Consider the following 57,671-nt stretch of genomic DNA (forward strand, 5'->3'; position numbering starts at 1 on the left):
CCCGCCCCCCCCCCCCCCCCGTCGGGGCCGGACACGCCGGCCCCGGACACGCCGGCGCCGGACACACCCTGGGTCAGTGCACGCCCTCGAAGAGGCTGGTGACCGAGCCCTCCTCGAACACCTCGCGGATCGCGGCGGCGATCGACGGGGCGATCGACAGCGTGGTGATCTTGTCCAGCTGCAGCGAGGCCGGGGTCGGCAGGGTGTTGGTGAACACGAACTCGCTGACCCGGGAGTTCTTCAGCCGGTCCGCGGCCGGACCGGAGAGCACCCCGTGGGTGGCGGCGACCAGGACGTCCGCGGCGCCGTTCTCGAACAGCGCGTCGGCGGCGGCGCAGATCGTGCCGGCGGTGTCGATCATGTCGTCGACCAGGACGCAGACCCGGTCCTTGACGTCACCGACGACCTCGGCCGACAGGATGGTGTTGGCCTGGGTGATGTCGCGGCGCTTGTGGATGATCGCCAGCGGCGCGTCCAGCCGGTCGCACCACTGGTCGGCCACCTTCACCCGGCCGGCGTCCGGCGAGACCACGGTGAGCTTCGAGCGGTCGACCCGCTCGCCCACGTAGTCGGCCAGCAGCGGCAGCGCGAACAGGTGGTCGACCGGGCCGTCGAAGAAGCCCTGGATCTGCGCGGTGTGCAGGTCCACGGCCATCAGCCGGTCGGCACCCGCCTGGCGCAGCAGGTCGGCGACCAGCCGGGCCGAGATGGGCTCGCGGCCCAGGTGCTTCTTGTCCTGACGGGCGTACCCGTAGAACGGCAGGATCGCGGTGATGCTCCGGGCGGAGGCCCGCTTCAGAGCATCGATCATGATCAACTGCTCCATGATCCACTGGTTGATGGGAGCCGTGTGGCTCTGCATCACGAAGCAGTCGGCGCCACGGGCCGACTCCAGGAAACGGACGTAGATCTCACCGTTGGCGAAGTCGAGGGCCTTCGTCGGAACCAGCTCGGTCCCCAGCGACGCGGCCACCTCCCTCGCCAGCTCGAGGTGGGCACGGCCGGAGAAGAGCTTCAGTTTCTTCTCGCCCGACGTCGTGATCCCGCTCACTGCCACCGTCTCCTCGCGTTGCTGAAACCGACCCCGTCCGCACCGCGGGCAGGCGTCCGCCAGCCTGCGAATGTGGTCGGGGAATGGTCGGTACGCCTGGACACGGGCGGTAGGCCCAATGGCGCACGTATGACCCCAAGGTTACGCGCCCGCGCCCGAAGCGTCCGCCCCGGGATCGTCCGCCCGACCGACGCCCGACCGCCACCCGCCCGCTCAGGCCTCCGTCGGGGCCTGCTCCTCGCCCTCGGCCGCGGCGGCCGCGGCCTGGGCCGACGTGGTGCCGGGGCGCTTGCGCCCGACCCAGCCGGCGATGTTCCGCTGCTGCGCCCGGCTGACCCCGAGGGCGCCGGCCGGCACGTCGTTGGTGATCACCGAGCCGGCCGCGGTGTAGGCGCCGTCACCGATCGTCACCGGGGCGATGAACATGTTGTCCGAACCGGTGCGGCAGTGCGCGCCGATCACCGTGCGGTGCTTGTTGACGCCGTCGTAGTTGACGGTGACGGAGGCGGCGCCGACGTTGGTGCCCTCGCCGATGGTGGCGTCGCCGATGTAGGAGAGGTGCGGCACCTTGGCGCCCTCGCCCAGCTCCGAGTTCTTCACCTCGACGTAGGTGCCGACCTTGGCCTTGCGGGCCAGCCGGGCCCCCGGCCGCAGGTAGGCGTACGGGCCGGCGGTGGCGAGCTCGCCGACCTCGGCGCGGTCCGCCGTGGTGTTGCTCACACGGGCACCGGCGCCGATCCGGGTGTCCTTGAGGGTGGAGTTCGGGCCCACCTCGCAGCCCTCGCCCAGGTGGGTGGCGCCCTGCAGCTGGGTGTTGGGCAGCACCACCGCGTCCGGCTCGTAGGAGACCTGGACGTCGAACCAGGTGGTCGCCGGGTCCACCACGGTCACGCCGGCCCGCATGGCCCGCTCCAGCAGCCGGTCGTTCAGCAGCCGGCGGGCGTGCGCGAGCTGCACCCGGTCGTTGATGCCGAGGATGTCCCGGTAGTCGGCGGCGACCACCGCGCCCACCCGGTGGCCGGCCCGGCGCAGGATCTCCAGGGTGTCGGTCAGGTACTCCTCGCCCTGCGCGTTGTCGGTGGTGACCTCGGCGAGCGCGCTCACCAGCAGCTTGGCGTCGAAGGCGAAGACCCCGGAGTTGATCTCGGCGATCGCCCGCTGGGCGTCGGAGGCGTCCTTCTCCTCGACGATCGCGGCGACCGCGCCGTCCGCCTCGTCGCGCAGGATCCGCCCGTAGCCGAACGGGTCCGGCACCACGGCGGTCAGCACGGTGACGCCGTTGCCCTGCCCGGCGTGCGCGTCGGCGAGGGCGCGCAGCGTCCCGCCGGTCAGCAGCGGGGCGTCCCCGGTGGTGACGATCACGGTGCCGTCGAGCTCGATCCCGTCGGAGGCCAGCGCCTCCAGGGCGGTGCGCACCGCGTGCCCGGTGCCGTTCTGCTCGGCCTGCACCACGGCGCGGGCGCCCGGGTGATGCGCCGCCAGGTGCTCGGCCACCTTCTCCCGCATGTGCCCGACCACCACGACCAGCTGCTCGGGAGTCAGTTCCTCCGCCGCCGCCACCGCGTGGCCGACCAGCGACCGCCCGCACACCTCGTGCAGCACCTTCGGGAGACTGTTCGACTTCATCCTGGTCCCGCCGCCGGCGGCGAGCACGACAACGGCGGCAGGCGAATTGGCACTCACGGGGGGAGGCTCCTCATTCGGTGACACGGGGAGGGCAGAGCGGCCACGACGGGACCCGCACGTCGGCGCCCTGGCGGCTTCGAGGATAGTGCGCGGCGGACGACCGGTTCTCCGGCCCCGGGAACCGTCACGGAGCCGCCACGAACCGGGCCGGGCCGACCGGCCCGCAGATGGCTCCCGGAGGAGGATTCGAACCCCCATAAGCTGGACCAAAACCAGCTGTCCTGCCCTTAGACGATCCGGGACCGGCGCATCCGCTCCCGTTCCCGGGACGCGCTCCGCCAAGAGTACGGGGTATGGGCCGCCACATCTACCTCCTCGGGGCTCTCCCCCGGGCGCCCTCCCGCGCGCGGTATGTCATCCATCCAGTCGGGTGAATTCACTTAAGCGCCGCCCGACGGCGTATTTCCTCCATGGCGGAGAACAACCTACGATTCCGTAGGTTACGCAGACGTAGCCTTCGTCCTCTCCCCCTCCAAGGACGCCCATGACCATCCAGGCCGGCGAGGCGCACGCCGATTCCGCGCGCCCCCTCGACACTCCCGACCCGTCCTCCTCCAGACCGGCCGCGCCCGGCTCCCCCGCGGGCGCCCCGGCCGAGGAGGCCGACCCGCACCCGCTCTCCGCCACCCGCGGCGGGGAGCAGCAGGGCGCCGCCGAGCGGATCGCGCTGGGCCTGTTCATCGCGGTGCCCTTCGCCGCCCTGGTCGCCGCCGTCCCGGTGGCCTGGGGCTGGGGCCTCGGCTGGACCGATCTCGCGATCGCCACCGTCATGTACTTCCTCGCCTGCCACGGCATCACCGTCGGCTACCACCGCTACTTCACCCACGGCGCCTTCAAGGCCAACCGGCCGTTGCGGCTCGCCCTCGCGGTGGCCGGCTCGCTGGCGATCGAGGGGCCGCTGGTGCGCTGGGTGGCCGACCACCGCAAGCACCACCGGTTCAGCGACAAGGACGGCGACCCGCACTCGCCCTGGCGCTACGGCGAGACCGTCCCCGCGCTGCTCAAGGGCCTGTGGTGGGCGCACATGGGCTGGCTCTTCGACGAGGAGCAGACCTCGCAGCTCAAGTACGCGCCGGACCTCGTCCAGGACCCGGCCATAAGGCGGATCTCCCGGCTGTTCTGGCTCTGGACCACCCTCTCGATGCTGCTGCCCCCGCTGATCGGCGGGCTGGTCACGCTCTCCTGGCAGGGTGCGCTCTCCGCCTTCTTCTGGGGTTCGCTGGTCCGGGTGGCGCTGCTGCACCACGTCACCTGGTCGATCAACTCGATCTGCCACGCGCTCGGCAGCCGGCCGTTCCGCTCCCGGGACCGCTCCGGCAACGTCTGGTGGCTGGCCGTGCTCTCCTGCGGCGAGTCCTGGCACAACCTGCACCACGCCGACCCCACCTCGGCCCGGCACGGCGTCCTGCGCGGCCAGATCGACTCCTCGGCCCGGCTGATCCGCTGGTTCGAGCTGGCGGGCTGGGTCCGGGACGTCCGCTGGCCGGACGCGCAGCGGATCGCCGCCCGCCGCGCCGCATGAGCGCGCACCTGCAGCATGATGTAGGGGTGAACGGGAGCAGCGCAGACAGCACAGGCGGCCACCAGAGCACGGGGACGGACGCCGCGCCCGGCCCGGCGCAGCACCGTCCGCGTGCCGCCGCCGCGCCGGGCAGCGCCGCGCCCGCCCCGCGCCGGCGGGCCGGCCGGGTGCGGATGACCGGCAAGCAGCGCCGGGAGCAGCTGCTGGAGATCGGCCGCACGGTGTTCGCCGAGCGCGGCTACGACGGCACCTCGGTGGAGGAGATCGCCGAGCGGGCCGGGGTGTCCAAGCCGGTGGTGTACGAGCACTTCGGCGGCAAGGAGGGGCTGTACGCGGTGGTGGTCGACCGCGAGATGCAACTGCTGCTGGACATGGTGACGGGGGCGCTCACCGGGGGACACTCGCGCGAGCTGCTGGAGCAGGCGGCCTTCGCGCTGATGGACTACATCGACACCTCGACGGACGGCTTCCGGATCCTGGTCCGGGACTCCCCGGTCGCCCAGTCGACGGGCACCTTCGCCTCGCTGATCAGCGACATCGCCACCCAGGTCGAGGACATCCTGGGCCTGGAGTTCAAGGCCCGCGGCTACGACGCGCGGCTGGCCCCGATGTACTCGCAGATGCTGGTGGGCATGGTCGCGCTGACCGGCCAGTGGTGGCTGGAGGTGCGCAAGCCGGAGAAGGCCGAGGTGGCCGCCCATCTGGTGAACCTGGCCTGGCACGGCCTGGAGGGGATGGAGCGGCACCCCAAGCTGGTCGGCGAGCGCAAGGGCTGAGGCCGCCGGCGCCCTGCGGGCTCAGGCCCGCTGCACGCCGACCTCACGCTTCATGCCGACTTCACGCTTCACGCCGGCCTCACGCCTCACGCCGACTTCACGCCGACGGCGAAGATCCGGCGGAACGGGAAGACGGTGCCGTGCGGCCCGGCCGGGTAGGCCTCGCGCAGCAGCGCCCCGTACTCGGCGAGGAACGCGGCCCGTTCGGCCCGGTCGGTGAGCCGGGTGAGGACCGGGCGCAGGGCGGTGCCCTTGACCCACTCCAGTACCGGGTCCGGCCCGGTGAGCAGGGTGCTGTAGGTGGTCTCCCAGACGTCGGCGACGCAGCCGGCCCCGGCGAGCGCGTCCAGGTAGGCGCCGGGCTCGTGGACACCGGCCCGGACGGCGTCCTCGCCGAGGGCGGCCCGCCAGCGGGGGCTGCGGCGCAGTTCGGCGAGCAGCAGGTGGCTGGGGGAGCCGAAGTTGCCTGGCACCTGGAAGGCGATCACCCCGCCGGGCTTCAGCGCCCCGGCCCAGCGCGGCAGCAGCGCGAGGTGCCCGTCCACCCGTCCCTCCTCGCCCGCCTTCGGCGAGGAGGGTCCCTGTCGAGGCCGGCCGCTCGTACCGAAGCCGATCCATTGCAGGGCTGCGTTGGAGACGATCGCGTCCGGGGCCGCCGCGGCCGGGTCGTAGTCGCCCGCGTCGGCGAGCAGGTAGTCGGCGGTGGGCTCGCCCTCGGTGCGGGCGGCGGCGAGCATCTCGGCGGAGTTGTCGATCCCGGTGATCCGGGCGGCGGGCCAGCGCTCGCGCAGCACGGCGGTGGAGTTGCCGGGGCCGCACCCGATGTCCAGGACGGTGGGGGCCGGCTCGTGGGGCAGGGCGGGGACCCGGGCGAGCAGGTCGCGCAGCGGGCGGGTCCGTTCGTCGGCGAAGCGCAGGTACTGTGCCGGGTCCCAGACGGGGGAGGTCATGATCAGCCTCACAAGTATCTCGACATCAAGATATCCAAGGCCAGCTTTCAGGCTGGATTTCTCGATGTCAAGAGACTTCACATCGACACAACCCCCGATACACTGATCGCCATGGAGGACGAGGTCGATCGGCTGGTCGCAGCGTGGCGCAGAGAGCGTCCCGACCTCGACGTGGAACCGCTCGAAGTGCTCAGCCGGGTCAGCCGGCTCGCCCGCCACCTCGACCGCGCCCGCCGGACCGCCTTCGCCGAGCACGGGCTGGAGCCCTGGGAGTTCGACGTCCTGACCGCGCTGCGGCGGGCCGGCTCCCCCTACCAGCTCTCCCCCGGCCAACTGCTCACCCAGACCCTGGTCACCTCCGGCACCATGACCAACCGGATCGACCGGCTCACCGGCAAGGGCCTGGTCAAGCGGCTGCCCGACCCGGACGACCGCCGCGGCGTCCTGGTCCGGCTCACCGACGACGGGCGCGACCGCGCCGACCAGGCGCTCGCCGGACTGCTCGCGCACGAGCGCGAGCTGCTCGCCCAGCTGACCGCCGTCCAGCAGGGCGAACTCGCCGGACTGCTCCGGCAGCTGGTCGCGCCCTTCGACAACATCCCTTAGAGGCTTCAGAAGCCGTCCGGGTAGGGCGCGCTCAGCGCCGGCACCGGCTCGGGCGTCCGGTAGCCCGGCAGCAGCTCGGCCAGCCGGCGGCGCACCTCGTCGTCGCTGTTGACCGCCGCCGCCCCGTACAGCCCGGTCAGCCCGCCGGCCAGGTCCTCCGGCCCGGCCGCGGTGTCCGCGACGGTGGCGTAGATCCGGGCGTGCTCGGTCGCCAGCCGCTCCTCGCCCTCCGAGAACAGCGCCTCGTTGAGCTTCTCCCCGGCCCGCAGCCCGGTGTAGCGGATCTCCACCTCGTCCCGGCCCAGCTGCACCTGCTCGGCGAAGTTGTGCACCAGGTCGACGATCCGCACCGGCTCGCCCATGTCCAGCACGAACACCTCGCCGCCGCGCGCCATCCGGCCGGACTCCAGCACCAGGCCGACGGCCTCCTCGATGGTCATGAAGAACCGCGTCACATCGGGGTGGGTGACCGTCACCGGGCCGCCGCTGCGCAGCTGTTCGGCCAGCACCGAGAGCAGCGAACCGCGCGAGCCCAGCACATTGCCGAACCGCACCGCCGAGAACACCCCGGTGCCGAGGTTGCGGGCGTCCCGGGCGTTGGCCTGGACGATCAGCTCGGCCAGCCGCTTGCTCGCGCCGAGCACCGAGGTCGGGTCGGCCGCCTTGTCGGTGGAGATCAGCACGAACCGCTCGACCCCGGTGGCCAGCGCCGCCTCCACCAGGTGGTCGGTGCCGAGCACATTGGACTTCACCGCCTCGCTGGGGTGGCGCTCCAGCAGCGGCAGGTGCTTGTGGGCGGCGGCGTGGAAGACCACCTCGGGCTTGAGGTCCCGGAAGATCTGCTGGATCCGCGGCCGGTCCCGGATGTCGGCGATCACCAGCGACTCGTCGGTGAGCAGCGCCTCGCCCCAGACCTCCAGCTGGAGCCGGTGCAGATTGGACTCGTCGTGGTCCAGCATGTAGAGCGCGCTGGGGTTGAACGCGTGTACCTGGCGGCAGAGTTCACTGCCGATCGAGCCGCCGGCGCCGGTCACCAGCACCCGCCGGCCCTCGATCACGTCCCGGACGTCGGCGGAGACCACGTGCACCTCGTGCCGGCCGATCAGCCGGTTGACGTCCAGGCTGCGCATGTCCGAGCCGACCACCTCGCGGCGCAGCGCGGCGAGGAAGGACGGCAGGTAGCGGACGGCGGCCCCGGCCGCCGCGGCGGCGGTGGCCAGCGCCCGGACCCGCTGCGGGGCGAGCCCGGGGATGGCCAGCGCGACGACCTGGGCGCGGTGCGCGACGGCGAGCGCGGTCAGCTCGGCGAGCGTGCCGAGGACGGGGACGGTGTCCACCGACCGCCCGGCCTTGGCCGGATCGTCGTCCAGCAGCCCGATCGGGGCGAGGCCGAAGTCCGGGGTCCGGCCGAGGTCGCGCACCAGCGCGGTCCCGGCCGCGCCGGCGCCCACCACCAGGGTGCGCAGACCCGTCGGCGGCACGACGGGACGGCGGGAGGGCGGCTCTGGTGCGCCCGCCGGTGAGCTTGAGCGCGCGCCCGGGGCGCTTGCGGCCTCGCTCGCGCTCTCGTTCGCGCTCTCGTTCGCGCCCAATGGGTCCGGGTACGGGCGTGCGGAAGTACTGTGCGGCGACATCTGTCCTCCGGAGTTCCCTGACCTGACGGAGCTGTACCGATGTGCGGATGCGACGGGTGGGCGGCTCAGCCCGGGCCGGGAGAGGTGGTCGTGGCGACGGACGGCGGGGCAGCGGGAGCCACGAGCTCGGACGGGCTGACGCCCGCCCGGCGGGCCACCGCGACGGCGGCCAGGGTGGAGTGCACCCCGAGCTTGCCGAGGACGTTCTGCATGTGCGTGCGGACGGTGTGCGGGGAGAGGTAGAGCCGCTCGGCGACGGCCTGCCGGCCGAGGCCCGCGACCATACAGCGCAGGATCTGCTTCTCCCGCGGGGTGAGCGTGTCGACCAGGCGCTCGCTCTCGGTACGGTCCCGGCGCGCGGTGGTGAGTTCGCGGATCACGCCGGTCAGCAGGGCGGGCGGCAGGTGGGTCTCGTCCCGCAGCACGCCCCGGATCACCGCCAGCAGACGGGCCAGCGAACTCTCCTTGGCCACCCAGCCGGTGGCGCCGGCGTGCAGGGCGCGGGCGGCCCGGTGCGGATCGTCGGCGGTGGCCAGGACGATCGCCCGCAGGCCGGGGTGGTGGCGGCGGACGCGGGCCAGCAGGGTGATCCCGTCGGGAGCCGGGGCGGCGGCCGGCCCGGTCGCGGGAGCGGCGGCCGGGATCACCGGCGCCGCCGGGTGCGGTTCCGCAGGGTAGGGACCGGCCGGGTGAGCGGCCGGACGTGGAGAGGCCGGAGGGCGGGCGGCGGTCCCGGGCGGACCTGCCGCCCCGGACGGGCCGGGGGTCGCGGACGGGCCGGGGGCCTGGGCCACCGGCGGACGGCGGGGCGTGGGCACGGTCGCCGCCGGGCGGCGGCGGAGGGCGTCGGGCGGGTCGGCGGAGGGCTGACGGGGCTTGCGGGCGGCCGCTCCGGCCTCGGCCACCCCGAGGTCGGCGTCGACCAGGACCACGTCGAACGCGCGCCCCTCGGTGGCGGCCCGCTCCAACGCGCGCTCCGCGGCGGCCGCGCTGCCCGCCGCGCCGACCTCGACATCGGGCTCGGCGGCGAGCGCCGCGGCCAGCGCCTCGGCGAAGATCCGGTGGTCGTCGACCACCAGGACGCGCATCCGCCCCATCGTCACTTCCCCCCACTTCCCCCCTGCTCAGCTCCGGCTCGCGCCCGGGAGGACGCCCCGGTCCCGCCGCCGCCGTCCGGGCGCTCCGTGCGCCGCCCACCTGCCGGGTGTCCGGAAGGGCCGAGGTGCCGGCCCCCACCGGCACCGGAATTCAGCGTACGGGGTGGGCGCCGAGTCGGTGGGGATTTGGTGAAGTTTCGTCAGGAGGTGCGAAATTGGCGGGACTTGGTGCACCCGATGGGTGCCCCGCCGCCGGAGCCTGGAAATGCCGGAACGCCGGAGCGCCGCCGCCCCCGCTGTGCGGGAGGGACGGCGCTCCGGCCGGGCCCGGCCTACCGGCCGCTCTTCGCCAGGGTGAACTTCCAGGCGTCGGCGACGATGTCGTCCAGCTCCGGACGGCGCGGGGTCCAGCCCAGCGCCTGGTGGGCGCGCTCGGCCGAGGCCACCAGGACGGCCGGGTCGCCGGCACGGCGGCCGGAGACCACCACCGGGATCTCCCGGCCGGTCACCCGCTTGACCGACTCGATCACCTCGTGGACCGAGAAGCCGCTGCCGTTGCCCAGGTTGCAGATCAGGTGCTCGCCCGCCTTCGCCGCGTCCAGCGCCAGCAGGTGCGCGTCGGCCAGGTCCGCGACGTGGATGTAGTCGCGGATGCAGGTGCCGTCCGGCGTCGGGTAGTCGTCGCCGTACACCGCGATGTGCTCGCGCTGGCCGAGGGCCGCCTGGAACACCAGCGGGATCAGGTGCGACTCCGGCTCGTGCCGCTCGCCGAAGGTGACCCCGGAGGAACTGGCGTACGCGCCAGCCACGTTGAAGTAGCGCAGCGAGACGGCGGCCAGGCCGTGGGCGACCGCCTCGCTGGTGATCAGGTGGTCGACGGCCAGCTTGGTGGCGCCGTACGTGTTGGTCGGCGCGGTGCGGGCCGTCTCGGCGATCGGCACGGACTCCGGCTCGCCGTAGGTGGCGGCGGTCGAGGAGAACACCAGCTTGCGCACGCCCGCCTCGCGCATCGCGCCGATCAGCTCCAGCGAGCCGGCCACGTTGTTGCGCCAGTACTTCTCCGGGTCCACGACGGACTCGCCGACCTGCGAGGAGGCCGCGAAGTGCAGCACGCCGTCGAAGGACCCGTCCAGGACCTTGCCGGCCTCCTGGATCCGGCCCTCGACGAACTCGGCACCGGCCGGCACGCCCTCGCGGAACCCCGTCGAGAGGTCGTCCAGGACGGTCACCCGGTGCCCCGCCTCCAGCAGGTGAGCGGCGACCACGCTGCCGACATAGCCGGCGCCACCCGTGACCAGGTACTTACTCATGATGCGACCTCCAGCGGGCGATGGTCCGTCGTCGGCGGACCATCGCGGACGTACGTGCAACTGCGGCCATTGTCCCTGCCCGGCGGGGGTGCTCCGGACCATCCGGCCGGCCGTTCACCGACCGTCCGCCGACCGTCGCCCCCCGGTTGTCGCCCCCGGCCGTCGTCCCCGGTCAGCCGCGCGCCATCCGGTCCAGCAGGCCGGTGCGCGCCGCCACCGCCGCCGCCTCCAACCTGGTCCGCGCCCCGAGCTTCATCAGCACCCGCTGGACGTGCGTGCGGGCCGTGCTCGCCGCGATCCGCATCCCCGCCGCGATCGCCGCGGTGTCCTCGCCGTCCGCGATCCGGGCCAGCACCTGCACCTCCCGCCGGGTCAGCAGCCGCAGCAGCCGGACCGCCTCGTCGTCCGGCTCGGCCGCCGGCCTCAGTAACTGGTCGAACGCACCCCGCAGCACCTCCACCGTGACCGCCGCCTCCCCCGCCCGGGCCCGCGCGATCGCCCGCTCGACCACCTCGATCCGCTCGTCGCTCGGCACGTACCCGGCCGCCCCGGCGGCGAACGCCCCCGCCACACCCCGGAGTTCACCCACCGGGCCGAGCACGATGACGGCCACCTCGGGCCGCTCCCGGCGGATCCTGCGCAGACCGTCGAACGCTCCCGGGTCGGCCGGCGCGGCCACCCCCAGCAGACAGACCTCCGGCCTCCGGCCCGTCACCAGATCGGCCGCCGACGCGGCCGGCGACCCCACCGCGAGCACCCGGTGACCACGCAGTTGGAGCGCGGTGGCCAGCGCCTCGGCCAACAGGCGGTGATCGTCCACCACGACGAGGCGAACACCCATGAGACCCCTCCAGGTCGGCGTCCCGCCCGCATCCCCGCCGGGCGGGGGAGGGCGGCCGATGACGCACCATCACAGCGCATTCCGTACCCGACGTGCCAGACCGTCTCACCGTCACCACCGGGCGGGCACAACGAAAAGGACCCCCGCCTCGATGGCGGGGGTCCTCCTGACCGAGCCCCCATGCGGAATCGAACCGCAGACCTTCTCCTTACCATGGAGACGCTCTACCGACTGAGCTATAGGGGCCTGTTCCTCGTCCGTGCTTCCCGGCTTCGCTTTCCGCTCGGCCCGGCCGCTCGAACAAGGAAGACATTACACGGCCGGGGGTCGGAATGGGAAATCGGTCCCGGCGGCCGTTCCACCGATCCGGGAGGTCACCGAGAGGTCCGTTCCGACCGTCTCCGGCAGCCGCCGAAGGCAGAGCAGCGCCACCACTCCCCACCCCGCCAGGTACCAGCCGACCGGCTCCGCCGTCCCGTACGTTTCGGTCAGCCTGGTCGCGATCAACGGCGTGGTCGCCCCGCCCACGACCCCGCCCAGGTTGTACGTCAGCGCCGCCCCCGTGTACCGCACCCGGGTCGGGAACAGCTCCGGCAGGAACGCCGCCAACGGCCCCAGCAGGCAACCCAGCGCCACCATCGCACCCGCCAGCGCGAGGAACATCAACCCGCGCCGCTCCGTCTCCAGCAGCGGGAACAGCACCAGCCCCCACAGCACCGCCAGCCCCGTCGCCCCCTGCAGCGTCCGCCGGCGCCCCCACACGTCACTGCGCCGGGCGCTCAGCCAGACCGTCACGCCCTTCCCCACCGCGCCGACCAGCAGCATCGACAGCACCACCGTGCTCGGCACCCCGAGCCCCGTCGTCGCGTACGCCAGCGCGTACGTCGTGGTCAGGTAGAACAGCGCGTACCCCACCGTGATCGCGCCGCAGCCCACCAGCACCGTCCGCCAGTGCCCGCGCAGCACCTCCACCACCGGCGCCCGCTCGGCGCCCGTCCGCACCTCGCCCCGGAACAGCGGCGTCTCCTCCAGCCGCAACCGCACGAACAGCCCCACCGCCACCAGCCCCAGCGACGCCAGGAACGGCACCCGCCAGCCCCAGGACCTGAACGCCGCTTCGTCCAGGCCCAGTTGCAGCGCCAGGAACACCCCGTTGGCCAGCACGAACCCGGTCGTCGGCCCCAACTGCAGATACGCCCCGTACCGCCCCCGCCGCCCGGCCGGCGCGTTCTCCGCCACCAGCAGCGCCGCGCCGCCCCACTCCCCGCCCAGCCCCACGCCCTGGCACACCCGCAACACCACCAGCACCACCGGCGCCCACCACCCCCACGCCGTGAACCCCGGCAGCACCCCCACCGCCGCCGTCGACAACCCCATCAGCAGCAGGGACACCACCAAGGTGGCCTTCCGCCCCAGCCGGTCCCCGAAGTGGCCGAACACCACCGCGCCGAGCGGCCGAGCCAGGAACGCCACCGCGTAGACCGAGAACGCCGCCAACAGCGCCCCCACCGTGCCCAGTTCGGGGAAGAACACCTCGCCGAAGACGAGCGCCGCGGCCGTCCCGTAGATGAAGAAGTCGTAGAACTCGATCGCCGTACCGATCAGCGCCGCCGCAGCGGCCCGCCGCATCTGCCCTGTCGCACCCATACTCCCAACCCTGGCGACCCCCGCCGGACCGCCAACAGCACCCACCCGGGTGACACCCGCGCCCCACCAGCCCCCGCACGCCCCCCGGCGGCGCCCACACCGCCGGGGGTCGCGGGCCTCACCTCGCGTACGGGTTGTCCCCCGACGGCGGGGCCGGCGGCCCGTACGACGGCGGAGGCGGCACCTGGCCGTGGGGGTGCGGTTGCGGTTGCGGCTGCGGCTGGGGCTGGGGTGTCACCGGCCTGCGGCGCCGCCGCACGGCCACCACCACCAGCCCGGCCACCAGCACCAGCCCCCCGACCACACCGGCCACCACGCCCACCCCGCTCCCCGAGCCCCCGCCCGCCTGCGGCGGCACCGGCGCAACGGAGGCCGGGGCGGACGCGGACACGGACGGAGCTGCGGGCGCGGACGTGGACCCGGGTGCCGAAGGCGATGCCGACGGAACGGCCGAGGTACTCGGCGCAGGCTGCCCGACCGGCTGCTCCTGGATCGGATACACATCCGCCGGCCCCGGATCCCCCGGCTCCGTCAGCGCTACCCGCGGCCGGACGATGCCGTATCCGATGGCGTCATTGCGCTGAGCGCCATCCTCAGCCTTTCCCGCGGAATTGAGCAGCACCCGCGTCACCTGGTTCCCGGTCCAATCGGGGTGCACCGCCCAGACCAGTGCGGCCGAGGCGGAAACGAGCGCCGTCGCATCCGAGGTCCCGTGCCCCTTGCAATAACCGGAGGAGGCGGTACAGGCGCTGTAGATGTCGATTCCCGGGGCGGCGATGTCCACCTGCGGACCTCGCTCCGATTCCGCCGTGACGGTACCGTTCCGGTCGACCGCGCCCACACCGAGCACGAGCGGGATCGCCCCGGGATACTCGACCGGATTCCCGCGCTGGGCCGAGTTTCCGACACTGGCGACAACCAACGAGCCCTTGCTGATCGCGTGTGCCACGGCAGTCTTGAGCGACTCCACATCGGCAGCCGTGGCCTCTCCCGCAACACTTCCCTGCGAGATGCTGATGACCTTCGCGCCCTGGTCGGCCGCAAAGGTGATGGCCTGACTGATCTGGCCGAGGAATTCCGACGTATTGACCGTCGTCCCGGCATTGCCGTTGTCCTTGACCTTTACCGGCAGCACTTTGACCGACGGCGCGAGTCCGTACGCTCCCTGACCGCCCAATCCCTTACCGGTACCGGCGATGACGGAGGCCATCTGGGTACCGTGGCCGCTCTTGTCCTCCTCGATACCACCGGGAAGCCCGCTGAGGTCCTTCCCCGGAAGGAACTGCCCTGCCAGATCGGGGTGACTCAGCTGGAAGCCGCTGTCGATGACCGCGACGACGACACCCTGGCCCTTGCTGCTCTTCCACATGTCGGGCGCCTTCATGGTGTCCAGGTGCCACTGCTGTTCGCGGATCGAATCCACTGCGGCCGCGGGCCCCGCGGCCAAACCGGCCACGATCCCGGCTGCCAACAGCGTCGCGGCGAACCCGCGCCCCCGTACACGTACGTTCGTCCGCCGCATCACTGCTCCCTCGTCACTTTCCCCGTCGGGCAAGAGCCACGCCACGCGCAGCACTGCCCGGCCACCGGGATGCCCAGTGGCCGGGCAGTCGTTCCGGACTACTCAATCACGCCCGGGTTGCTCTTCGGAGTACCGCTGGTCCAGGTCTCCTCGTCCTCGTGCAGGTAGTCGGCCCGGTTGCGGTGATCACGCTCGCGCCGCCCGCCCGCGCCGCCCGCCATGCCCGGGCCCATCATGCCGTTCTGGCCCGGCCGTCCCGCGCCCTCGGCCGCCGCACCGGCCGCGGCCGCCCGGCTGCGAAGACCGCTGCCGCCCGGGGTGAACTCCCCGCCGGCCGCCGGCCCCTTCGTCCCGCCGATCACGCCGCCGCCGGTCGAGCTGTAGCCCCGACCGCGTGCACCGCCGACGGCGCCGCCGCCACCGTGGCCGCCGCCGCCCTGGTGCATCCCGCCGCCCGGACCGTTGAAGCCGCCGGCGCCGGGGCGCCCCTGGGCCTCGCGCGAGCCGAAGACCGTACCGCCGTTGGTCGGTCCCGACCCGCCGTTCTTGGCCGGCAGGCTGCCACCGACGGTGCTGGTCCGGTTCGGGGGCACAGGGCCCCCGCCGCTCTTCAGCGGCCCGGTCCCACCGGTGAACGGACCGGTACCACTGAACGGGATCGGCCCACCGCCGGGGAACGCGAGCGGCCCGCCGCCCGGCGTACCCGGGTGCCCGGGACCGCCGCTCTGGGGGAACACCGGCCCCGGTCCTCCCCCGGGGCCCACCGGGCCGGTCGGCCCGGGCGCCGTCGGCAGCGCCGGCAGGCTGTCGAGCCCGGTACCGGGACGGTCCCCCGGGTGCGTCGGCGTCGGAGTCACCGATCCGGGCGTGTTCGGGTCACCAGGCAGCGGCACCGGAGACCCGTGCGGCGGGGTCGGCGTGCTGTGTCCCGGCGGAGTCGGACCGTGCGGCGTCGGCACCGGCGGACGCGGCGTCACGGAACCGCCGCCGGTGTCACCACCGCCGGACGGGCTGTACTCGCGGCTACCGCTGTAGCCACTGCGCGGAGTACGCACCGTGCCACCGGAGCCGGCGCGCCCTCCACCGCCGCCTCCGACCGAGACCTCTTCCGCCCCGCTGTGCGACTCGCCACCCGACTGGCCCGGCAGCTCGGGCATCTTGAGCGAGTTCAGCTTGGTCGTCGCCGCCTCGTACGCCTGCCCCAGGCTCTCCATCTGGTGGATGGCCTCCTGGTGCGCGGTGTCCACCCGCTTCTGCGCCGCCGCGGCCTCCGCGTTGGAGACCCAGGTCGGGTCTTCCTTCTTCATGATCGCGTCGGTGCTCGCGGACGGGTTGCCGATACCGGCGATGCTCAGCGGTGAAGGCTTGATGCACGGCTGCGTGGAGTGCCGCTTCACCATGTCGATGTCCTTGGCGGGCACCTCCGGCACACCGGTCTTGGCGGTGCTCAGGGCCTCGCCGGCCTGCACCATCGCGTCGCCCGCGCCCTTCGAGAACTCACCGATCATGGACGCCGACTTGTGCAGGTCACTGGCCCACGTCTTGAAGTTCTCGGCCGCCGGCCCCTCCCACTGGATCTGGGCCACGTGGGCGGCCAGCGCCTTGCTGAGCTCGTCCAGGACCCGCCCGGCGTCCTTGAGCTGGTTGCCGCGGCCGGTCACCTTGGACGGCTCGCTACCGGCAACCATCGACTTGAGCTGGGGGTGCCCCAGCCCCTCGAAGTTCGTTCCACCTGCCATCAGATGCTCCCCGTTCCAACGAAGCGAACACGCACGCCGATCATCAGTACTTGCCAGTCACCGCCGGCCCACCGGGGCCGTCCGCGTTCTTCGCGACCGCGTTGACCGCCGCCGTCTGGTGTTCCTCGTTGTTGCCGTAGCTGCCCGCCGTCTGCGCGACCGCCTGGCTCATCTTGTCGATCTGCTCCGCGAACGTCTTCGAGAGCTGCGCGATCGCCGCGTGCGTCCGGTCGTACGCGGCCATCAGTTCCGTGGACTCGTGGAAGCCGGTGCCGAGGTTGCCGGCGCTGAGCTTCTGTTCCTTGATCTTGTGCTGCGCCGCTTCCGAGCCCTCCAGCGAGGCCAGAAGCGCGTCGACCTTCTTCTTGAAGTTGGTGAGCGTGTCGAGCTCGATCTTGACGTCCTTGGAGCCGAACGCCGCCACCAGCGCGGTGGCACTGACGTCGACCTGGACCTGGCCGACCACGCGGCCGATCAAGCTTCTGTCCAGCGTCCACGGCTTCACCTCGCCGTTGGGGCCTTCGGCCCAACCTGCGCCGCCCGGTCCAGCCTCGCTTGGCACAGCAATCCACCTCTCCCCCGTGTGCGCCGCGCCCGCGGGTGGCGCGGCACGACACACCGTCAACTACTCGGTCCCGCCGGCCGTACGGGCCGGTCGGGTCCACCAGTCAGGTCCATCGGTCGTTCCGGTGGAACCGGCTCGGGGTGTGGGACCCGCTCCGATCCACCCGGCGAAGCCGTCCACCCCTCGGGACGGACGGCGCCTCAATCATCGTAGCCACCGCCTCCGTCGGTCGGGCAGGGCCTATGGCCCGCTTGTACGCGATCGGTACGAACTTGACACGTGCACCCCCGAGAAACCCGCCGAGTCCCCACCGAGCACCCCGCAAACCGCCTGACGGGCCCCGTTAGACTGGCCGGGCCCGGCCATACCGGGCATGACCTCCTCTGCCGCGCAGCGTCGCACAGCAGCGACCCGGGCCGCCGCCCAGCCCCGCCACCCGCCGGGCCCGGCCCCGCCGCGGATCGGACGGCCCCATGACGCCCAGTGCCCCCAGTGCCCCCGTCGACGCCCCCTGGTGGGCCCGTGCCGCACGCCCGGCGAGGCCGCCGCTGCCGTGGGCGCCGATGGCGCGGGCCGCGCTCGGCATGGCGGTGGCGCTCGCCGCCGGGGTGCTGGCGCACCGGGTGGACCTCGGGGTGTTCGCCGGGCTGGGCGCGATGCACGCGACCATGAACGACCGGGTCGAGCCGGTCCGGCTGCGGGCCCGGCGGATCGCCTCGGCGGTGCTCGCCTCGGCGCTGGGCATGCTGATCGGGACCTCGCTCCAGCACGGCCAACCGGGCGGCTTCGCCGTGGGTGCCGCGCTGACCGGGACGGCGTTCGTCTCGGGCGCGCTGAGCGCGACGGGGCCGCGCGGATCGGCGGCGGGGCTGCTGCTGCTGGTCTCGGCCTCGCTCGGCAGCGGTATGCCGCTGCCGCACCCGTGGTGGGCGGCCTCGGTGGCGCTGCCGGCGGGGGCGGTGCTGGTGTTCCTGCTGGGTCTGCCGCTGCCCGGTCGGCGGGCTCCGGGAAGCGACCCGGGTGCCCGCGCGCTCGCCGCCGTGTACGACGCCCTCGGCCGGGTGCTCACCGACCTGGGGACCCCGCAGGGTGCGGCCTCCCGCCAGGTGCTGACGGCCCGGCTGAACCAACTCCAGGACGTACTCCCGCCGCCCGCGCCCACGCCCGCACCGCCGCCCACGCCCACCGCCCGCGTCCACACCATGTACCGGGCCGCGCTCGCCGCCACCGAGGCGGCCACCGGCCTGCTCTGGGCCTGGCGGCCGGTGCCGCCCGAGGTCGCCGCCGTACCGGGGTTGCTGGCCCGCGCGGTGGAGCGCGGCGGCGGCGAGGTGCGGGTGCCGGACTGGGCGCCGGACACGCCGTCCCGGCAGGCCCTGGACGCGGCGCTGCGCGCGGCGGCGGCGACGGTCGCGGGCCGGGAGGCCGCGCTGGGCACGGCGCCCGCCCCGCCGCCGGACCCGTGGCGGCTGCGGGTGCGGCTGGTCTCGCCCGGGGCGGCCCGGTACGGGGCCCGGCTGGCGCTGTGCATCGCGGTGGGCGTGGCGCTCACCGCCGCGCTGCCGCTGAGCCGGAGCTACTGGGTGCCGATGACGATCGCCTTCGTCCTGAAGCCGGACCTCGGCTCGGTGTTCCTGCGCGCGGTGAGCCGTTCGGTGGGGACGGTGCTCGGGGTGGCGGTGACGGCGGCGGTGCTGTTGCTGGCTCCCGGGCCCTGGGCGCTGGTCGCGATCGGCGCGCTCTGCGTGGCCCTGCTGCCGTACGCGACGGCGGCGCACTACGGGCTGAACACCGTGGTCATGACGCCGATGGCGCTGGTCCTGCTGCAACTGGGCGGGCATGACGGCGCGGCCGAGTTCTGGCCGCGGGTGCTGGACACGGTGCTGGCCAGCGCGGTCGTGCTGCTGTTCGGCCATCTGCTCTGGCCGGAGCGGCCGCGGCACCGGATCGAGCCGCGGCTGGTGTCGGCGGCCACCGCGCTGAAGGCCTATCTGGCCTCGGTCGCGCGGCAGGACGAGCCGGAGCCGCGCGCTGAGGTGTGGCTGCGGCGGACGGCCTACCGTGCGCTGGCCGACGCCCGCGCGGAGGTGGAGCAGGGGCTGGCCGAGCCGCCGCCGACCGGGCGGCTGGCCGCCGAGTGGCTGCCGGCGACGGCCGCGCTGGAGCGGCTGAGCGGCGCGGTGGCGGCGTTCGCGGCGCAGCGCCGGTACGGCGGGCGGGTGCCGGACCGGGCGGAGGTGGCGCGGGTCGGCCGGGCCCTGGACGAGCTGACGGCCGCGGCGCGCGCGCATCGTCCGCCGACCGTGGCGGCGGCGCGTCCGACCCGGCCGCACGACCCGACGCGCAGTGCGCTGGGCCGTGCGGCGGACGAACTGGACACCCTGCTCTCCGGCACCCGGAGCAGCCCCTCCTGAGCGACCCACGCGCCCCGGCCGACCCGGAACGGTCAGACCTGCTCGGCCAGCTCCAGCCAGCTCATCTCCAGTTCCTCCTTCTCGTCCCGGACCGCCCGCAGCCGGCTGTCCAGCTCGGCGACCTTGGAGAAGTCGGCGGCGTGCTCGGCGAGCTGGGCGTGCAGCTTGGACTCCTGCTCGTCCAGCTTCGCGATCTGCCGCTCCAGCTTCTGCAGCTCCTTCTTCGCCGCCCGCAGGTCCCCGCCCGACAGCGCGGGCGCCGCGGCCTCCCCGCCGGCCGCCGGAGCGGCCACCCCGGCGGAAGCCGCGGCGGAGGCGGCGGCAGCGGCCGCCATCGCGGCCCGCCGCTCCAGGTACTCGTCGACGCCGTTCGGCAGCATCCGCATCCGCCGGTCGCCGAGCAGCGCGTACGTCACGTCGGTGGTCCGCTCGATGAAGAAGCGGTCGTGGCTGATGACGATCATCGAACCGGGCCAGCCGTCGAGGAGGTCCTCCAGCTGGTTGAGCGTCTCGATGTCGAGGTCGTTGGTGGGCTCGTCGAGGAAGAGCACGTTGGGCTCGTCCATCAGCAGCCGGAGCAGCTGGAGCCGGCGCCGCTCGCCGCCGGACAGGTCGCCGACCGGCGTCCACTGCTTGTCCTTGCCGAAGCCGAACTGCTCGCAGAGCTGGCCGGCGCTCATCTCCCGGCCCTTGCCGAGGTCGACCCGGGAGCGGACCTGCTCGACGGCCTGGAGCACCCGGGTGGCCGGGTCGAGCTCGGCGACCTCCTGGGAGAGGTACGCCAGCCGCACCGTCTTGCCGACCTTGACGACGCCCGCGTCGGGCTGGATGTCGCCCTCCGAGGCGTACGCGTCGCGCAGCGCCCGCAGCAGCGAGGTCTTGCCGGCGCCGTTGACGCCGAGCAGGCCGATCCGGTCGCCGGGGCCGAGCTGCCAGGTGACGTTCTCCAGCAGGAGCTTCGGGCCGGCCTTCACCGTGACGCCCTCGACCTCGAAGACGGTCCGTCCCAGGCGCGCGTTGGCGAACTTCATCAGCTCGCTCTTGTCGCGCGGTTCGGGCACGTCGGCGATCAGCGCGTTGGCGGCCTCGATGCGGTAGCGCGGCTTGGAGGTGCGGGCCGGGGCGCCGCGGCGCAGCCAGGCGAGCTCCTTGCGGGCCAGGTTCTGGCGCTTCTGCTCCTCGGTGGCCTCGATGCGGGAGCGCTCGGCGCGGGCGAAGACGTAGTCGGAGTAGCCGCCCTCGTACTCGTGGACGGAGCCGTGCTGGACGTCCCACATCCGGGTGCAGACCTGGTCGAGGAACCAGCGGTCGTGGGTGACGCAGACGAGCGCGGAGCGGCGGTTCTGGAGGTGCTGGGCGAGCCAGGCGATGCCCTCGACGTCGAGGTGGTTGGTGGGCTCGTCGAGGACGATGAGGTCGGGCGAGCCGAGCAGCAGCTTGGCGAGGGCGATCCGGCGGCGCTCGCCACCGGAGAGCGGGCCGATGACGGTGTCCAGGCCGTCGGGGAAGCCGGGCAGGTCGAGGCCGCCGAAGAGGCCCTCGATGATGTCGCGGATCCGGGAGTCGCCGAGCCACTCGTGGTCGGCCCGGTCGGCGATGACCTCGTGCCGGATGGTGGCGTCCGGGTCCAGCGAGTCGTGCTGGGTGAGGACGGCCATCTCCACCCCGCCGACGTGGGTGATCCGCCCGCCGTCCGGCTCCTCCAGCTTGGCGAGCATCCGGATCAGGGTGGTCTTGCCGTCGCCGTTGCGTCCGACGACGCCGATCCGGTCCCCCTCGCTGACGCCGAGGCTGACCCCGTCCAGAAGGGCCCGGGTGCCGTAGACCTTCGTGACGGACTCGATGGTGGCGAGGTTGACGGCCACGTGTGCTGCGCTCCTGGGTTCGACAGGCCGGGCTCGGCGGAGTCCGGATTCTCCCCAGCCTAGTGGGCCCGCCCCGGGTCCCCGCGCGCCCGACCGGACGGCCGCCGCTCCCCGCCGGGCCCCGCGTCCCTAGGGCCCTACGCCCCGCCCGCCACCGCCGCGCCCGGCACCGGCCCGTACGTGGCGTGCGCGGCCCGGCAGCTGCCGGAGGCCCGCAGCGCGGCGGCGACGGCCTCGGCCGACTCGGCGTCCTTGGCCAGGAAGGCGCAGGTCGGGCCGGAGCCGGAGACCAGGGCCCCGATCGCCCCGGCCTCGGTGCCGGCCCGCAGGGTGGCGGCGAGGGCCGGGCGCAGCGACAGCGCGGCCGCCTGGAGGTCGTTGGTCAGCGCGGCGGCCAGCGCGACGGCGTCGCCGTCGGCGAGCGCGGCGAGCAGCGCGGGGTCGGCGTCGGGGGTGCGCACCTCGGTGTCGGCGGAGCCGGTGCCGGCCTCCTCGCGCAGCCGGTCGCACTCCCGGAAGACGGCGGGCGTCGAGAGGCCGCCGTCGGCGACGGCGAAGACCCAGTGGTAGCTGCCGGCGACGGGCAGCGGCTCCAGGATCTCGCCCCGGCCACGGCCCAGGGCGACACCGCCGACCAGGGCGAACGGCACGTCGGAGCCGAGTTCGGCGGCGAGCTCCAGCAGCACCTCGGTCGGCGTGCCGAGCCCCCACAGCGCGTCGCAGGCGACCAGCGCGGCAGCGCCGTCGGCGCTGCCGCCCGCCATGCCGCCGGCCACCGGGATGGCCTTGGCGATGTGCAGGTGGACGTCGGGCGCGGCGAGGCCGTGGTGGGTGGCGAGCAGCCGGGCGGCGCGGGCGGCGAGGTTGCTGTCGTCCAGCGGGACGGCCTCGGCGTCCGGCCCGGTGCAGCTCAGGGTGACGCCCGTGCCGGGCCCGCCCGCCGTCGCGGTCACCTCGTCGCCGAGGGCGACCGCGAAGAAGACGTTGGCCAGGTCGTGGAAGCCGTCGGCGCGCAGGCCGCCGACCCCGAGCTGGACGTTGACCTTGGCGGGCACGCGTACCGTGACGCTCACTGGGAAACCCTTACTCCGGCTTGTGTTCGGCGATGGCGGCGAACTGCTCGACGGTGAGCATCTCGCCGCGCAGCTTGTGGTCGATCCCGGCGGCGGCGAGCGCCTGCTCGGCCCCGGCGGCGGAGCCGGCCCAGCCGGCCAGCGCGGCCCGCAGGGTCTTGCGGCGCTGGGCGAACGCGGCGTCGACGACCGCGAACACCTCGTCCCGGCTCGCGGTGGTGCTCGGCGGGTCGCGGCGGACCAGCGAGACCAGCCCGGAGTCGACGTTGGGGGCGGGCCAGAAGACGTTGCGGCCGATGGCGCCGGCCCGCTTCACCTCGGCGTACCAGTTGGCCTTGACCGACGGGACGCCGTAGACCTTGTTGCCCGGCTTGGCGGCGAGCCGGTCGGCGACCTCGCTCTGCACCATGACCAGGGTCCGCTCGATGCTGGGGAAGGTGGCGAGCATGTGCAGCAGCACCGGCACGGCCACGTTGTACGGCAGGTTGGCGACCAGCGCGGTCGGTGCCGGGCCGGGCAGCTCGGTGACCACCATGGCGTCGCTGAACACCAGGTCGAAGGCGTCGGCCTTGCCGGGCATCCGGGCGGCGACGGTGTCCGGCAGGTGTTGGGCCAGCACCGGGTCGATCTCCACGGCGGTGACGTGCCGGGCGACCTCCAGCAGCGCGAGGGTCAGCGACCCGAGCCCGGGTCCGACCTCCACCACCGCGTCCTCGGCGGTCACCTCCGCGGCCCGGACGATCCGCCGCACGGTGTTGCCGTCGATGACGAAGTTCTGCCCGCGCTGCTTGGTCGGCCGGACGCCGAACGCGTCGGCCAGCGCCCGGATGTCCGCGGCGCCCAGCAGATGATTGTCAGAGGTGGGGTCGGTGGTGCTCACCCGCCAAGGATACGGGCGCGGCGGGCGCTCACGGCTCGACGACCGCCGCGAGGTCGATCTCCACGGGGTACGGCGCCGAGGTCAGTACCCGAAGGCCCGCGCCGTGTTCGCGGCGACGGCCGCCGACAGCTCGTCCTCGTGCAGTCCCAGCGTGTCCGCCATCGACCGCACCGTGACCGGGATCAGGTACGGCGCGTTGGGGCGGCCCCGGTAGGGGTGCGGGGTGAGGAACGGCGCGTCGGTCTCGACCAGGATCCGGTCGAGCGGGGTGACGGCCAGGGCGTCCCGCAGCGGCTGGTTGGCCTTGAAGGTGACCGGGCCGGCGAAGGAGAGGTACCAGCCGTGCTCGGCGCAGACCTTGGCCATCTCCGCGTCGCCGGAGTAGCAGTGGAAGACGGTCCGCTCGGGGGCGCCCTCCTCCAGCAGGACGGCGATGACGTCCTCGTGGGCGTCCCGGTCGTGGATCACCAGGGCCTTGCCGTGCCGCTTGGCCATGTCGATGTGGCGGCGGAACGACTCCTTCTGGATCTCCACGCCCTCCGGACCGGTGCGGAAGTAGTCGAGGCCGGTCTCGCCGACCGCGCGGACCTGCGGCAGCGCCGCGAGCGCGTCGATCTCGGCGAGCGCCGCGTCGAGCGCGGCCTGCCCGCCGGGCTGCCGCCGCTGCCCGGACCAGCCGTCGGGGTCGCCGAGGAAGATCCGCGGCGCCTCGTTGGGGTGCAGGGCGACGGCGGCGTGCACCTGCTCGAACCGGGCCGCCAGTTCGGCGGCCCAGCGCGAGCCCGGCACGTCGCAGCCGACCTGGACGACGGTGGCCACCCCGACCGAGGCGGCGCGGGCGAGCCCCTCCTCCGGCGTGCCGGACTGCATGTCCAGGTGGGTGTGCGAGTCCGCGACCGCCACCGCCAGCGGGGCCGGCAGCGGCGGCGGGGTGGACCGCTCGTCGTCCTTCTTCGGCATCAGTCGTCGTCCTTCTCTGCCACAGGGGCGGACCTCAGGGGTGGCCTCAGGAGGCCGGCTTCTCTTCGAGTCGCGGGAACAGGATCTCGCCCTTGGTGACGGTGGTCCCGACGGGCAGCAGGCCCCACTGGGCCGCACCGGCGACGGTCTGGTCGGCGAGCGCGCCCAGGCCCTCGGCCGCGCCCAGCGAGAGCCAGAGCTTCTCGGCGGTGGCCGGCATGACCGGGTTGAGCAGCACGGCGGTGGCGCGCAGCGACTCGGCGGCGGTGTAGAGGATGGTGGCCAGTCGGGCCCGGCCCTCGGCCGAGTCGTCCTTGGCGACCTTCCACGGCTCCTGCTCGGTGAGGTAGCCGTTGACCTGCTTGACGAACTCGAAGATCGCCGCGAGCCCGCCGGCGAAGTCCAGTTCCTCGCCGATCTTCCGGTCGGCGGTCCCCACCGCCGCCGCGAGGCCGTCCGCGACGGCCTGCTCCGCGTCGCCGTGGGCGGTCGAGGCCGGCAGCGCGCCGTCGAAGTACTTGCCGACCATGGCCGCCACCCGGGAGGCGAGGTTGCCGAAGTCGTTGGCCAGCTCGGAGGTGTACCGGGCGGTGAAGTCCTCCCAGGAGAACGAGCCGTCGGTGCCGAACGGGATCGCCCGCAGGAAGTAGTAGCGGTACGCGTCCACGCCGAAGTGCGAGGTCAGGTCGGTGGGCGCGATGCCGGTCAGGTTGGACTTGGACATCTTCTCGCCGCCGACCATCAGCCAGCCGTTGGCGACGACCCGCTTCGGCAGCGGCAGGCCGGCGGCCATCAGCATGGCGGGCCAGATCACCGCGTGGAAGCGCAGGATGTCCTTGCCGACCAGGTGCACCGAGGCCGGCCACAGCTCGGCGAACCGCTCCGGGTCGGCGCCGTAGCCGGCCGCGGTGATGTAGTTCAGCAGCGCGTCCACCCACACGTACAGGACGTGCTTCTCGTCCCAGGGCAGCGGGACGCCCCAGTTGAAGGTGGAGCGGGAGATGGAGAGGTCCTGGAGGCCCTGCTCGACGAAGCGCAGCACCTCGTTGCGGGCCGACTCGGGGGCGATGAAGCCGGGGTTCGCGGCGTAGAACTCCAGCAGCTTCGGGCCGTACGCGGAGAGCTTGAAGAAGTAGTTCTCCTCCTCCAGCCACTCGACCGGCTTCTTGTGGATCGGGCAGAGCTTCTCGCCCTCGGTGGCGCCGTCGAGCAGTTCGGCGGGGAGCTTGTACTCCTCGCAGCCGACGCAGTACGGGCCGGAGTAGCCGCCCTTGTAGATCTCGCCCTTGTCGTACAGGTCCTGGACGAACTCCTGCACCCGGGCGGTGTGCCGCTCCTGGGTGGTGCGGACGAAGTCGTCGTTGGCGATCTCCAGGTGCTGCCAGAGCGGCTTCCAGGCCTCCTCGACCAGCTTGTCGCACCACTCCTGCGGGGTGACGCCGTTGGCCTCGGCGGTGCGCAGGATCTTCTGACCGTGCTCGTCGGTGCCGGTCAGGTACCACACCTTCTCGCCGCGCTGGCGGTGCCAGCGGGTCAGCACGTCACCCGCCACGGTCGTGTACGCGTGGCCCAGGTGGGGGCGATCGTTCACGTAGTAGATCGGGGTGGAGACGAAGTAGGCGGGGGTGGTGCCCCCGTCGGTGCTCTGGTCTGCAGTGGCCGCCATGGTCCGCAAGCTTAGGCCCTGATCCGGCCCCGACCGGCGGCGGGCCCCGGCCGGGAACACCACGGGCCGGCGGTCCGGGCACCGCCCGGACCGCCGGCCCTCGACCCACCTCGGTCCCTCGACCGCCGTCGGCGTCAGCCCCGCATCCGCGCCCAGAACCGCGCCCAGCGCCCGCCCGACGGGGCGGTCCGCACCGGTCCGGGCGGACCGGCCGGCTCCGCGTGCGCCGGGTACCCGGGGGCGTGCTGCCACGGCTGGTCCGCGACGGCCACCCGGCCCGCGCGCATGATCCGCACGGTGTGGCCTCCGCAGCCCGGGCAGGTCGGCTTGAGCAGCGGCGACGGCACCCGGACTCCGTTGGCGTGGTACTCGATCACGACGTGCCCGTCCCGGGCCACGTGGTGCTCGATGTCGTAGGCCTGCTCCCAGCCGTACCCGCAGCTCAGGCACGCGAAGGAGTAGGCCTCCCGGACGGTCTCGACGGGAGTGGGCGTCCGGCCGCTCGGGCCGGTACCGCTCGGGCCGGGGTCGCTCAGGGCGTTGCCACCGCGGGGGCTACCGATCGTCTCGCTCATAGCCGTCTCCCAGCGCCCGCCGGGCGCTCACCCGGCTGGGTCTTTCCATCCAGGAAATGCCCGGAACGTCCCCGGCGACGCCCGCCTTGTGAAGTCTTGGAGGGGGATTGGGAAGCCCTATACGAAAGGGCGGGTCCTGTCCGAAAACCTCGACCGAAGCTTCAGCTCGACGGGCGTTTACCCGGGGCCTTCTCTCCAAGGTACGCGTCCGCGGCCCCCGCGGCACCTCGCCCACGAACCGTACGTACCCGCAGCTCAGACGCCTGCCGCAGGCGCGTCCCAGGGGTCAGCCGACGGTCCGGCCCGCGCCGCCCGCGGTGGCGTTCTTGGCCGCCACCACCGCGTCGAAGACCTCCCGCTTGGGCAGCGAGAGTTCGGCCGCGACGGCCGCGATCGCCTCCTTGCGACGCTCGCCGGCCTCCTCCCGCACGGCCACCAGCCGGGCCAGCTCGGCCGGGGTCAGCTCCTGCGGCGCGGCCGGCGGCGCGCCCGCCACGACCACGGTGATCTCGCCCCGGACGCCCTCGGCCGCCCAGGCGGCCAGCTCGCCGATCGGCCCGCGCTTGACCTCCTCGTAGGTCTTGGTCAGCTCGCGGCAGACGGCGGCGGGCCGCTCGGGGCCGAACGCCTCGGCCATCGCGGCGAGCGCCTCGGCGATCCGGTGCGGGGCCTCGAAGAAGACCATGGTGCGCGGCTCGGCGGCGACGGAGGCCAGCTGCCGGGCCCGGTCGCCGTTCTTGCGTGGCAGGAAGCCCTCGAAGGTGAACCGGTCGACGGGCAGTCCGGACAGCGCCAGCGCGGTGAGCACCGCGGACGGCCCCGGCACCGCGGTCACCTTGACGTCGGCCTCCACCGCGGCGGCCACCAGCCGGTAGCCGGGGTCGGAGACGGACGGCATCCCGGCGTCGGTGACCAGCAGGACGCGGGCCCCGCCGAGCAGCGCCTCGACGAGTTCGGGGGTGCGCCCGACCTCGTTGCCCTCGAAGTAGGAGACCACCCGCCCGGCCGGGGTCACCCCGAGCGCCTGGGTGAGCCGGCGCAGCCGCCGGGTGTCCTCGGCCGCGATGACGTCTGCGGTGGCCAGCTCGGTGAGCAGCCTGGGCGGGGCGTCCGCGACGTCGCCGATGGGGGTTCCTGCCAGTACGAGTACTCCTGTCACGGGCCCCATCCTTCCAGCAACCGGCCGCCCGGCGCTTTTGGTGACGATTCGGGCAGCTTCGGAGGGAGCCGTCCCGCGGTCGTGACGCACCCCTACCATGTGGCGGATGAACGGCGACACGGCGGCGCAGACGCCCACTGGTACAGACCTCACCGCGCGGGGTGGCGTCGGCGGTCCGGCCCTGGCGGACCGGCCGTCGCCCGCTCTGCCGGGTCAGCGCGACCCGGCGGGCGAGGGCGCCCCCGGTGCGGACGCCGCGGTCGGCTCCGCCCCCGGTGCGGACGGCTCCATACCCGTCCCGCCCCCGGCACCCGTCCCGCCCCCGCCGCGCCCCGCCTGGCTGCGCGGCCTGGCCCGGTTCGGCTACGCCCCGGCCCCCGCCGCGACCCTGGCCGAGCGCCTGGTCCCGCCGATGCCGGACGGCCCGGGCGTCACCCCGAAGCGGGTGCCGCCCTCCCCCCTGCTGCTCCGCCTGGGCCTCGCCCTGCCGGAGCCGCTGTGGTCGTGGCTCTGCCGCTGGGCGGGCTGGCTCGGCCCGCTCGCGGTGACGCTCTTCGCCGGCCTGCTGCGGTTCACCGACCTCGGCTCGCCGGACGCGATCATCTTCGACGAGACCTACTACGCCAAGGACGCCTACGCGCTCTGGCACGGCGGATACGAGATCAGCTGGCCGGACGGCGCCAACGAGCAGATCATGGGAGGCGGCCCGGTCCCGTACCGGAGCAACCCCTCGTACGTGGTGCACCCGCCGGTCGGCAAGTGGATCATCGGCGCCGGTGAGCAGCTGTTCGGGATGAACCCCTTCGGCTGGCGGTTCGCGGTGGCGCTGCTCGGCACCCTGTCGGTGCTGATGGTGGCCCGGATCGCCCGCCGGCTGTTCCGCTCGACCCTGCTGGGCTGCGTGGCGGGGCTGCTGCTCGCGGTCGACGGCCTGCACTTCGTGATGAGCCGGTCCGCGCTGCTGGACCTGGTGGTGATGTTCTGGATCCTCGCCGCCTTCGGCTTCCTCCTGCTGGACCGCGACCGGACCAGGGCCCGGATCGCCGCCCGGCTGACGGCGCTCGGCGACGGCGGCCCGGACGCGGGGCTCGCCCACCGGCTCAACCTGGGCTGGCGCCCCTACCGGATCGCGGCCGGCGTCTGCGTCGGCCTGACCTGCGCGACCAAGTGGAGCGGCCTGTACGTGGCGGCCGCCTTCGGCCTGCTGACGGTGCTCTGGGACGCGGGCTCGCGCCGGCTGGCCGGCGCCGACCGCCCCTACCGGTGGACGCTGGTCCGGGACGCGGTGCCGGCCTTCGTCTCGGTCGTGGTGGTCTCGGTGGCCGTCTACCTCACCTCCTGGTGGGGCTGGTTCGCCAGCAGCACCACGCCGAACCAGGGCGGCTACGGCCGCGACTGGGCGGTCGGCCGGTCCACCGACTACCCGTGGATCCCGGAGGGCCTGCGCGCGCTCTGGCACTACCACTCGACGGTCTACGACTTCCACACCCATCTGAGCGACCCGCACACCTACCAGTCGAACCCGTGGAGCTGGCTGGTGCTGGGCCGGCCGGTGTCCTTCTTCTACGAGTCGCCGAAGCAGGGCACGGCCGGCTGCACCGTGAACGAGTGCGCCCGCGAGGTGCTCGGCATCGGCACCCCGCTGCTCTGGTGGACCGGGGTGATCGCCCTGGTCTACTGCCTGTGGCGGTGGGCGGCCCGGCGCGACTGGCGGGCCGGCGCGGTGCTCTGCGGCCTGGCCGCCGGCTACCTGCCCTGGTTCGCCTACCAGCAGCGGACGATCTTCCTGTTCTACGCGGTCTGCTTCGTGCCGTTCCTGGTGCTCGCGGTGACCATGCTGCTCGGTGCGCTGATCGGGCCCGCCGGCTCCTCCCGGGACCGCCGGATCATCGGCGGGGCGGCGGCCGGCCTGGTGGTCCTGCTGATCATGTGGAACTTCCTCTTCTTCCACCCCCTGTACACGGGCGAGACGATTCCGATGGACGACTGGCGCCGCAGGATGTGGTTCAACACCTGGATCTGACGGCGGACGGCCCGGGCGGCGGAGCTGGGGGCGGAGCGTACCGGAGTGGTGTGCGACACGTACCAGATCCGTCACAAGACCCGGCCATTTCGTCGGCGTACGGAGTCCGGCTGCCTAGGCTGGGCTCCGAACGCGCATCCGGCCACCTCCGGCTGCGGCCGATCGCCTGACCCTTGGGGGACCAGCACCATGCGCAATGGCGCGAAGACCGGCATCATCACCGGCGTGGCCGTCGCCATGCTCGCCGCGGGCGGCTACGGGGCGTACAGCCTCGTCGGCGGCTCGGACGACAAGGACGAGCCGGCCGCCAAGAAGGCGCGCACGGTGGTCGCCGAGCCTCCGAGCGCCGAGCAGGCGGCCGCCGGCACCAAGGAGTTCCTGGCCGCGTGGGCGGCCGGCGACCTCGCCAAGGCGGCCTCGCTGACCGACGACCCGGCGGCCGCGACCGCCGGGCTGACCGCGTTCCGGGACCAGGTCAAGCCGAGCGGTCTCACCCTGGCCCCGGCCGGCCCGGCCACCCCGGCGGCCTTCGCCGCGGCGACCGGCACCCCCAGCGCCGCCGCCAAGCCCCCGGCCACCGCCTCGGCCGCGCCGACCGCCCCGACCGCCGCCGCCACCGACTCCCCGTCGGCCGCCGCCACGGCCCCGACCGGGGTGCTGATGGCCTTCAAGGCCCGCGCCGAGTTCGAGGGCACCAACCGGGTCTGGGACTACAACGGCTTCCTGGGCGTCGTGAAGATGAGCGACGACACCCCGGCCGTGCACTGGGCCCCGTCGGTGATCCACCCGCACCTGGGCGCGGGCGAGACGATCGGCGTGCAGCCGCTGCCCCCGCTGGCGGGCAACGTGGTGGACCGCAACAACAAGCCGCTGAACAGCCCCTCGATCACCCCGCTGATCCCCACGGTGCAGGCCAAGGTCGCCAAGCTCCTCGCGGACCAGAACAAGGACCAGAACGACAACGGCACCGGCGTGGTGATCACCAACCCGGCCGACCAGAACAGCGTGCCCGACCGGCTGTTCACCATCGTCGACCCGAAGCCCCCGAAGCCGTTCAAGCTGACCCTCGACGCCACCCTGCAGGCCGCCGCCGAGAAGGCGATGACCGACCTGGGCGGCAAGAAGGGCTCGATCGTCGCCATCGAGCCGAGCACCGGCCAGGTCCTGGCCTTCGCCAACGCGCCGGTCACCGGCCTGAACCGGGCCTTCCAGGGCCAGCTCGCCCCGGGTTCCACGCTGAAGATCCTCACCTCCACCGCCCTGCTGGAGGCCGGGATCAACCCGGACACCCCGGTGCCCTGCCCGAACCTGAGCAGCAACCCGAAGAAGATCCCGAACTCGTTCCCCGACGCGTACCCGAACAACACCCTCCAGCAGGACTTCATGATCTCCTGCAACACGGCCTTCATCGACCAGGGCCTGACCAGCCTCAAGCCGGGCGCGCTGACCACCACGGCCAAGGACGTGTACGGCATCGGCCTGAACTGGCAGACCGGCCTGCCCAGCTTCGACGCGGTGATCCCGGACGCCGGCACCAACAAGGACGAGCAGGCCATGCAGTCGATCGGCCAGGGCAAGGTCCAGATGAACCCACTGGCCATCGCCTCGATCACGGCCACCGTGCAGAGCGGCACCTTCAAGCAGCCGATCCTGGTCGCCGAGCTGCCGCAGCAGAAGGCCGCCCGCGACCTGGGCCCCGACGTCGACGGAAAGCTGAAGGCCATGATGGCCGCCACCGCCACCGGCGGCACCGCCAAGGAGGTGATGGTCGGGATCTCCGACAACGCGGGCGCCAAGACCGGCTCGGCCGAGGCGACCGGCATCGCCACCACCAACAGCTGGTTCACCGCCTACCGGGGCAACCTCGCGGTCGCCGCCGAGGTCGAGGGCGGCGGCCACGGCGTGGACGCCGCCGGCCCCGCCGTCGCCTCGATCATCAAGGCGGCCGGCAACCGCTGACCCGGCCAGGACGCCCGCCCTGGGCCCGCCCTACGGCTGGACCGCCGGCAGGGCGGGCTCCGGGTAGCTGAGCAGGCAGGGCGGCACGGGTGGGCGGCCGGTCCACCGCCCGGCCGCCAGCCGGGGCCAGATCACCAGCACCACCGGCAGCGCCAGGTACCCGAACCGCCCGGCCGGCGCCAGCATGAAGGCGATCGCCAGCCCGGCGGCCAGCAGGTCGGCGGCGGCGATCGCGGAGACCGGCGGCCGGGCCAGCAGCCAGACCGCCACCCCGAGCCCGCCGACGGTCAGCAGCACCAGCGAGGCGATGTGCCCGGTGGGCCCGAACCCGGCCAGCACCTTGCCGGGCAGCGGGCTGCCGGCCGGGGTCTGGATCGCGGTCAGCCCGAGCGGGAAGCGCACCACCTGGTCGCGCAGCTCCTCGGCCCGGAGCAGGGCGTACGGCAGCATCACCGCGCCCGCCGCGCCGAGCGCGGTCAGCCCGGCCCGGGCGGCCGGCCGCCGGCCGTAGAGCCGCCAGAGCAGCAGGACGGCCACCGGCAGCGCCGGCCAGACCGTCCACTTCAGGCACCCGGCCAGGGCGAGCACCAGCCCGGCGGCGATCGTCCGGTCCCGTTCGGCCAGCGCCATCGCCAGGCAGCACAGCCCGATCAGCGGCAGGTCGACCCCGCCGCCGACGAGCGCCAGCGCGACCAGCGGCGAGGCGGTGAGCACGGTCAGCGGCAGCAGCGGCGCGCGGTCCCGGCTCGGCCGCAGCAGCCGCCAGCTCGCCAGCAGACAGACGGCGAAGGCCAGCGCGAACCAGATCCGGGCGTCCCCGGCCAGCCGGGCCAGCGGATTGCCGTCCCCGAACAGCGCGCGCGGCACCCCGAACAGCGCCATCGCCGGCAGGTAGGGGTTGTAGTCGGTGACCACCACCGGATCCGGCAGGTAAGGGCTCCCGGTGGTGAAGAGCAGGTGCGCGGAGCGCTCGACCACCATCACCTCGGACTGGTGGCGGCCCTCCAGCACCAGGACCACGAGCGGGACCAGGACGGCGCCGAGCAGGGCGGCCGCCGCTCCGGCGCGGGCCGCGAGACGGCGTGGGAGGGTCAGGCAGAGCACCCCGGCGAGCAGGTAGGCGGGGGCGGCGAGCTCGCCCCACAGGCGCTGGTTGGAGAGATCGGAGACGATCGGGAAGCCCGCCGCCCAGCCGGCGGCGACCAGGCAGCCGAGCAGTTGGACGCCGCGGTGTCCGGCGAGCCCGGCCGGATTCAGCCGATCGGGCGGGGACGTCGGGCCCTCCTCACCACGCTGGCGGGGGAACGACCGGTGGCCCGGGCCGCCGCGCGGGCGGCCGCGTCTGACCGGGGGAACGGCCTGAGCGGGCGTCGTCGAGGTCGTGCTCCGGCCGGTGGAGCCGCCGCGCGGACGGGAGGAACCGGGCGTGCGGGTGCTCACCATGGTGGAAGGTTAGGGCCGGGGGCGGCGCCCTGTCGCCATGTGGCGGACGGGAGTGTCCACCGCCACGGACTCGGCGAACAGCCGGGAACACCTGCGGGAACACTCATCGGAACACCGACGGGGCCGCCCGGGAGAGGTGTCCCCGGGCGGCCCCGTCCACGAAGCATCGAGTGCTCAGCCGACCCTGGTGCCGGTCTCGGCCGCTGCCTCGGCCCGCTCCAGCCGGGAGTGCTTGATGCTGTAGCCGAAGTACACCGCCACCGCGATCACCAGGGCGACCCCGCCGGCCACGAAGGTGTCCGCGTGCAGGCCGGTGATCAAATAGACGCAGAAGCCGACGCTGACCAGCGGGACGACCGGGTAGCCCGGCACCTTGAAGCCGCGCGGCAGGTCCGGCTGGGTGCGGCGCAGCACGATCACACCGAGCGCCACCACCGAGAAAGCAAGGAGAGTACCCAGGCTGGTGATGTCGGCCAGCACCCGGAGGGGGACGAACGCGGCGAGCACGCCGACGCCCAGGCCGACCACGATGGTGTTCCAGACCGGGGTGCCGGTGCGCGGCGAGAGCTCGGCGAAGCGCTTGGGCAGCATGCCGTCGCGACCCATCGAGTACAGGATGCGGGTCTGGCCGTAGATGACGACCAGGGTGATCGAGAAGATCGAGACGATCGCGCCGATCGCGAAGACCATGGCGGGCCAGCTCTGGCCGGTGATGTCCTGGAGGATCTGGGCGAGGCCGGCCTCCTGGCCGTCGAACCTCTCCCAGGGCTGGGCGCCGATGCCGGCCAGGGCCACCAGGATGTACAGCACGGTGACCACGAGCAGCGAGATGATGATCGCCATCGGCAGGGTGCGCCGGGGGTTCTTGACCTCCTCACCGGCGGTGGACACGGCGTCCAGGCCGATGAAGGAGAAGAAGATGCTGGAGGCCGCGACCTGGACGCCGCCGACGCCCAGCGGCATGAACGGGGTCAGGTTGCCGGAGTGGAAGCCGGTCAGCGCGACGCCGATGAAGAGCAGCAGGATGACGATCTTGACGCCCACCATGGCCGCGTTGACCTTGACCGACTCGCCGACGCCGCGGATCAGCAGGAAGCAGACCATCGCGACCAGCAGCAGCGCCGGCAGGTTGAACCAGTGGCCCTCGCCGGGCGCGCCGGAGAGCACCTCGGGGAGCTTGAAGCCGAACGCCAGGTCGAAGAACTTGTTGAGGTACTCGGCCCAGCCGACCGCGATCGCGGAGGCCGAGACGCCGTACTCCATGAGCAGGCAGATGCCGACGGCGAAGGCCACGCCCTCGCCGAGGGTGGCGTACGCGTAGGAGTAGGAGGACCCGCTGACCGGGATGGCGGAGGCCATCTCGGCGTAGCACAGCGCGGTGAGGCCGGCGGTGACGGCCGCGATCACGAAGGAGAGGATGACGGCCGGGCCGGCCGACGGCACCGCGCTGTTCAGTACGAAGAAGATGCCGGTGCCGATGGTGGCGCCGATGCCGATCGCGGACAGCTGCCAGAGCCCGATCGAGCGGCGCAGGTGGATGCCGGACCGTCCGCCCTCCTCCGGCGCCCCGGCGGGCAGGCCGTCACGGCCCTCGCTCTCGGCGATCAGGGTGGAGACGGGCTTGCGCCTGGTGAGGCGCGCGCCGAGCGTGTTGCTGGCCAAAACGAGGGTCCTTCTGGGCGGAGGAGGATGTCCGGGCGGCCGGTCACTCGACGCGCCGAAGGGTGCCATCGTGGACCAACCGAACAAAGATGGGACAGTACCGCGCGAAAGCACCAGTGTCGTAAACGAACAGTCTCGGCACGCGCATTGTACGAACCGTCGCATCGGGCTATCGGGCTATCGGGCTATCGGGAAAGAGTTCACCGGTCCAGCACCGCCTGCATCACCGCGCGGGCGATCGGCGCCGCCAGCCCGCCGCCCGTCACCTCGGCGGCATCGCTGTCCGCCACCACCACGGCGACCGCCACCGGCGGCACCGCGTCCGATCCGGCCGGCACCGCCCAGGAGATGAACCAGGCGTACGGCGTCCCGCTGTTGCCCTCCCCGTGCTCGGCGGTGCCGGTCTTGCCGCCGACCACCGCGCCGGGGATCCGGGCGGCCCGCCCGGTGCCGTTCTCCACCGCGTCGGTCATCAGCCGCCGCACCTGCCCGGCGGTGCCCGCGCCGACCGCCTGCCGGTAGACGGCGGGCCGCGCCTGCCGCACCACGGTGCCGTCGCTCGCGGTCAGTCTGTCCACAAGCTGTGGACGCATCACGGTGCCGTTGTTGGCGATCCCCGCCGCGACCATCGCCATCACCAGCGGCGTGGCGGCGGTGTCGAACTGGCCGATCGAGGAGAGCGCCAGCTGCGACTCGTCCATCCGGGTGTCGAAATTGGACCGGGCCGCCCGCACCGGGACGTCCAGCCGGGCGTCGTTGAAGCCGAAGGCCTCGGCGGTCGCCACCATCGGCCCCAGGCCGACCGCGACCCCGAGCCGGCCGAGCACGCTGTTGCAGCTGAGCACCATCGCGGTGTCCAGCGACCGGCCCGGTTCGTCGCAGGCCGCGGACTCGTTGACCAGCACCCGGTCGGTGCCCGGCAGGACGTACGGGGAGGGGGTGTCGGTCGGCGCGTCGATGTCGGTGACCACGCCGTGCTCCAGCGCCGCCGCCGCGGTGACCACCTTGAAGGTCGAGCCGGGCGGGTAGGTCTGCCGCAGCGCCCGGTTGAGCATCGGCTGGTCGGGGTCGGCCTGGAGCCGGCCCCAGGCCGCCCGGTCGTCGGCGGAGGTGCCGGCGAAGCTCCCCGGGTCGTAGGAGGGGGTGGAGACCAGCGCCAGGATCCGCCCGGTGGCCGGCTCGATCGCGGCGACCGCGCCCTTCTGCCGGCCGAGTCCGCGCACCGCCGCCTCCTGGGCGGCCCGGTCGATGGTCGTGCGGACGTCCCCGCCGGGGTTCTGCCGGCGGGCCACCGCGTCCCACACCGGCCGGCTCGCCAGCCGGCTGTCCGTCCCGGAGAGCAGCGCGTCCTCGGTCCCCTCCAGCAGGGAGTTGCCGTAGGTCTGCGAGGACCAGCCGGTGACGGCCGCGTACAGCGGGCCGTCGGTGTAGGTGCGCTTGTAGTCGTACCGCCCGCCGGTGGGCTCGGAGCCGGTGACGCTGTCGGCCCCCACCAGGATGCCGCCGCGCGGCTGGGAGTAGCGCTCGACGACGAGCCGCTGGTTGGCGCTGTTGTGGTTCAGCTCGTCGGCCCGGAACACCTGCACCCGGGTGGCCTGGACGCAGAGCGCCACGATCAGCAGCAGGCAGAAGGTGCCGGCCCGGCGCCCGGTGACGGAGATCCCCGGCAGTCCCTGCGGCCCACCGCCCGGCCGACCCCCGGCGCTCCGGTCGGGACGGCGCGCGCTCACCGCCCCTCCCCAGGGTCGGGCCGCCGGGCGATGTCGCTCATCCGCACCAGCAGCGCGACGATGATCCAGTTGGTGACCACCGAGGAGCCGCCCTGGGCGACGAACGGCAGGGTCATCCCGGTCAGCGGGATGAGGTCCAGCACCCCGCCCGCCACCACGAAGACCTGGAGCCCCACCAGTGCCGCCAGCCCGATCGCCAGCAGCCGCCCGAACGGGTCGCGCAGCGCGATCCCGGTCCGGAACCCGCGCGAGATCAGCAGCGCGTACAGCAGGAACACCGCGACCAGCCCGGTCAGCCCCAGCTCCTCGCCGATCGTGGCGAGGATGAAGTCGGACTTCGCGGCGAAGCCGATCAGCGCCGAGTGCCCGTTGCCCAGCCCGGCCCCCAGCTCGCCGCCCCAGGCGAAGGCGAACAGCGACTGGGCGATCTGGTTGGCCCCGCGGCCGGCCGCGATCGAGCCGAGCGGGTCCAGCCAGTCCTCGACCCGGCTGTGCACGTGCGGCGAGAACCGGCCGACCCCGACCGCCGCCACCGCCGCGAGGAACAGCCCGATGACGATCCAGCCGGTCCGCGCGGTGGCCACGTAGAGCATCACCACGAAGAGGCCGAAGAACATCAGCGAGGTGCCGAGGTCGGTCTCCAGCACCAGCACCCCGACGAAGGCCGCCCAGATCACCAGGACCGGCGCGAGCACCCGCCCGGGCGGCAGCCGGAACCTCCAGACCCGCCGCCCGGTGAGCGCCAGCGCGTCCCGGTGCACCGCCAGGTAGGCGGCGAAGAAGACCGCGAGCAGGATCTTGGCGAACTCCCCCGGCTGGAAGGAGAAGGGGCCCGCGGTGATCCAGATCCGCGACCCGTACACCGGCGGGAAGAAGATCGGCAGCACCAGCAGGACCAGGGCCGCCAGCGCCCCGATGTACGCGTACCGCTGGAGCCGCTTGTGGTCCCGCAACAGGAGCAGCACCAGGATGAACAGCCCCACCCCGAGGGTGGACCAGAGCAGCTGGGTGGGGGCCGCGCTGCCCGGGGTGGCCCGGTCGAGCCGGTAGATGACGACCAGTCCGACGCCGTTCAGCAGCACCCCGATCGGCAGCGGCAGCGGGTCCGCGTACGGCGCCCGCCAGCGGACCGCCCCGTGCGCCAGCAGCGCGAGCACGCCGAGCGCGGCCCCGTACTCGCCGGCGTCGGCGGGCACCGTGCCGTCGAGGTTGAGGCCCACCTCGGCGTAGCCGAGCACGGCGATCAGCACGGCGGCCAGGACCAGCGCGAGTTCGGTGGTGCGCCGGGTCGGCACGGTCCGGCGCGGCCGGCCGGCGGTTCTCGTCACGGCGGAGGGTGTCGCCACGGACCGTCCTGGGAGTCGGGGCTGCGGGCGCCGCCGGGTGACGATCGGGACGGACGGGCGGCACCCCCATCCCCTTCGCCACCCTAACGAGCACTATCCGCGGGTATCCGCCCATTCACCCGGTGTGTCCCGCGCGCCCTCGCCCCGTCGCGCACCCCGCGCCCGGCGCACCCCGGAGCACCGGCGCGGCGATCCCCCACCGGCGGCCGGGAGTTCGCGCCGGAGTCCGTCCGTCCGCACACCGTCATCCGTTGGCCACGGCGAACTGATGATCCCTAGGATCGGCGGGTGACTACCGGACGACGACCGAAGGCCAGGCTCGGCAGCCTGCTGGCCGCCCTGGCGATAACGGGCGGGGCGCTGCTCAGCGGCCTGCCCGCCCATGCCGACGAACCATCAGCCGGCTCAGCCGGCAAGGAGGCCCCCCGGGTCGACCTCGTCCTGGATGTCAGCGGCTCCATGCGGGCCGCCGACATCCAGGGCAAGACCCGCATCTCGGTGGCCCAGCAGTCCCTGAGCGACGTCATCGACGCCTTGCCGGCGGAGACCGAGTTCGGCATCCGCACCCTGGGCGCCAACTACCCCGGCGACGACAAGGCCCAGGGCTGCCAGGACACCAAGCAGCTCTTCCCGGTCGGGAAGACCAACAAGACCGAGGCCAAGACCGCCGTCGCGACGCTGCGCCCGACCGGCTGGACCCCGATCGGCCTGGCCCTGCGCGGCGCCGCCCAGGACCTCGGCAAGGGCGAGACCACCCGCCGGGTGGTGCTGATCACCGACGGCGAGGACTCCTGCGCCCCGCCGGACCCGTGCGACGTCGCCCGCGAACTCGCCGCCCAGGGCATCCACCTGGTGATCGACACCCTGGGCCTGGCCCACGACGACAAGACCCGCCAGCAGCTGCTCTGCATCGCCAACGCCACCGGCGGCACCTACACCGACGTCCGCACCCAGGAGCAGCTCACCGAGAAGGTGAAGCAGCTGGTCGACCGCTCCAACGACACCTACACGGTCACCCCGGTCAAGACCACCGGCACCGACAAGTGCGAGTCCGCCCCGGTGCTCGCCCCCGGCGTCTACAGCGACCGCGAGAAGTTCTCCGAGCACCGCGTCTACCGCGTCCCGGTCAAGGCCGGCCAGGAGCTGCGCGCCTCGGTCAGCGTCGCCCTGGACCGCCCGGTGGCCCGCGACTACGGCGTCCTGCTCCAGGCCACCAGCACCACCGGCCAGGAGCTGGTCCGCGGCACCGACGCCGGCAGCAGCCGCACCGACGTCATCTCCACCGGCCTGCGCTGGTCGGCCGACGCCTCCAAGGGCTACGCCACCGCGACCGCGTCCGCCTCGCCCAGCGGCAAGCCGGAGACGGCCGTCTGCCTGGTCGTCTCCAACTCGCTGGCCCCGCAGCCCGGCATCGCCGCCGACCCCGGCCTGCCACTGGAGCTGACGGTCGACCTGACCGCCGCCTCCCCGGCCCCCGACGGCCCGGCGATGGGCCTGGGCCGCGGCTGGATCCTGCTGCTCGTGCTCACCCTGGCCGGCCTGCTGACCGGCCTGCTGTTCGGCTGGATCGCGCGCTGGCGGATCGCTGTCTGGCAGGAGAACTGACCATGCGTACGACCTTCCTCCGCACCGCCGCGGCCGCCCTGGCCCTGTTCCCGGCGCTCGCCCTGACGGCCCTGACGGCCCCGGCCGCCTCGGCCGCCTCGGCCGCGTCGCCCTCGCCGAGCGCGAGCGGCACCCCGGCCCCGGCCAACAAGGCCGGCACCTCCTTCCTGACCGCCGTCAACCTGGCCCCCGGCCAGGACGCCAACGTGGGCGTCTCCACCGGCGACTACCTGTACTGGGCGTTCGGCGCCGCCGAGGGCCGGACCGCCAAGGTGGACCTCACGGTCACCCTGGCCCCGCCCACCGACCGGCACGGCCCGCAGACCTGGAGCGTCGAGGTCTTCGACGGGCTGCGCCGCCGCCAGTCCTGCACCGACGGCACCCAGAACGCGACCGCCGAGCAGGCCGCCGGCTCGCTGGCGCTCAGCTGCACGCTGCGCGAGGTCCGCTCCTGGGCCGAGCCGTGGTCCGGCGACCCGCTGCCGGGCACCTACTACGTCCGGCTCTCGGTCGCCGACGCCCCGCAGCCCGACCTCGGCCTGGCCGCCTCGGTGCAGCTGCGGGTGACCGCCAAGGGCGACGCCGACAACGCCCAACCGGAGGGCGGCGAACTCAAGGCCCCGCTGGTCCCGCCGGCCGGCGGCGGCGCCGCGACCGCCAAGGCGGCGGCCCCGGACGAGCCCGAGGAGCACTGGTACACCGGCTGGTTCTCCGGCTGGAACAGCCGCTGGTTCTGGACCCTGGCCGGCGGCGTGCTGGCCGCCCTGGCGGGCGTCGCGGGGTACACCCTCACCCGCCACCCGCGCGGCCGGCGGCCGGCCCGCTACGGCGCGGTCCCGCCGCAGTCCGGCGCCCCGCAGCCGGGCCCGTACGCGGGCTCCGGCCAGTCCTGACCCGTCCGACCCCGAGGGCCGGCCCGGAGACCCCTCCGGCCCGGCCCTCGGCCGTCCCCGCCACGGCCACAACCCCCGAGTGATCCGCGCCACACCGCACCGAAGCACCGCCCACGAGCCCCCGACTGACCCCCCGTCGGCCAACCTGCCCCCACAACGCAGAAGTCCCGCCCGATCAACCGATCGGGCGGGACTTCCGTTGGGTGGAGCTGAGGGGATTCGAACCCCTGACCCCCTCGATGCGAACGAGGTGCGCTACCGGACTGCGCCACAGCCCCAACGAGAAGAAACTCTAGCACCTTTCGGAGGGGGTCCGTGACCATCCTCCTGGTGGGGACCTCGGGGCCGGGGCCGGAACGCGAAGAGGCCCCCGGGGAGGGGGCCTCGGAGCGGGTGGGGCGCCGGCTACTCGTTGGCGGCGCGCGGGCGGGGTTCCTGGGCGGGCGGCTCGGCGTACTGGTCGAAGAGCGGGGTGTTCCGGGACTCGACCGGGCGCCCGGCGGTCCAGGTGCCCGGCGCCGACAGGTCGAGGCCGCGGTTGACCCGGGGGGCCACCGGCGCGGTCACGTACGTCGGCAGCGGGACGGGCACCGGCTCCCAGGAGTCCGGGCCGGCCGCGCCGCGCTCCCGCATGCCGTCGACCCACTCCTCGTGCTCGGTCGCCTCCGCCACGGCCGAGGCCGAGACGGCGCCCCCGGCGGACGCCGCCCGGGCCGCGTCGGCCTCGGTGGCGAGCCGCAGGTGCGGGCGTCCGCGTCCGGCGGCGGAGCTTCCGGTCTCCGGCTCGGCCGCCGGAGCCGGCACGGGGGCGGCGGCCTCCGCGCGGCCGGCCTCGGCCCGCTGCTGCTCGCGCTTGCGCAGCCGCTCGGCCGCCTGGGCCGCGCGGGTCCGGTCCAGCTTCACCGCGTACCGCTGGCGCTCCAGGCGCCGCAGGTGCCCGATGTAGAGGGTCAGCAGGGCCGCCGGGACGGCGGGGACCCAGAGGAAGGCCAGCCCGGCCACCGCCGCGACCACCGCGCCCAGCGCGAAGGCCAGGAACAGGACGGTGACCATCCGGCGCCGGCGCGCCAGCAGCTGGGCCCGGCGCTCGGGGACGCCGCCCCGGGGGTCCGGCCGCGGCTCGGCCCGGTCGCGGTCGGCCGGCCGGGGGGCCGCGGGCGCCTCCGCGCGCTCCTCGGGGGCGTCCGTGGGGTCGCCGGGGGCGGCCGCGTCCCGCTCGGGGGGGCCGTCGCTGCTCTGCTCGTCGTCACGCGGTTCGTCGCCCAGGGCCCGGGACGCCCGCCGCTCCAGCGCCGAACGCCCGGCCAGCAGGCGGATGGCGGTGCTGAAGCGTTCCGTCGGGCGCGCCTCGTTGAGCTCGTCCTGCCTGCGGAGCCACATCGGCACCAGATAGGCGGCCCAGGCCCCTACGATGACGGCGTAGATAAGGCCGCTACTGCTCACGATTCACACCGTACGGGCGTGGAGGAAGGGCCGGTAGCAATTTGGCGCGGCGTGTCGTGTGATCAAGCTGATTCTCCGACTATTTTGCCGGCATTTGTGCCCGTCCGTCGTCGCGCCGATACCAGATCGATATTCTATTCGAACATACATTCAATTTCGCGGACGGCGGCCCGAACTGAGCGAGCGCCAGCGATTCAGCATCCCCTCCGGAACCTCCTCGGCGGTGAGCGCGAACACCAGATGGTCCCGCCAGTCGCCGTCGATGTGCAGATAGCGCGGCCGCATTCCCTCCGAGCGGAAGCCGAGCTTTTCCACCACCCGCCGGCTCGGGCTGTTCTCCGGCCGGATGCACACCTCGATCCGGTGCAGGCCGAGGGTGCGGAAGCAGTGGTCCACCGAGAGCGCCACGGCGGCCGGCATGATGCCCCGCCCGGCCACCGCCTCGTCGATCCAGTACCCGACGTTGGCCGAGCACATCGAGCCCCAGGTGATCCCGCCGACGGTCAACTGGCCGACCAGCCGGCCCCGGTACAACACCACGAAGGGCAGCATCCGGCCGGCCGAGGCCTCGCCGCGCAGGTAGCGGACCATCTGCCGGTAGGTCGGCCGCGGGCCCGCCGCCAGGCCGGCCGGGCCAGGCGGCACGGTGGCCTCCCAGCGCCGCAGCCAGTCCCGGTTGCGGCGGCTGACCTCCTGCCACTCGCGCTGGTCGCGGGCCCTGATCGGGCGCAGGACGACGTCCCCCTCGTGGAGTTCTACCGGCCAGCCGGCGTTCAGTGCGCGCTCCCGGAAGCTGGTTCCTCGGGCCGGGGGTGGTCCCCGCCGCCGAGCTGGTCGACGGCGTGCGCGAGCAGCGGGGCCAGCACGGCCAGGCCGTCCCGGACGCCGCCGGTCGAGCCCGGCAGGTTGACGACCAGGGTACGTCCGGCGATGCCGGCCAGCCCCCGGGAGAGCGCGGCGGTGGGCACCTTGTCCCGCCCGTACGCCCGGATCGCCTCGGGGATGCCGGGGATCTCGCGGTCGAGGACCCGGGCGGTCATCTCGGGGGTGCGGTCGGTCGGCGAGATGCCGGTGCCGCCGGTGGTCAGCACCACGTCGTAGCCGGCCGCCACGGCCTCGCGCAGCACCGCCTCGACCGGCTCGCCGTCCGGGACCACCCGGGGGCCGTCGGCGGTGAAGCCCATCGCCCGCAGGCCCTCGACCAGCTGCGGGCCGCCCTTGTCGGCGTAGACCCCGGCGGAGGCGCGGTTGGACACGGTGACCGCGAGGGCTCTCACGCGCCCGCCTCCGGGGCGGTCCAGTCGCCGCTCTTGCCGCCGGACTTGGCGAGCACCCGGACGGACTCGATGGCGGCGCCCTTGTCGACGGCCTTGACCATGTCGATCACGGTGAGCCCGGCGACCGCGACGGCGGTCAGCGCCTCCATCTCCACGCCGGTCCGGTCGGCGGTCCGCACGGTCGCGGTGATCTCCACCGCGTCGTCGGCGATGGCCAGCTCGACCTTGACGCCGGAGAGCGCGATCGGGTGGCAGAGCGGGATCAGCTCGGGGGTCTTCTTGGCGCCCATGATCCCGGCGATCCGGGCCACGGCCAGCGCGTCGCCCTTGGGCATCCCCTCGCCGCGCAGCAGCTCGACCACCCGCGGGGCCACCCGGACCCGGCCGGCCGCGACGGCGGTCCGGGCGGTCACGGCCTTCTCGGAGACGTCGACCATCCGGGCCGCGCCCTGCTCGTCGACATGGGTGAGGCGGTCGCCGGGGGGTGAGGTGGTCACGGGTGGCTCCAGGGGGCGCGCAGGTCGAATACCGCGCTACCGTACCCCCCGGTCCGGCCCGGGCGTGGGACGGGCCGCCCCGCTGGGACCGCCCGCCGCGGTGGGGAGTTCGACCCCCGGGGGCGCTCAGCCGCCGAGCAGCACCACGTCGACCTCGCTGCCCGCGGGCAGCTCGGTGACGTCCTCGGGCACGGTGATCAGGCAGTCGGCCCGGGCCAGCGCGCCGACCAGGTGCGACCCGGCCCCGCCGACCGGCTCGACCAGGCCGTCCGCCGCCGTGTACCGGCCGCGCAGGAACTGCCGGCGCCCGGCGGGCGAGCGCAGCGCCACCGGGCAGTGCGCCCGGACGACCGGGCGGTGGATGTCCTCGGCGCCGAGCATCGCGCGGATCACCGGGCGGACGAACAGTTCGAAGGAGATGTACGCGCTGACCGGGTTGCCGGGCAGCGCCATCAGCGGCACGCCGGCGCCGGGGCCGATCCGGCCGAAGCCCTGCGGCTTGCCGGGCTGCATCCGCAGCCGGCGGAAGTCCACCCCGCCGTACTCGGCGAAGACCTCCTTGACCACGTCGTACGCGCCGACGCTGACGCCGCCGCTGGTGACGATCAGGTCGGCCCGGCCGAGCTGGTCCTCCAGCACGGCGCGCAGCCGGGCCGCGTCGTCGGGGACCCCGCCGACCCGGTAGGCGATCGCGCCGGCGTCGAGGGCGGCGGCGGTGAGGGTGAAGCTGTTGGAGTCGGTGATCTGCCCGGGGCCGACCGGATCGCCGGGCTGGACCAGCTCGCTGCCGGTGGAGAGCACCACGACCCGCGGGCGCGGGCGGACGGTGACGGTGGCCCGGCCGATCGCGGCGAGCAGGCCGAGCTGGGCGGGGCCGAGCCGGGTGCCGTCGGTGAGCACCAGGCTGCCGGCGGCGACGTCGCTGCCGCGGCGGCGGATGTGGGCGCCCTCGGCGACCGGGCGCAGCACCCGGACCTCCTCGCCCTCGACCGGGGCGGTCATCGCGTCGGCGGCGCGGCCGGTGCCGGTGCCGCCGTCGGTCCACTCGACCGGGGCGACGGCGGCGGCGCCGGGCGGCAGCGGCGCGCCGGTCATGATCCGGGCGGCCTGGCCGGGCCCCACGGTGGGGAGCTCACCGGCGCCGGCGGCGATGTCGCCGACCACCGCGAGCACCGAGGGGTACTCGGCGCTGGCCCCGACGGTGTCGGGGGTGCGCAGGGCGTAGCCGTCCATCGAGCTGTTGTCGAACGGCGGCAGGTCGCCCTCGGCGAGGACGTCCTCGGCCAGCCGGCAGCCCTGCGCGTCGAGCAGCTGGAGCTCGATCGCGGGCAGCGGGCCGACGGCGGCCAGGACGTCCGCGAGGTGCTCGTCGACGGTCCACAGACCGTCCGGACGGGCACCGGGGCGGGCGGCCGGGGCCGGGTCCGCGGAGTCGTCGCAGCAGGCTGCGGGGGTGGTACCGCTCTCCGTGGACCCGGTCATCGGCGCGCTCGCTCTCTGTCGGTGTGTCAGTCCTGCAGCTCGGAGGCGACGAACTCGCGCAGCCAGGCGCGGAAGTCCGGGCCGAGGTCCTCGCGCTCCGAGGCGAGACGGACGATAGCGCGCAGGTAGTCCGAGCGGTCGCCGGTGTCGTAGCGGCGGCCCTTGAAGAGCACGCCGTGGACCTGGCCGCCGGTGTCGGCGGGGCGGGTGGTGAGCTCACGGAGGGCGTCGGTGAGCTGGATCTCGCCGCCGCGGCCGGGCGGGGTCTCCCGCAGCACGTCGAACACGGACGGGTCGAGCACGTACCGGCCGATGACGGCGTAGTTCGACGGGGCCTCGGCGGTGTCCGGCTTCTCGACCAGGTCGGTCACCTGGAAGACGTCCTCGCCGACGCTGCTCGGCTTGACGGCGGCGCAGCCGTACAGGTGGATCTGGGCGGGGTCGACCTCCATCAGCGCGACGACCGAGCCGCCGAGCTCCTGCTGGACCTCGATCATGCGGGACAGCAGCGGGTCGCGGGGGTCGATCAGGTCGTCGCCCAGGAGGACGGCGAAGGGCTGGCCGGCGACGTGCTGCTCGGCGACCGAGACGGCGTGGCCGAGGCCCTTGGGGTCGCCCTGGCGGACGTAGTGCATGTTGGCGAGCTCGACGGACTCGCGGACCCGGCGGAGGCGGTCCTGGTCGCCCTTGCGGGCGAGCAGCTCCTCCAGCTCGTAGGCGCGGTCGAAGTGGTCCTCCAGGGCGCGCTTGTTGCGGCCGGTGACCATCAGTATGTCGGACAGCCCGGCGGAGGCGGCCTCCTCGACGACGTACTGGATCGCCGGCTTGTCGACGACGGGCAGCATCTCCTTCGGAGTGGCCTTGGTGGCCGGCAGGAATCGGGTACCCAGACCGGCCGCGGGGACCACTGCCTTGGTGACCGGGATACGGGAGTTCGTCGTCGTCATGCGTTTACCTTACTAAGGCACGTATTTCGCCTGACCGGGCGCAGTTGACCGATGCTTGGGCAGCACGTCGCCGGACCCGGCCGCGATGGCAGGCAAGGGGGACGTACCGGGTGGGGTGAGGGGGTCCCCTCCGGCACAGGGCGACAGATTACCCGGGTTTTCCGAACGGTCACGTTCGGCTGCGAAGACATCGTCCGGCGACGGGGAATCGGCCGCCGATCCGGTCGCCGATCCAGCCTGCGATCCGGTCGGCGGAACGTTCCGGGCAAAGGCGGCCGGGGCGGCCGGGCGCCAGCAGTCGCCGCCGGCCGCGCGGGCCGCGGCGAGCGCCCGGTCGGCGGCCCGCAGCAGGACGGCGGCGTGGGTGCCGTCCCCGGGCAGCACGGCCAGGCCGATCGCGGCGGTGAGCCCGTTGCCGTGCGGGCGCCGGTCGGAGCGCTCGCCGGAGGACCAGTCCAGCAGCAGGTGGCGGCGGACCGACCAGACCAGCCGGTCGGCGACCTGCGCCGCGCCCTCGGCCCCGGTGTCCGGCAGCACCACCAGGAACTCCTCGCCGCTGTAGCGGCCCAGGGTGTCGGAGCGGCGGATCTCCATGCCGAGCCGCTGGGCGAGGTCGCGCAGCACCGTCCCGGCCCGGGCCCGGCCGTGCTCGGCGACCACCGCGTCGAACCCGCTGATCTCCAGCAGCAGGACGGCCAGCGGCCGCGGCCCGTCCTGCGGGTCGTGCTGCTCGGCCCGGCGGGCCCGGTCGATCTCCCGGTCCAGGGTGAGCTGGAGGTGCCGGTAGTTCCAGACGCCGGTGACCGGGTCGCAGGAGGCGGTGCGCTCCAGCTCGGCGCAGCGGCCCTCCAGTCCGGCGACGCGCTCGCGCAGCCCGGCCTCGCGCGCCGCCGCACGGGCCGCGCCGCGCCGCAGCCGGACGCCGAGGACGACGGTGCCGGCCAGCGCGGGGGCGCTCAGCACGGCCAGGGCCTGGACCAGCAGCGGGGTGGACATCGGGGGGTGCCTTCCGCATGTCAGGCTCTGGGCGTCCCGGTCGCGCAGGCGTCAGGGGTCCAGAGCGGTCGTGGTCGGAGCGGTGGAGGAACGGTGGGCCATCCCATGCACAACGAGAAGGGCGCGCTGAGGACACGGCTGCTGTCCGCGCGGCGGGCACTTCCGGCCGAGGCCCGGGAGCGGGCCGCCGAGGCGCTGGCCGGGCACGCGGGCGAGCTGGCGGCGGCGACGCCGGCCGGTCCGGCCGGGGCGGCGGCCACGGTGGCCGCGTACGTCTCGGTGGGCGCCGAGCCGGGCACCCGCCCGCTGCTGGACGCGCTGCGGGCCTGCGGGCTGCGGGTGCTGCTGCCGGTGCTGCTGGCCGACAACGACCTGGACTGGGCGGAGTATGCGGGTCCTGGGGCGCTGGCCCCGGCCGGGCGCGGGCTGCTGGAGCCGGTGGGCGAGCGGCTCGGGCCGGAGGCGGTGACCGGGGCCGGGCTGGTGCTGCTGCCGGGGCTGGCGGTGGACCGGCGGGGGCTGCGGCTGGGGCGGGGCGGCGGCTCGTACGACCGGGTGCTGGCCCGGCTGGAGCGGGCCGGGACGCGGCCGGTGCTGGCGGTGCTGCTGTACGAGCACGAGCTGCTGGACGCGGTGCCGGCGGAGCCGCACGACCGGCCGGTGGACCTCGCGCTGACCCCGTCCGGCGCCCACCGGCTGGGGTGAGGCGAAACACGAAGGCCCCGCGCCCCCCGGGGTGTCCGGGGGGCGCGGGGCCTTCGTGGCGGGCGGGGCGTCAGCCGGTGGTCAGCGTCAGCTTGTGCTTGGTCGCCTTCTCGACCGCGTCCGGTGAGAAGGACCAGGTCAGCAGCTTGCCCTTGAGCCAGAGGTCGGTCTGGTCGTTGTAGTTGTCGTGGAAGGCGTGCCCGGAGGCGCCGCCGACGGTGATCCAGCGGGAGGCGTCGAGATCGTTCAGGTCGATCACCATGCGCATCGAGGGGATCCAGTCGACCTGGTACCCGGCGGCCGCGTTCCAGCCCGCCGCGTCGACCGCCGCCGAACCGCCGGAGAGGCGGTAGGGGCCGCGGTTGAGCAGCTGGTGGACGACGCCCGAGGCGATCGAGGAGTCGTCCGAGCCGAGGGTGCGCTCGCGCAGCTCCAGCTTGTGCAGCCGGCCCCAGCTCCAGGTGGTGATGTCCTTGGTGAGCAGCGAGGTGAGCTCCTGGCGGGCGTTGGTCATCGCCTCGCGCAGCAGGTTGTCCAGGCCCTTCTGCTCCTTGTGCTGGGAGTCGATGTACGTCCACCAGCCGCTGTCGGGCTTCTCCAGCTGCTGCCGGACCACCTCGGTCCAGCGGTCGCCGCCGTCCGGCTGGGCCTGGGCGGGGTCGCGGGTGCCGCACTCGGTGACGATCTTCGACTTGCTGTCCGGCCGGGTCGGGTCGATCTGCTGGCGGACCAGCAGGCAGTTCTGCTCGGCCCGCAGGTCGGCCGGGAACTTCTGGCCGAAGGCCAGGGTGAGCAGCTGGCGCCAGACGCCGTTGTAGTAGGCGGCGGCGGCCGAGTCGGCGTCCTGGTGGTAGTTCCAGTCCTTCAGCAGGTCCTGCGCCTCGCGCACGTAGGGGTCGTCGACCTCGACCTTGAGCAGCATCGGGACCAGGGTCTTGGCCAGGATGCTGGTGTTGTCGAGCTGCATGTCCTGCATGTCGTCCGGCGAGATCTTGCCGTTGTTCTTCAGCCGGGCCTCCAGCTGGTCGGTGATCTCCTTGGCCCGGGTGCCGTACTCCCAGTCGGTGGTCAGCGCGACCTTGTACGTCGGGTCGACCACGGCCTGGTTGGCGGTGACGATGTAGCCGCTGGCGGGGTTGAGGCTCCACGGCAGGGCGCTGAACGGGACCGGGTCCTTCTTCCACTGGTAGGCGGAGTCCCAGCCCGGCGCCGGGTAGCGGCCGTCGCCCTTGCCGCGCACCGGGATGTACCCGGGGGCCTGGTAGCCGATGTTCTTGGCGTCGGCGTAGATGAGGTTCTGGGCCGGGACGGCGAAGTCCGCGGCGGCCTTCTGGAAGTCCTCCCAGCCCTTCGCGCGGTCGAGCGCGAAGACGGCGTCCATGGTCCTGCCCGGGATCAGCGCGGTCCACTGCAGGGCGACGCCGTAGCCGCCGGTGCCGCGGTCCGGGGCGGAGGCGCCGTTGGGCGCGTACTTGCCGACGTTCTGCTGCTCGGTGCTCGGGTCGGAGATCAGCGGGGCGCCGGTCCGGGTGGTGCGGACGGTGATGGTGCGGTCCTCGCCGCCGGCGACCTTGATGGTCTCCTTGCGGAGCTCGAACTTCTGCTCCGCGCCGTCGACCAGGTAGGTGTCCGGGCCGGTCACCTTCTCCAGGAAGAGGTCGGTGACGTCGGCGCCGAGGTTGGTGAAGCCCCAGGCGATGTCCTTGTTGTGGCCGATGACCACGCCGGGCATCCCGGCGAAGGTGAAGCCGGAGACGTCGTACTGGCAGGTCGCGGAGACCGTCCGGCAGTGCAGGCCCATCTGGTACCAGACCGAGGGCAGGCCGGGGCCGAGGTGCGGGTCGTTGGCCAGCAGCGGCTTGCCGGTGGTGGTGTGGCTGCCGGCGACCACCCAGGAGTTGGAGCCGATGCCCTGGCCGTTGCGGCCGAGCAGCGCGGGCAGCGCGTCGATCCCGTCGGTGACGCCCTTGAGCAGCGCCTTGGTGGCGGCGGCGCCCTGCGCGGTGCCGGGGGCGGCGGTGCCGGCGCCGGCCGGGGTGGAGCCGTCGGCCGGCTTGTAGACGGTGCCGTTGAGGGTGCCGGTCTTCACGATGGTGCCGTTGCGGGCGTACGGGTAGTCCGGGTACAGCTCGGCGATCTTCTCCGGGCTGAAGTCCTGGGCGAGCAGCGAGCGGTCGATCTCCTCCTGGAGGTTCCCGGAGAGGTCCCAGGCCATCGCCTTGAGCCAGGAGACCGAGTCGACCGGGGTCCACTGCTCGGGCTTGTAGCCGCCGTGGACGACGCCGAGTACGCCGTACTCCACCGAGGCCGAGGCGCCGCCCGGGTGCTCCTCCAGCCAGGCGTTGACCCCGTCCGCGTAGGCTTGGAGGTTCTTCTTGGTGTCGGCGCCCAGGACGGTGTCGAACTCCTTCTGCGCCACCTGGCGCCAGCCCATGGTGCGGATCATGGAGTCGGTCTCGACCTGGCTGTCGCCGAACATCTCGGAGAGCCGGCCCGCGGTGATGTGCCGTCGGACGTCCATCTCCCAGAAGCGGTCCTGGGCCTGGACGTACCCCTGGGCCCGGAAGAGGTCCTCGGAGGTGTCGGCGTAGAGCTGGGGGATGCCGTTGGCGTCCCGCTTGACGTCGACCGGCGCGCTCAGGCCCGCCACCTTGACACTGCCGTCGACCTCCGGGAAGGACGCGCGGACCGCGGCCACCCCCCGGTAGCCGCCGTAGCCGGCGCCGGCCACCAGCAGTACGACCAGCACGATCACGATCAGACGGGCGCGCCGGAACTTCTTCGAGCGGGGCATCTGGGTCCTTGCGGTCCTCACTGGGGGGCGGGCGGACGTGTCAAGGGCACGGGGCCGTGACAGGGCACCACATTAGGCCGACTCCGCTGGCGGCCGTGCACGGGGGACGCTCACGGTGGGATCGAAGGAGGTCAGAAGCGCTCGGCGACGGAAGGCAAGGCGGGTGAATCTAAAGACCTGGTAAAATGTTAGACTGCGTAACGATCCGCAAGGGGAGTACTTGGCGCCCCCGGTCGCCGCCCCTGACGGTCCCCCGTCCGCCCCCGCCACGTCCGAGGTGCGCCTGCGTGAATGTCGACCACCTGAACCAGCTGCTGCTCGAGTTCTCCGTGATCCTGCTGGTCGCGGTGGTCGCCGTGCGCGTCTCCACGAAATCCGGCCTGCCCAGCCTGCTGATCTACCTCGGCATCGGGGTGGCGCTCGGCCAGAACGGGCTCGGCATCTCCTTCAACAACGCCGAGCTCACCCAGGTGCTCGGCTACGCGGCCCTGGTGGTGATCCTGGCCGAGGGCGGCCTCAAGACCAACTGGCGCGAGGCCAGACCCGTGATGCCGGCCGCCACCGTGCTGGCCACCGTCGGCGTCGGGGTCAGCGTCTTCGTCACCGCGGCCGGCGCGCACTGGCTGGTCGGCCTGGACTGGCGGACCTCGCTGCTGCTCGGCGCGGTCGTCTCCTCCACGGACGCCGCGGCCGTCTTCTCCGTACTGCGGACGGTGCCGCTGCCGCGCCGGCTGACCGGACTGCTGGAGGCCGAGTCCGGCTTCAACGACGCGCCGGTGGTCATCCTGGTCGTCGCCTTCGCCACCGTCGGCGAGCCGGAGCCGTGGTACGTCCTGCTCGGCACGATCCTCGCCGAACTGGCGATCGGCCTGGCCGTCGGCCTCGCGGTCGGCAAGCTGGGCTCGTACGGCGTCAAGCACGTCGCCCTGCCGTCCTCCGGCCTCTACCCGATCGCCGTGCTGGCCCTCACCGTGCTCGCCTACGCCGGCGGCGCGCTGCTGCACGGCTCCGGGTTCCTCGCCGTCTACGTCAGCGCGGTGATCCTCGGGAACTCCAAGCTGCCGCACGGCCCGGCCGTCCGCGGCTTCGCCGACGGCCTGGCCTGGATCGGGCAGATCGGCATGTTCGTGCTGCTCGGTCTGCTCTGCACCCCCGGGACGATGGGCTCGGCCGTGGTGCCGGCGCTGGTGATCGGCACGGTGCTGGTCTTCCTCGCCCGGCCGCTGTCGGTGGTGCTGACGCTCACCCCGTTCCGGCTGCCGCTGCGCGAGCAGGCCCTGCTCAGCTGGGCCGGCCTGCGCGGGGCGGTGCCCATCGTGCTGGCCACCATCCCGATGGTGTCCGGCGCGCCGCTGGCGCAGGACGTCTTCAACATCGTCTTCATCCTGGTCGTGGTCTTCACCCTGCTCCAGGGGCCGACCCTGCCCTGGGTCGCCAAGGGCCTGCGGATCGGCGAGGGCTCGATGGGCCAGGACCTCGGCATCGAATCGGCGCCGCTGGAGAAGCTGCACGGGCACCTGCTGTCCGTCGCGCTGGCGCCGGACTCCCGGATGTCCGGCGTGGAGATCGGCGAGCTGCGGCTGCCGACCGGCGCGGCGGTGACCCTGGTGGTGCGCGAGGGGAGCAGCTTCGTGCCCGACAAGGCGACCGTGCTGCGCGGCGGGGACGAGCTGCTGGTCGTCACCACGGACGCGGTGGGTGAGGCGGCCGAGCGGCGACTTCGCGCCGTGGACAAGGGCGGTAAGCTGGCCGACTGGCTGCACGGGCGCGGGACCTGAAGGTCGCGCGCGGTGTTCACCTTCACTTGGCAGGACAATTTTGGATCCGTCCTGTAATGTCGAGTCCAGCGCGACATCTACGCGCGTACATTTCAGAATGGCTGATACACCACAACCCAACATCTGCCTGAAGCAGAGTTGGCGCGACCGTTCGGCGGCCGCGGCCCGACCCCGGCCCACCGCCGGACCGGCCCGGTATCTACCCCGGTCGACGCGCGAGAGGACGACTCTCGGCGCCGTCGGGGCCACCGCGTGCCCTGCCGCGCTACCAGGCAGCAGGAAGGACCGACCGTGACGGCCCGCCGAACGGTCGAGAGCGTCGAGGACGCCCACAACAGCACTGACACCGCCGGGGGCGCTACGGGCGCCGCGGGCGCCACAAGCGCCGCCGACGCCGCGCGCGCCGCCGTGCCCGCCCGGGTCGGCTACGGGGCTCTGCTGCGCACGCCCGGCGCTTGGACGTTCCTGGCCCCCGCGTTCGTCGCGCGGCTGCCCTACGCGATGCTCAGCATGGGCGTCCTGCTGCTCGTCAAGGACACCCACGGCTCCTACGGCACCGCCAGCACCGTCGCGGCGGTCGCCGCCGTCGCCCAGGCGCTGGTCGGCCCGCAGACCGGGCGGCTCGCCGACCGGTACGGCCAGGCCGCCGTGCTCGTCCCCACCGTCCTGGTGCACGCGGCCTCGGTCGGCACGCTGATCGCGCTCGCGCTCGGGCACGCGCCGGCCTGGAGCCTCTTCCTGGCCGCCGCCCCGGCCGGTGCGAGCGTCCCGCAGATCGGCGCGATGGTCCGCGCCCGCTGGATCTCCACCTTCACCGCCGAGGGCGCGTCCGCCTCCTCCGCCGCCAAGGTGGGCACCGCCTTCGCCTTCGAGTCCGTGACGGACGAGCTCACCTTCGTCATCGGCCCGATCCTGGCCGCCGCCGTCGCCACCTCGATCAACCCCTCGACCGGGCTGATCGCCGAGGCCGCGCTGACCCTGGCCGGCGGTCTGGCCTTCGCCGCCCAGCGGCGCACCGCCCCCGCCCGGGTGGTGCGCGAGCCCGGCGTCCGACAGGCCTCGGCGCTCGCCTCGCCCGGCGTCCGGCTGCTGGCCGGCACCTTCCTCGGCGTGGGCGCCGTCTTCGGCGGCATGCAGGTCTCGGTGAACGCCTTCGCCGACTCGGTCGGGCAGCACGGCGCCGCCGGCACCGTGTACGGCATCTTCGCCGGCGGCTCGATGCTGGCCGGTGTGCTGTACGGCGTGATCGCCTGGCGGCGGTCGGTCCAGCAGCGGATGGTCCTGAGCTACGGCCTGCTGGTGCTGGGCTGCTCGACGCTGTGGGCGATGCCGAACCTGGTCGCGCTCTCGGTCGCCGGGCTGGTCTGCGGTCTGGCCATCGCGCCGACCCTGATCAGCGGCTACACCCTGGTCGAGACGCTGGTCGAGGACGGCGCCAAGACGGAGGCCTTCACCTGGCTGACCGGCGCCATCGGCCTGGGCCTGGCGGTCGGCGCGATGGCGGCCGGGCGGCTGATCGACGCGCACGGGCCGTCGGTCGGGTTCCTGGTGCCGGTGGTCGGCGCCGGGCTCGGCCTGGTCGCGCTGACCACGCTGCGGGAGCTGCTGGTGCCTGCGGGGACGCGCCGCAGCACGGTGGTCGCCGGCTCGGTGGAACGGGGTGCGACGGCCCGGCTGGTGGGCGCGGCCAAGGGCTGACGCGGGGCTCGCGGCGGGGCGCGGCAGGAGCGCGGCGGGGTCGCGGCGGGGTCGCGGCTGACTCATCTCACATTCGAGTCGCTGGACTGATCCATCGGAATGCCGCATCATTGACCATCGTTAGCACTCATCAGGCGAGAGTGCCAGGAGGAAGACAAGTGCCCACGTACCAGTACCAGTGCACCGAGTGCGGCAACGGCCTGGAGGCGGTGCAGAAGTTCACCGACGAGCCGCTGACCACGTGCCCCGACTGCCAGGGACGGCTCCGCAAGGTCTTCTCGGCGGTGGGTGTCGTCTTCAAGGGCTCCGGTTTCTACCGGACCGACAGCCGCTCCTCCTCCAGCAGCTCGGTGGGCTCCGGCTCGTCGTCGAGCACGTCGTCCTCGTCGACGTCGTCCTCCTCGACCTCCTCGTCGGGCACGTCCTCGTCGGGCTCGTCGAGCCCCGCCGCGAGCTCCGCTCCGGCGGCCGGCTGACCTTCGGCCGGACCCCGGCACCAGGTCTTCGGACGGCCCGCCGTTTCCGTTTCGCACGGGTGCGGCGGGCCTTTCGCATGCCCGCGCATGCCCGCGAATGCCTGCGGACCGTCCGACGTCACCGGTGGGCCGGCCGACCCACTCGTGCGGGTGACCCTTTCCGTCCACAGCCCCGGGTTTTCCACAGGCTCGGGAAACGGAGTTCCGGCGGATCCGCGAGCGGCCCAGAGTGGGCACCGCAAGCCCGGAACCCGACCGTGGAGGTACCCGTGCGTACCGGTTCGCCCGCCCTGTCCCCCCGTCCGCTGCCGATCCCGCCGCTCCCCGCGCCGAGCGTTCCGCCCCGGCGGCCGGTGCCGCCGTTCCCGCCGATCGGGGGCCGGGCCGGTCCGCGCGGCCGGCTCCGGCAGGTGCTGAGGGCCCGCCCGCGGGTGCCGGCCGTGCTGCTCCTCGCGATGGCGGCCGCGCTCGCCCTCGGCCCGGCCTGGGCGGACCCGCCGGCGCCGGGGGCGGCGCCGCCGCTCGGCCGAACGGGTTGTCCGGCGGAGGGGGGAGAAAATCACCCGTAACCGGCGCACGACTCCGTCGTTCACGCGGCATGAAGGGCTTCAAGGAATTCCTGCTGCGCGGAAACGTCGTCGAACTGGCCGTCGCCGTGGTCATCGGTGCGGCCTTCACCAACATCGTCAACGCCTTCGTCAAAGGCGTGATCAATCCGATCGTCGGCGCGTTCGGAGCCAAGGACCTCGCGTCCTACAGCTCCTGCCTCAAGGGGCCCTGCGAGGTGAGCGCCACCGGTGAGGTCACGTCCGGGATCCCCATCCTCTGGGGCGGCGTGCTGAGCGCGGCCCTGCAGTTCCTGATCACCGCCGCCGTCGTCTACTTCTGCCTCATCCTGCCGATGACCAGGTTCACCGCCCGGCGCAAGACCCTGGCCGAGGTCCAGGTGGAGGCCGAGGCCAAGGAGGTCCTGCTGCTCACCGAGATCCGCGACGCCCTGGTCACCACGACCCGCTGAACCCCGCCGCCCTTCCCCTGACGCGCCCAGGGCCGCCGGTTTGACGGCCCTCCGGTCAGCCCCCGTGGTGCGGCGGGCGCTGGCTCAGGTACCAGTCCAGCCCTCGTCCACCGCTCTCCCCGGCCCCGGGGCGGTCACCCCAGCCGGCGTCGGTGTCGTCACGGGACTGCCGCTCCAGCGGGTCGCCGAAGATCAGCCGGGCCTTCGCCGCCGACTCCGACTCCGCCCCGGGCTTCGTCCGCTCCGGCCGTTCCGGCCGGGCCGCCGACTCGCCGCCCGTCGTGTCCTTCGCCATCTTCTCCTCCACCGCTCTCGCCGTCCTCCGCCGTGCCCCGCCGCTGATCCGTCCCTGCCCCGCCCCTGACCACCAGCCTAGAAGGCGCCGGGACGCCGGTGGGCCCGGTGCGGAGCGCTCCGCACCGGGCCCACCGGCCGGCGTCGACCCTCAACCCTCGTCACGCGGCCTCGAAGCCCGCGTGGTCGGCGATCTTCTTCAGCTCGGCCAGCGCGTGCTTCTCGATCTGGCGGATCCGCTCACGGGTCAGCCCGTGCTGCTTGCCCACCTCGGTGAGGGTGCGCTCGCGGCCGTCCTCCATGCCGTACCGCGAGCGGATGATCGACGCCGTCCGGTCGTCCAGCCGCCCGATCAGATCGTCCAGCTCCTCACGGCGGAGCATGACCATCACGGCGTCCTCCGGGGAGGTCGCGCCGGTGTCCTCCACCAGGTCGCCGAACTGGGTCTCGCCCTCGTCGTCGACCGACATGTTCAGGCTGACCGGGTCCCGCGCCCAGTCCAGCACGTCCTTGATCCGGGCCTCGGTGGTGTCCAGCTCGGCCGCGATCTCGGCCGGCTCGGGCTCCCGGCCCAGCTCCTTCGACTTCTCCCGCTGCACCCGCCGGATCCGGCCGAGCTCCTCGACCAGGTGGACGGGCAGCCGGATGGTGCGCGACTGGTCGGCGATCGACCGGGTGATCGCCTGCCGGATCCACCACGTCGCGTAGGTGGAGAACTTGAAGCCCTTGGCGTAGTCGAACTTCTCGACCGCGCGGACCAGGCCCGCGTTGCCCTCCTGGATGAGGTCCAGCAGCGGCAGACCGCTGCGCGGGTAACGCCGGGCGACGGCCACCACGAGGCGGAGGTTCGACCGGATGAAGACGTCCTTGGCGCGCTCGGCGTCCTCGGCTATCGCCTCCAGCTCCTCCCGGCGCGCGCCCTCGGGGAGCGCGCCCTCCTCCAGCAGATGCTGGGCGTACACACCGGCCTCGATCCGCAGGGAGAGCTCGACCTCCTCGGCGGCATCGAGCAGGGGTGTCCTGGCGATCTCGTCGAGGTACATGCCGACCAGGTCGCGGTCGGCCTCGAGGTTGGTCGGGCGGGCCGCGCGAGTCCGGTCGGCCCTGTCGCGAACGACGGCACGGGTGGCCATGCTTGCTCCCTTTGCTGGTGTTGCCGAGGTCTGGCTGCCTGCCCCGAGAGGGCAAGGAAGTGCGGGCCCTGCGGGGCTCACACGTAACGATCCAACGAACAGATTCCGGACAACATTCCCAAGTCGCTCAGATTCCTCCGGCAATGCAGTATCCTGCCGATTTTCACCCCGGTTCCGAACGGAGGGTGACCGGTCGGGCACTCGAAGTGCCCCCTTCGGAACCTTTCGGCGCACCCCGGCGCGCGGCCCCTCTCCGGCTCAACCCCGCGGATCCCACGCGCGTTCCCGCGCGGGCCGCGCCCACACCCCGGCGCACGCAGGTTCTCCGCACAAAAGATGCCAAATCGCTATCGCCGCAGTGCGCGATCGGCACAGGCGGCTGGGAAGGTGACAGCCATGCACCTGACCACCAGCTCGCCCACCATCACCCCGCGTGATCGCCACCTGCTCCGGCACGCGGCGCTCGCGGTCTGTTGCGCCGGGCTGTTCGCGGTCGTCGCGGCCTTGGTGCAGACCGGTTGGGGCCTGCTCGCCGGCTTCGACCACAAGCTGATCGACGACCTGCACCGCTACGCGACCGATCACACCGTGTGGACCGCCTCGGTGCAGATGTTCTCCGACATCGGCGGGACGATCACCATGCGCAGCGTGCTCGGGGCGACCGCCCTCTGGCTCTGGCTGATCGGCGCCCGGACGCTGGCCGGCTGGGTGGCGGCCCAGACCCTGGTCGGCTGGGGCGGCCAATGGGTGCTGAAGCTCTCCTTCGGCCGCTCGCGCCCGGCCTTCTCCGACCCGGTCTCGCACGCCGGCGGCCCGGCCCTCCCCTCGGGGCACGCGATGGCCTCCGCGATCACCTGTGCCGTCCTGGTCGGCCTGCTCTGGCCCCGGGCCCGCCGCGCCGGCCGGATCACCGCCTGCTCGATCGCCGGACTCA

Annotated in this window: 46 protein-coding genes and 3 tRNA genes (1 of these 49 only partly in view); 14 read left to right on the forward strand and 35 right to left on the reverse strand. The window is 73.6% G+C overall.

The genetic code is table 11. The features are described 5' to 3' along the window. Nucleotides 1-73 precede the first annotated feature (73 nt). The 3 genes from ACFP3U_RS27505 to ACFP3U_RS27515 all read right to left on the reverse strand — a co-directional run bounded on the left by ACFP3U_RS27505 (nt 74) and on the right by ACFP3U_RS27515 (nt 2,979). Nucleotides 74-1,051 (reverse strand): ribose-phosphate diphosphokinase, encoded by a 978-nt coding sequence (locus tag ACFP3U_RS27505; RefSeq protein WP_380228397.1) that lies wholly within the window; start codon nt 1,049-1,051, stop codon nt 74-76. Between the two features lie 213 nt (nt 1,052-1,264). Further along, nucleotides 1,265-2,734 (reverse strand): bifunctional UDP-N-acetylglucosamine diphosphorylase/glucosamine-1-phosphate N-acetyltransferase GlmU, encoded by a 1,470-nt coding sequence (gene glmU / locus ACFP3U_RS27510; RefSeq protein ID WP_380228398.1) that lies wholly within the window; start codon nt 2,732-2,734, stop codon nt 1,265-1,267. A gap of 171 nt (nt 2,735-2,905) precedes the next feature. After that, nucleotides 2,906-2,979, reverse strand: a tRNA-Gln gene (locus ACFP3U_RS27515). Between the two features lie 242 nt (nt 2,980-3,221). Between ACFP3U_RS27515 and ACFP3U_RS27520 the strand changes: the two genes are divergently transcribed. Together ACFP3U_RS27520 and ACFP3U_RS27525 are read left to right on the forward strand one after the other, a co-directional pair. Beyond that, nucleotides 3,222-4,259, forward strand: a complete 1,038-nt coding sequence (locus ACFP3U_RS27520; RefSeq protein WP_380228399.1) for an acyl-CoA desaturase — start codon at nt 3,222-3,224, stop codon at nt 4,257-4,259. 26 nt (nt 4,260-4,285) lie between these two features. Further along, nucleotides 4,286-5,035: a TetR family transcriptional regulator gene (locus ACFP3U_RS27525; RefSeq protein ID WP_380228400.1), complete on the forward strand. Its 750-nt coding sequence runs from the start codon at nt 4,286-4,288 to the stop codon at nt 5,033-5,035. Between the two features lie 86 nt (nt 5,036-5,121). Here the strand turns inward: ACFP3U_RS27525 and ACFP3U_RS27530 are convergent, their stop codons facing one another. Continuing rightward, complete coding sequence (locus ACFP3U_RS27530) at nt 5,122-5,985, reverse strand: methyltransferase domain-containing protein (protein WP_380228401.1); 864 nt, start codon at nt 5,983-5,985, stop codon at nt 5,122-5,124. Between the two features lie 111 nt (nt 5,986-6,096). Here ACFP3U_RS27530 and ACFP3U_RS27535 point away from each other — a divergent pair, with 111 nt between their 5' ends. Beyond that, nucleotides 6,097-6,591 (forward strand): MarR family winged helix-turn-helix transcriptional regulator, encoded by a 495-nt coding sequence (locus ACFP3U_RS27535; RefSeq protein WP_030301002.1) that lies wholly within the window; start codon nt 6,097-6,099, stop codon nt 6,589-6,591. 5 nt (nt 6,592-6,596) lie between these two features. Here ACFP3U_RS27535 and ACFP3U_RS27540 read toward each other — a convergent pair whose 3' ends face one another. The 9 genes from ACFP3U_RS27540 to ACFP3U_RS27580 all read right to left on the reverse strand — a co-directional run bounded on the left by ACFP3U_RS27540 (nt 6,597) and on the right by ACFP3U_RS27580 (nt 16,859). Beyond that, nucleotides 6,597-8,072: a polysaccharide biosynthesis protein gene (locus ACFP3U_RS27540; RefSeq protein ID WP_380228402.1), complete on the reverse strand. Its 1,476-nt coding sequence runs from the start codon at nt 8,070-8,072 to the stop codon at nt 6,597-6,599. 218 nt (nt 8,073-8,290) lie between these two features. Continuing rightward, nucleotides 8,291-9,322 (reverse strand): LuxR C-terminal-related transcriptional regulator, encoded by a 1,032-nt coding sequence (locus tag ACFP3U_RS27545; protein WP_417466419.1) that lies wholly within the window; start codon nt 9,320-9,322, stop codon nt 8,291-8,293. Nucleotides 9,323-9,654: 332 nt separating this feature from the next. Next, entirely contained in the window at nt 9,655-10,632 is a 978-nt protein-coding gene (gene galE / locus ACFP3U_RS27550; RefSeq protein ID WP_380228404.1) for a UDP-glucose 4-epimerase GalE, read from the reverse strand. A gap of 172 nt (nt 10,633-10,804) precedes the next feature. After that, entirely contained in the window at nt 10,805-11,473 is a 669-nt protein-coding gene (locus tag ACFP3U_RS27555) for a LuxR C-terminal-related transcriptional regulator (protein WP_380228405.1), read from the reverse strand. Nucleotides 11,474-11,646: 173 nt separating this feature from the next. Continuing rightward, nucleotides 11,647-11,719 (reverse strand) — tRNA-Thr (locus ACFP3U_RS27560). A 66-nt stretch (nt 11,720-11,785) separates the two neighbouring features. After that, the gene (locus ACFP3U_RS27565) at nt 11,786-13,120 is read right to left on the reverse strand and encodes an MFS transporter (RefSeq protein ID WP_380228406.1); all 1,335 of its coding nucleotides are present in this window, start codon (nt 13,118-13,120) and stop codon (nt 11,786-11,788) included. Nucleotides 13,121-13,238: 118 nt separating this feature from the next. Next, nucleotides 13,239-14,642, reverse strand: a complete 1,404-nt coding sequence (gene mycP / locus ACFP3U_RS27570) for a type VII secretion-associated serine protease mycosin (RefSeq protein ID WP_380228407.1) — start codon at nt 14,640-14,642, stop codon at nt 13,239-13,241. Nucleotides 14,643-14,740: 98 nt separating this feature from the next. Then, nucleotides 14,741-16,381, reverse strand: a complete 1,641-nt coding sequence (locus tag ACFP3U_RS27575; protein ID WP_380228408.1) for a WXG100 family type VII secretion target — start codon at nt 16,379-16,381, stop codon at nt 14,741-14,743. A gap of 43 nt (nt 16,382-16,424) precedes the next feature. Further along, nucleotides 16,425-16,859 (reverse strand): hypothetical protein, encoded by a 435-nt coding sequence (locus tag ACFP3U_RS27580; RefSeq protein ID WP_380228409.1) that lies wholly within the window; start codon nt 16,857-16,859, stop codon nt 16,425-16,427. Nucleotides 16,860-17,419: 560 nt separating this feature from the next. Between ACFP3U_RS27580 and ACFP3U_RS27585 the strand changes: the two genes are divergently transcribed. Then, the gene (locus ACFP3U_RS27585; protein WP_380228410.1) at nt 17,420-19,360 is read left to right on the forward strand and encodes an FUSC family protein; all 1,941 of its coding nucleotides are present in this window, start codon (nt 17,420-17,422) and stop codon (nt 19,358-19,360) included. A 32-nt stretch (nt 19,361-19,392) separates the two neighbouring features. On the opposite strand, the gene ACFP3U_RS27590 is transcribed toward ACFP3U_RS27585, so the two are convergent. From ACFP3U_RS27590 to rsmI, 7 genes are all read right to left on the reverse strand, one after another. Then, entirely contained in the window at nt 19,393-21,225 is a 1,833-nt protein-coding gene (locus ACFP3U_RS27590; RefSeq protein ID WP_380228411.1) for an ABC-F family ATP-binding cassette domain-containing protein, read from the reverse strand. 137 nt (nt 21,226-21,362) lie between these two features. Beyond that, entirely contained in the window at nt 21,363-22,298 is a 936-nt protein-coding gene (locus ACFP3U_RS27595; RefSeq protein WP_380228412.1) for a 4-(cytidine 5'-diphospho)-2-C-methyl-D-erythritol kinase, read from the reverse strand. A gap of 10 nt (nt 22,299-22,308) precedes the next feature. Next, nucleotides 22,309-23,178 carry a 16S rRNA (adenine(1518)-N(6)/adenine(1519)-N(6))-dimethyltransferase RsmA gene (gene rsmA / locus ACFP3U_RS27600; RefSeq protein WP_380228413.1) on the reverse strand — a complete coding sequence of 290 codons (870 nt, stop codon included), beginning with the start codon at nt 23,176-23,178 and terminating at the stop codon, nt 22,309-22,311. Between the two features lie 81 nt (nt 23,179-23,259). Beyond that, a complete protein-coding gene (locus ACFP3U_RS27605; RefSeq protein ID WP_380228414.1) occupies nt 23,260-24,138 on the reverse strand; it encodes a TatD family hydrolase in 879 nt (292 codons plus the stop codon). 46 nt (nt 24,139-24,184) lie between these two features. After that, nucleotides 24,185-25,804 carry a methionine--tRNA ligase gene (gene metG / locus ACFP3U_RS27610; RefSeq protein ID WP_380228415.1) on the reverse strand — a complete coding sequence of 540 codons (1,620 nt, stop codon included), beginning with the start codon at nt 25,802-25,804 and terminating at the stop codon, nt 24,185-24,187. A gap of 134 nt (nt 25,805-25,938) precedes the next feature. Further along, nucleotides 25,939-26,379 (reverse strand): hypothetical protein, encoded by a 441-nt coding sequence (locus ACFP3U_RS27615; RefSeq protein WP_380228416.1) that lies wholly within the window; start codon nt 26,377-26,379, stop codon nt 25,939-25,941. Between the two features lie 286 nt (nt 26,380-26,665). Next, a complete protein-coding gene (gene rsmI, locus ACFP3U_RS27620) occupies nt 26,666-27,538 on the reverse strand; it encodes a 16S rRNA (cytidine(1402)-2'-O)-methyltransferase (protein ID WP_380228417.1) in 873 nt (290 codons plus the stop codon). 106 nt (nt 27,539-27,644) lie between these two features. Between rsmI and ACFP3U_RS27625 the strand changes: the two genes are divergently transcribed. Further along, a complete protein-coding gene (locus ACFP3U_RS27625; RefSeq protein ID WP_380228418.1) occupies nt 27,645-29,561 on the forward strand; it encodes a dolichyl-phosphate-mannose--protein mannosyltransferase in 1,917 nt (638 codons plus the stop codon). A 189-nt stretch (nt 29,562-29,750) separates the two neighbouring features. After that, on the forward strand, nt 29,751-31,520 hold the full coding sequence (locus tag ACFP3U_RS27630; RefSeq protein WP_380228419.1) for a penicillin-binding transpeptidase domain-containing protein: 1,770 nt from the start codon (nt 29,751-29,753) through the stop codon (nt 31,518-31,520). Between the two features lie 30 nt (nt 31,521-31,550). On the opposite strand, the gene ACFP3U_RS27635 is transcribed toward ACFP3U_RS27630, so the two are convergent. The 4 genes from ACFP3U_RS27635 to ACFP3U_RS27650 all read right to left on the reverse strand — a co-directional run bounded on the left by ACFP3U_RS27635 (nt 31,551) and on the right by ACFP3U_RS27650 (nt 37,683). Then, nucleotides 31,551-32,963, reverse strand: coding sequence for a glycosyltransferase 87 family protein (locus ACFP3U_RS27635; RefSeq protein WP_380228420.1), 1,413 nt, complete (start codon nt 32,961-32,963; stop codon nt 31,551-31,553). A 174-nt stretch (nt 32,964-33,137) separates the two neighbouring features. Beyond that, on the reverse strand, nt 33,138-34,694 hold the full coding sequence (locus ACFP3U_RS27640) for an amino acid permease (protein WP_380228442.1): 1,557 nt from the start codon (nt 34,692-34,694) through the stop codon (nt 33,138-33,140). Between the two features lie 131 nt (nt 34,695-34,825). Further along, entirely contained in the window at nt 34,826-36,286 is a 1,461-nt protein-coding gene (locus ACFP3U_RS27645; protein ID WP_380228443.1) for a penicillin-binding transpeptidase domain-containing protein, read from the reverse strand. 65 nt (nt 36,287-36,351) lie between these two features. Beyond that, nucleotides 36,352-37,683 (reverse strand): FtsW/RodA/SpoVE family cell cycle protein, encoded by a 1,332-nt coding sequence (locus ACFP3U_RS27650; protein ID WP_380228421.1) that lies wholly within the window; start codon nt 37,681-37,683, stop codon nt 36,352-36,354. A 306-nt stretch (nt 37,684-37,989) separates the two neighbouring features. On the opposite strand from ACFP3U_RS27650, the gene ACFP3U_RS27655 reads away from it, so the two are divergent. After that, entirely contained in the window at nt 37,990-39,306 is a 1,317-nt protein-coding gene (locus ACFP3U_RS27655; RefSeq protein ID WP_380228422.1) for a VWA domain-containing protein, read from the forward strand. A gap of 2 nt (nt 39,307-39,308) precedes the next feature. Continuing rightward, the gene (locus ACFP3U_RS27660; RefSeq protein WP_380228423.1) at nt 39,309-40,199 is read left to right on the forward strand and encodes a peptidase; all 891 of its coding nucleotides are present in this window, start codon (nt 39,309-39,311) and stop codon (nt 40,197-40,199) included. A gap of 204 nt (nt 40,200-40,403) precedes the next feature. Here the strand turns inward: ACFP3U_RS27660 and ACFP3U_RS27665 are convergent. From ACFP3U_RS27665 to ACFP3U_RS27700, 8 genes are all read right to left on the reverse strand, one after another. Next, nucleotides 40,404-40,477, reverse strand: a tRNA-Ala gene (locus ACFP3U_RS27665). 127 nt (nt 40,478-40,604) lie between these two features. Next, nucleotides 40,605-41,642: a divisome protein SepX/GlpR gene (gene sepX / locus ACFP3U_RS27670; RefSeq protein WP_380228424.1), complete on the reverse strand. Its 1,038-nt coding sequence runs from the start codon at nt 41,640-41,642 to the stop codon at nt 40,605-40,607. 150 nt (nt 41,643-41,792) lie between these two features. Next, on the reverse strand, nt 41,793-42,419 hold the full coding sequence (locus ACFP3U_RS27675; protein ID WP_380228444.1) for a GNAT family N-acetyltransferase: 627 nt from the start codon (nt 42,417-42,419) through the stop codon (nt 41,793-41,795). After that, nucleotides 42,416-42,919: a MogA/MoaB family molybdenum cofactor biosynthesis protein gene (locus tag ACFP3U_RS27680; protein WP_380228425.1), complete on the reverse strand. Its 504-nt coding sequence runs from the start codon at nt 42,917-42,919 to the stop codon at nt 42,416-42,418. The genes ACFP3U_RS27675 and ACFP3U_RS27680 overlap by 4 nt, the downstream gene beginning before the upstream one ends. Continuing rightward, nucleotides 42,916-43,356, reverse strand: coding sequence for a cyclic pyranopterin monophosphate synthase MoaC (moaC, locus tag ACFP3U_RS27685; RefSeq protein WP_380228445.1), 441 nt, complete (start codon nt 43,354-43,356; stop codon nt 42,916-42,918). Before moaC ends, ACFP3U_RS27680 begins: the two co-directional genes overlap by 4 nt. A 186-nt stretch (nt 43,357-43,542) precedes the next feature. Then, the gene (gene glp, locus ACFP3U_RS27690; protein WP_380228426.1) at nt 43,543-44,898 is read right to left on the reverse strand and encodes a molybdotransferase-like divisome protein Glp; all 1,356 of its coding nucleotides are present in this window, start codon (nt 44,896-44,898) and stop codon (nt 43,543-43,545) included. 26 nt (nt 44,899-44,924) lie between these two features. Beyond that, nucleotides 44,925-45,845 (reverse strand): UTP--glucose-1-phosphate uridylyltransferase GalU, encoded by a 921-nt coding sequence (gene galU / locus ACFP3U_RS27695; protein ID WP_380228427.1) that lies wholly within the window; start codon nt 45,843-45,845, stop codon nt 44,925-44,927. A 12-nt stretch (nt 45,846-45,857) separates the two neighbouring features. Beyond that, complete coding sequence (locus ACFP3U_RS27700) at nt 45,858-46,841, reverse strand: GGDEF domain-containing protein (protein ID WP_380228428.1); 984 nt, start codon at nt 46,839-46,841, stop codon at nt 45,858-45,860. Between the two features lie 105 nt (nt 46,842-46,946). Between ACFP3U_RS27700 and ACFP3U_RS27705 the strand changes: the two genes are divergently transcribed. Further along, a complete protein-coding gene (locus ACFP3U_RS27705; RefSeq protein ID WP_380228429.1) occupies nt 46,947-47,546 on the forward strand; it encodes a 5-formyltetrahydrofolate cyclo-ligase in 600 nt (199 codons plus the stop codon). A 70-nt stretch (nt 47,547-47,616) separates the two neighbouring features. Here ACFP3U_RS27705 and ACFP3U_RS27710 read toward each other — a convergent pair whose 3' ends face one another. Further along, the gene (locus ACFP3U_RS27710; RefSeq protein WP_380228430.1) at nt 47,617-50,340 is read right to left on the reverse strand and encodes a penicillin acylase family protein; all 2,724 of its coding nucleotides are present in this window, start codon (nt 50,338-50,340) and stop codon (nt 47,617-47,619) included. A 287-nt stretch (nt 50,341-50,627) separates the two neighbouring features. On the opposite strand from ACFP3U_RS27710, the gene ACFP3U_RS27715 reads away from it, so the two are divergent. The 4 genes from ACFP3U_RS27715 (at nt 50,628) to mscL (ending at nt 55,310) form a co-directional block, all read left to right on the forward strand. Beyond that, nucleotides 50,628-52,118, forward strand: a complete 1,491-nt coding sequence (locus ACFP3U_RS27715) for a potassium/proton antiporter (protein WP_380228431.1) — start codon at nt 50,628-50,630, stop codon at nt 52,116-52,118. A gap of 408 nt (nt 52,119-52,526) precedes the next feature. Beyond that, a complete protein-coding gene (locus tag ACFP3U_RS27720) occupies nt 52,527-53,816 on the forward strand; it encodes an MFS transporter (protein ID WP_380228446.1) in 1,290 nt (429 codons plus the stop codon). A gap of 158 nt (nt 53,817-53,974) precedes the next feature. Further along, a complete protein-coding gene (locus ACFP3U_RS27725; protein ID WP_380228432.1) occupies nt 53,975-54,292 on the forward strand; it encodes an FmdB family zinc ribbon protein in 318 nt (105 codons plus the stop codon). 598 nt (nt 54,293-54,890) lie between these two features. Next, nucleotides 54,891-55,310 carry a large conductance mechanosensitive channel protein MscL gene (mscL, locus tag ACFP3U_RS27730; RefSeq protein ID WP_380228433.1) on the forward strand — a complete coding sequence of 140 codons (420 nt, stop codon included), beginning with the start codon at nt 54,891-54,893 and terminating at the stop codon, nt 55,308-55,310. A 55-nt stretch (nt 55,311-55,365) separates the two neighbouring features. Here the strand turns inward: mscL and ACFP3U_RS27735 are convergent, their stop codons facing one another. Together ACFP3U_RS27735 and ACFP3U_RS27740 are read right to left on the reverse strand one after the other, a co-directional pair. Then, on the reverse strand, nt 55,366-55,605 hold the full coding sequence (locus ACFP3U_RS27735; protein WP_380228434.1) for a hypothetical protein: 240 nt from the start codon (nt 55,603-55,605) through the stop codon (nt 55,366-55,368). 160 nt (nt 55,606-55,765) lie between these two features. After that, nucleotides 55,766-56,737: a sigma-70 family RNA polymerase sigma factor gene (locus ACFP3U_RS27740; protein WP_380228435.1), complete on the reverse strand. Its 972-nt coding sequence runs from the start codon at nt 56,735-56,737 to the stop codon at nt 55,766-55,768. A gap of 396 nt (nt 56,738-57,133) precedes the next feature. Here ACFP3U_RS27740 and ACFP3U_RS27745 point away from each other — a divergent pair, with 396 nt between their 5' ends. Next, on the forward strand, nt 57,134-57,671 hold the 5' portion of the coding sequence (locus tag ACFP3U_RS27745) for a phosphatase PAP2 family protein (protein ID WP_380228436.1). 311 nt of this gene lie beyond the right edge of the window; only the first 538 of its 849 coding nucleotides appear in the window; its start codon is at nt 57,134-57,136; its stop codon lies off the right edge, out of view.

The sequence above is a fragment of the Kitasatospora misakiensis genome, from assembly GCF_042656005.1.
GTDB lineage: Bacteria > Actinomycetota > Actinomycetes > Streptomycetales > Streptomycetaceae > Kitasatospora > Kitasatospora misakiensis.

Excerpts from the sequence above, each read along its gene's own strand:
- ACFP3U_RS27520 (WP_380228399.1), top strand. The coding sequence starts at position 3,222 with ATGACCATCCAGGCCGGCGAGGCGCACGCCGATTCCGCGCGCCCCCTC.
- ACFP3U_RS27530 (WP_380228401.1), bottom strand. The coding sequence starts at position 5,985 with ATGACCTCCCCCGTCTGGGACCCGGCACAGTACCTGCGCTTCGCCGAC.
- ACFP3U_RS27535 (WP_030301002.1), top strand. The coding sequence starts at position 6,097 with ATGGAGGACGAGGTCGATCGGCTGGTCGCAGCGTGGCGCAGAGAGCGT.
- ACFP3U_RS27545 (WP_417466419.1), bottom strand. The coding sequence starts at position 9,322 with ATGGGGCGGATGCGCGTCCTGGTGGTCGACGACCACCGGATCTTCGCC.
- galE (WP_380228404.1), bottom strand. The coding sequence starts at position 10,632 with ATGAGTAAGTACCTGGTCACGGGTGGCGCCGGCTATGTCGGCAGCGTG.
- ACFP3U_RS27555 (WP_380228405.1), bottom strand. The coding sequence starts at position 11,473 with ATGGGTGTTCGCCTCGTCGTGGTGGACGATCACCGCCTGTTGGCCGAG.
- ACFP3U_RS27565 (WP_380228406.1), bottom strand. The coding sequence starts at position 13,120 with ATGGGTGCGACAGGGCAGATGCGGCGGGCCGCTGCGGCGGCGCTGATC.
- mycP (WP_380228407.1), bottom strand. The coding sequence starts at position 14,642 with ATGCGGCGGACGAACGTACGTGTACGGGGGCGCGGGTTCGCCGCGACG.
- ACFP3U_RS27575 (WP_380228408.1), bottom strand. The coding sequence starts at position 16,381 with ATGGCAGGTGGAACGAACTTCGAGGGGCTGGGGCACCCCCAGCTCAAG.
- ACFP3U_RS27585 (WP_380228410.1), top strand. The coding sequence starts at position 17,420 with ATGACGCCCAGTGCCCCCAGTGCCCCCGTCGACGCCCCCTGGTGGGCC.
- ACFP3U_RS27605 (WP_380228414.1), bottom strand. The coding sequence starts at position 24,138 with ATGCCGAAGAAGGACGACGAGCGGTCCACCCCGCCGCCGCTGCCGGCC.
- metG (WP_380228415.1), bottom strand. The coding sequence starts at position 25,804 with ATGGCGGCCACTGCAGACCAGAGCACCGACGGGGGCACCACCCCCGCC.
- ACFP3U_RS27615 (WP_380228416.1), bottom strand. The coding sequence starts at position 26,379 with ATGAGCGAGACGATCGGTAGCCCCCGCGGTGGCAACGCCCTGAGCGAC.
- ACFP3U_RS27625 (WP_380228418.1), top strand. The coding sequence starts at position 27,645 with ATGAACGGCGACACGGCGGCGCAGACGCCCACTGGTACAGACCTCACC.
- ACFP3U_RS27630 (WP_380228419.1), top strand. The coding sequence starts at position 29,751 with ATGCGCAATGGCGCGAAGACCGGCATCATCACCGGCGTGGCCGTCGCC.
- ACFP3U_RS27635 (WP_380228420.1), bottom strand. The coding sequence starts at position 32,963 with ATGGTGAGCACCCGCACGCCCGGTTCCTCCCGTCCGCGCGGCGGCTCC.
- ACFP3U_RS27640 (WP_380228442.1), bottom strand. The coding sequence starts at position 34,694 with ATGGCACCCTTCGGCGCGTCGAGTGACCGGCCGCCCGGACATCCTCCT.
- ACFP3U_RS27660 (WP_380228423.1), top strand. The coding sequence starts at position 39,309 with ATGCGTACGACCTTCCTCCGCACCGCCGCGGCCGCCCTGGCCCTGTTC.
- moaC (WP_380228445.1), bottom strand. The coding sequence starts at position 43,356 with ATGGTCGACGTCTCCGAGAAGGCCGTGACCGCCCGGACCGCCGTCGCG.
- glp (WP_380228426.1), bottom strand. The coding sequence starts at position 44,898 with ATGACCGGGTCCACGGAGAGCGGTACCACCCCCGCAGCCTGCTGCGAC.
- galU (WP_380228427.1), bottom strand. The coding sequence starts at position 45,845 with ATGACGACGACGAACTCCCGTATCCCGGTCACCAAGGCAGTGGTCCCC.
- ACFP3U_RS27700 (WP_380228428.1), bottom strand. The coding sequence starts at position 46,841 with ATGTCCACCCCGCTGCTGGTCCAGGCCCTGGCCGTGCTGAGCGCCCCC.
- ACFP3U_RS27705 (WP_380228429.1), top strand. The coding sequence starts at position 46,947 with ATGCACAACGAGAAGGGCGCGCTGAGGACACGGCTGCTGTCCGCGCGG.
- ACFP3U_RS27710 (WP_380228430.1), bottom strand. The coding sequence starts at position 50,340 with ATGCCCCGCTCGAAGAAGTTCCGGCGCGCCCGTCTGATCGTGATCGTG.
- mscL (WP_380228433.1), top strand. The coding sequence starts at position 54,891 with ATGAAGGGCTTCAAGGAATTCCTGCTGCGCGGAAACGTCGTCGAACTG.
- ACFP3U_RS27735 (WP_380228434.1), bottom strand. The coding sequence starts at position 55,605 with ATGGCGAAGGACACGACGGGCGGCGAGTCGGCGGCCCGGCCGGAACGG.
- ACFP3U_RS27740 (WP_380228435.1), bottom strand. The coding sequence starts at position 56,737 with ATGGCCACCCGTGCCGTCGTTCGCGACAGGGCCGACCGGACTCGCGCG.